Below are 57,671 nucleotides of genomic sequence, written 5' to 3'. Positions count from 1 at the left end.
TTGAGAAGTGATCCTTATGCGTTGGAAACAGCGTATATCAGTATTATCACTTTTAATACATCTGCACAGCAGGTTTCACCTCTTACAGAGTTGGCTGCATTCCAACAACCGAGCATTGATGCTGGCGGTTGTACAGCCTTAGGCGGTGCTTTGGAACTGCTGTCACAGAAGATAGATAGTGAGATTACAAAGACTACAGCAGAGGTAAAGGGCGATTGGCGACCATTGGTCTTTATTATGACTGATGGTGAGCCTACCGATTCAATTACTAAGGGGCTTGAGGAGTTCAAAAAGCGTAAGTGTGGCATGGTTGTGGCTTGTGCCGCAGGTCAAGGTGCTAACACCAATACCTTGAAACAAATCACAGAGAACGTGGTGCAGCTTGATACAGCTGATAGTGCTACAATCAAGGCTTTCTTCAAGTGGGTTTCTGCTTCAATCAGTACAAGCAGTAAGTCTGTGGAGGATACTGCTTGTGAAGCGACAACAATGAGTGAGTTGCCACCTCCACCTCCTGAAGTAAATGTAGTAGTTTAAGAGTTTAACTATAGTCTGGACTTTGTATATATCAAAAGTCCAGACTCAAATTTTTAAATAGTAATAATTATGGGTGATTATAATATCGATAAACTAGAAAATCCTCAGTATAATGTGACAAATGAGAATGAACCAGAAAAGAAGCCTCAGTTTTTAATGGCCTTTTTAGCTGGTTTTGGTGCCTCTGTTATAGTTGGAGTAATATTGGCTTTACTTGGAATGTGGTTGGAGGCTGAATATATGTTGGTACTGATAATAGGTGCTATAATTGTAGGCTGTGTTATAACTAATTTTGTTCCTCATAAATCTATAGGTGGAGCATTGATTGGCATGATTTTATGTCCGGCAACCTATTTTATATATCAAATGATAATGGCTTTTAATGGATATGAGTACGAAAAGGACGGTGAATCAACATTTTGGCTGTTGTTGATTGGTAGTGCTTTGTATGGAGCTTATATGGGGTATAATAAGAAAAGTGATAATTAATATGACAAGAAGATTACCTGTTTATATATTGATAGATACGTCTGGTTCTATGAAAGGAGAACCTATAGAGTCTGTGAAGGTGGGACTGTCGGATATGATAGCATCTTTGCGATTAGATCCATACGCTTTGGAAACGGCTTGTATTAGTATTATAACATACGATAAGGATGTCAAGCAAATTCTTCCTTTGACCGAATTGGAGAACCTTCAATTGCCGGAGATTGTTTGTCCTGAAGCTGGACCGACTCACATGGGAGCTGCTTTGGAATTGTTGTGTCAACGATATGATGCAGAGGTGAATATGGGATCTAAAGAGCAAAAAGGCGATTGGATGCCATTATTGTTTGTCTTGACAGATGGAAAACCTTCGGATTTGTTGGCATACGATAATGTGATACCAAAGGTCAAAGCACATCAGTTCACAAATATTGTGGCTTGTGCTGCTGGTCCTGAGGCAAAAACAGAACCTTTGAAGAAACTTACTGACAATGTATTTACCCTTGATACAATGGATAGTAATACATTCAAGAAGTTCTTTCAATGGGTATCTATTAACATTATCGGAGGTGGTAAGACCATGGGTGTTACAGATCAAGTGGAATTGCCTGCACCTCCAACAGAAGTAAATTTAGTGGTATAAAGTGATATGAATTGCAAGATAGTAGGATATGAGTATAAGACTCTCGAAGTGACATTGACACCAGGGGAGTCGTTTTATGCAGAGCGTGGAAGTATTGTCTATGTTGATGAGGCTTTGCAACGCGATGTGGAGTTTAATGGAAGTAGCTCTAACAATGGTGGATTAGGCAGCCTTTTGGGAGGTGTTTTGAAATCAGCGTTGTCAGGTGAATCTATTTTGATAATCCGTTTCTATAATCCTACAAATACGGAGAGAAAAATGGTACTTTCTGGTAGTTGTTGTGCTCTCGTTCCTATTAGATTGCAAGGAGATAACTTAATCTGTCGTCGTGGACATTATGTTGCATCCACGAATAAGATAAACTTGAACCTTAATATAAGCCTTCAAGGATTGTTGGGTGGAGTAGGACTTTTCCAAAAGATAGATGGTAATGCTACTGTTTTTCTTGATTCCCTTGGTTCTCCAATAGAAAAGATTCTGGGCAATGGTGAAACGATAGAAATTGATGAAAATCATATCGTAGCTTTCCAAGGTTTCTCTCCTTCACAGATTCAAGCAGGTTGGTCTGTTGGAAATGTATTGAGAGGAGAAGGATTGAGCTTGATGAAAGTTACAGGACCAGGTAAGGTATATCTGAGTCCTTTACCGATGATGGTCTATAAAAATAACTAACAATAACAAAACAATGAGAAGATTACCTATATATTTCCTCGTTGACGTATCAGAGTCAATGGTAGGAGAACCAATCCAACAAGTGCAGGATGGTATGAGAATGATAGTTCAAGAATTGCGTACCGATCCGTATGCTCTTGAAACAGCATATATATCTGTGATAGCTTTTGCCGGTAAAGCAAAAAGTGTATCGCCTTTGACGGAATTGTATAAATTCTATCCTCCAACGTTTCCTATTGGTGGAGGTACGTCTTTAGGTGCTGCTCTTAACTTTCTGATGGATGATATGGACAAGTCGTTAGTGAAGACAACCTTGGAGAAAAAAGGTGATTGGAAACCTATCATTTTCCTCTTTACAGATGGAACTCCTACAGATGATCCAACTCCTGCTTTTACTCGTTGGAATCAGAAGTACCGTCATTCTGCCAATATTGTAGCCATATCTATCGGGGATAATGCGAATACGCAGTTGCTGGGACAAATTTCTGATAATGTGCTTCGTTTGAATAATACTGATGAAATGTCGTTCAAGTCATTCTTCAAATGGGTTACAGCCTCCATCAAGGCAACAAGCGTTTCTGTGACGGATATGGGTGATGATGAAGTAAAGTTGGCACCTACATCTGGTATCAATCTTGAAAAGGTAGATACTTCTAAGCCTTGTGTCATAGATGAGAACTTTGTGGTGTTGGTAGGCAAATGCTCCAATACCAAGAAAACTTATCTTGTAAAATATGCCAAGCGAATGACTGAGTACAAGGACTTGGATTATGGCAGTCTTGGATTGTTGAAGAATGAGTTTAAGTTGGTTGGTGCCTATCCTATAGACGAAGAAATATATAATAGCTTGTCTGATGGAAATTCTAACCAGAGTATCAATACTACTGCTTTGCGTGGTGTACCAACCTGTCCTTGCTGTGGCGCACAATTAGGTGTTGTGGTCTGTGAATGTGGTAATATTATGTGTTCAGATGGAAATACGACAGCTTGCCCTTGGTGTGGCATGGAAGGCTCTTTGGGTGAGATTGCTGCTGGTGGAGCTGACATAACAAGAGGAAGAGGATAAAGCTATGAATGTAGAAAAGATAATAGATATAGTTTGTCAAGGGAAGAACGACGAGCAGGTGGAAGACTTCTTGAAGTTTCTTTCTTGCAAATTGTGGAATCAATATAAAGAACATCTGATGGACAATATTTTAGTTGCAGAAAATAAAGTAAAGTCTTTAGCATTTTCGATACCGAATGCTAAAGAAGGAAAGGAATATTCACAGACTGTGAACGTTCCTGATGAAAATATGGTGCTTGTTGAAGTAAACGGCATATCGGAAGAAATGCATGGCTTAACAATAACTGTGGCAGAGGATGGACATAGTTTTACTATTAGTGGTTTACCAACTTTAGAGCCATTGCGTAATGGTGGTACAACAACGGCTGAATCAACATTTGAATTGACGCTATGCTATAAATATAAAGGTATATTCTTGCCAGAAGATAGACCCGTCTTAGAACGTAAGATTCCTTTTGTCATCAATCAAGACCCACGTAAATTGTGGAAAAATTTACCTGTGGATTGGGAGAATATGCCTGAGCCGCAATATCAGAATGAAGATGTACAATGTGAATATGTGAAGGTTGAGGCTCTGAATGACGGTACTCCTCAAAAGGATATTGTAGCAGCCAGCAAGCGTGGTCGTTCGCATGCCCAAGAAGCAAAACCTCGTGATGACCATTTCAAAATGGCTCATCTTGAAAATGGATGGTATATTATGGCTGTTGCTGATGGAGCTGGTTCTGCTATCTTCTCTCGTGAAGGTTCTCGAATAGCTTGTGAAACGGCAGTTGATTATTGCAAGGAGCAATTGTTGGATAGTAAGAAATTTGAAGAAGAGATAGATACATATGACCAGTTTAAGGAAGACAGCGAAAGCGAGGCTCGTAAAATGGTTGGGGATTATATCTACAAGATTGTTGGTACGGCTGCCTTTCGTGCTCATAAGGCAATTTATGCAGAAGCGACATCGAAAAATCAATCTCCAAAGATTTATGCAACAACATTTTTGTTGACTATTTGTAAAAAATTTAGTTACGGTTGGTTTGTTGCATCTTTTTGGGTAGGTGATGGTGCGATTTGTCTCTATGACAAAGAAGCGCATACTGCAAAGTTACTCGGTGTGCCTGATGAAGGTGAGTTTGCTGGTCAAACTCGCTTCTTGACGATGCCTGAGATATTCAAGGACGCAACAGCGTTGTATCAGAGACTCCGCTTTTACATAGTCCCAGACTTCACCGCTTTGTTCTTGATGACAGATGGTGTGAGTGACCCAAAGTTTGAGACGGATGCTAATCTGAACAATCCTGATAAGTGGGATGCACTTTGGGAGGATTTAAAGGAGAATGGAGTGGATTTGTCTGATGACAATGAAGCGGCAAAAGACCAATTGCTCAATTGGCTTGACTTCTGGTCACCAGGTAACCATGATGATAGAACTATTGCAATATTGTATTAGAAAAGTATATTATGGCAAACAAAGTAATATTAAAGGCATCTGATGGCACAACCGTTGAGTTTTATGATGAAATCAAGGCTCAAGGTGGTGTCAAGGATGTTTATTTTTCAATAGACAAGACATACGTTGTCGCTTTTTATCGAAAAACTCTTTCACCAAGTGATAAAAATCGTTTGGAAAATATTGTAGGCCCTTACCATAAACGAATATTTGAGACTGTAGAGGGTAAATATTGGAAAGACTATTTGATAATGCCAGATCGACTTGTAGAATGGAATGGAAAGATCGGGGTAGTTTTACCCTTTTATCCAAGTAAGTATTTCTTTAAAGGTGGTCCCTTTGATGGTAAGGAAAAAGAAGGTAAATGGTTCGCATCAGCAAAATTGAGAAATCGTTTTGTTCCAGCAGACCAAAAGGGTACTTGGCTTTCTGATTTGCACATGTGTTTAAAACTGGCTCGTGCTGTCAGAAGATTGCATGCTGCCGGTCTTGCTCATTCAGATTTATCGTATAAAAATGTGCTTGTAGATCCTATTACTGGTAATTCTTGTATTATTGATGCAGATGAATTGGTTGTTCCAGGAAAATATGATGCTGGAGTTTTAGGTACTCCTGATTTTATAGCACCTGAGGTTATGGAAACCAAAGGCTTGAAGATTGGCGATCCTAATAAAAAACTTCCGAGTATCGCAACAGACCGTCATGCTTTAGCTGTACTCATATATATGTACTTGCTAAATCGACATCCTCTGCGAGGTGGCAAGGTATGGGATATAGATCCTGCAAAAGATGAAGAGTTGTCGATGGGAGAAAAGGCTTTGTTTATAGAGCATCCGACAGATAAGACAAATCGTGTCAAACCTCAAGATTTAGATAAGAGTCAGTTGCCACAAGGTGACCCTGCAAAACTACCATATACAATTTGTGGTCCGTATTTGAAAAAGTTATTTGATAGAGCTTTTATAGATGGACTTCATAATCCTTCGGCTCGTCCAAGTGCAGCAGAATGGGAAGACGCTTTGGTTAAGACTTGTGATCTGGTTCAACCTTGTCAAAATCCGAAATGTGAGGCGCATTGGTATGTCTTTGACAATACTACCAAGCCAAGATGTCCTTTCTGTGGAACAGAATATAAAGGTCAATTGCCTATTCTCAATTTCTATTATGCACCTTCTCACGGAAAGTATATGTCTGAGAATTACAGATTGATGGTGTATGATAAGCAGACTTTGTATAAGTGGCATTCTAATCGTCTGGTTTCTGCAAATGAAAAAACGACTGATGAGGATAAAAAGCCTGTAGGAGACTTCCATTTCTTTAATAATCAATGGATTCTCATCAATCGCCGTTTGCCAGATATGTATGATGCGACGGATAAAAAGCCTATTGGTATCGGGGAATATGTGCCTTTGACAGATGGTAGGCAGATTTTGCTTGATAAAAGTCAAGGAGGTAGATTAATAGTTGTTCAACTTGTAAATAATTAAAATTATGGCTATAGATTTGAATAAAACAGAAGAAACAGTAGAATGTCGATTGAAGATAACTGAAGAAATGAAAGAAAATCTTCTGAAAGCAACCAAATGGATAAAATTTATAAACATAGTAGGTTGTATCTCTATGGGCTTTTTAGCCATTGTTGGTTTTATAGCTATCTTTTGGGGATTTATGGATGGCTATCGAGGAACAGGAAGTAGTATTCCTATGGGTATAATTTATATAATATTAGCTGCTATTTATTATCCTGTTTTAAAGAGAATTTTTTCTTTCATCAATCAAGCTCGTTCAGCTTGCAGGTATGATGATAACAAAGAATTAAACGATATGTTTGATAGTCTGAGATATGTTTCGAAATATTTTGGAATAATTTGTCTTGTCTTTTTGGGAATTTATGCATTTGCTATTATTGTTGCAATAATGGCTACGGTATTCTGATGATATATGAATATTTACGTAATCCGCAACAATCATCGCTTTGGTCCATACGATGAGAAAACTTTACTTTCGTATGTGAACAATGGACAGGTGCTAAAACAAGACAAGGCTATTGCTGACGGCGATAGCCTTGAACGGACTGTTGGCTTTTATTTAAAACGAGCCAATCTGCAGTGTCATGTTCAAAATAAAGGGAATGTTTTAGCGCAACTTTCTGCAATTGGTTCGGAGTTAATATTTCCAAAAGCCAAGTTGTTATCCAAACAATTTCTTTCAGATCAAAGGTTTCTGATATTGGCTTTAGTTGGATTATTGCCAATGGTAATTATGAATATACCATTAGGAGGATTCTTTATTTTCTACGAAGTGTCTTTGTACTTTTCAGTTATTTGGGGATTATTTTTCTATGCTTGTTTTAAAACGAACCAAGTAAAGTTGAAGACAACTTTGAATGTATTCTTTTTGACTCAACTTTGTGTGTTTGTTGCATGGGATTTGTTAGGTTTACCTAAAGTCAATCCTTTCTATGCTTTTACAGATGTGGCTTTCCCTTTAAACATACTTGGTTATGTCTTCGGGGTGGGACTTACGGAAGAATTAGGAAAGATGATACCGCTCCTTATTATATTAAAAAAAGCAAAGGAACCGTTAATACCTCAAACGATGGTGTTTTATGGCTTGATGGCAGGAATCTCTTTTGGGGTTTTTGAAGGAGTTCAATATCAGATTACTGTAAACGCTGAGCAGACGTATGATGTTTCGTTCTTCTTGAATATAGCAAGGTTGACAAGCTTGCCTTTCCTTCATGCTTGTTGGTGCGGTATTGCAGGTTATTTCTTGTCGTTTGCTCATCTCTATCCAAAGTATAGGCGAGGCTTATATGTTCTTGCAATCAGCATTCCTGCTATAGTGCATGGATTGTATGATTCCTTGGCTAATTATTGGGCAATTTCTCTTGTTATGGTGTTCTTAGGTTTGATGCTTTTGATGGTGTATTTGAAGCAAAGTGTTGATTATCAGTTGAAATTGAGGCAATGATGATGGTATTATAACCTTGCAAGCAAATATGAGTACCTAAGAGTATATCGTGGGTGTAACGTTGGGGATTCTCGGTCTTATTGAAAGAAAAGCTATACTTTTGCACCAGAAAATAAAAGTAATAACAATTAAAACTTTAAGATTATGGGAATCTTTAATATCTTCAACAAGAAAAGTGACAACGAGAGCGCAGCTACCGTATCACTTCCAGTGGTAGAGCCTTCAGATGCAAAGGAAGAAGTTGCAAGTGTTACACCTGTCAAGGAAGAGACTTCGGCAGGAAACAAGCCTTTGATGGTTTCTTATGCTACAGGCTGGCCAATAGATGTTATCTATGGTTATCTTCATAAAAACTTTGAGGATAAGGGCTTTGCTGATGCAATGGTTAAGAGTGACTTGGCTTTTCGTGATTTAAATATGAGTCTCATTCGCAATAAGATACTCATGGTGTTCAGGGAAATCAACCTCAACTATGATGTAATGAAGCAAGACTTGCAGGTTCGTATTGACAATTGCAATGCTGCAGGTTTGTTGACCACCGTTGCTGAAATCGAAAAGACTATGTCATTGATTAATGCTCATAAAGAAGAGTTGAGAGAGATGGAAGCTGATTTTAGAAACAATGCAAATGAAGCATCAATTCCATTGCAGTCGTATGATTGTGGCTTCTTGAGAGGAATTGCAACTATAGCAATGAGTGGCTCCAATGTAAAGGCTAAAATGCCGCAGATGCCAAACGCTAATGTTGGTGCTGTACAACAAGCTATTGCTTCTTAATATGTCGAACTATTAAAATGAATGCCTTATGAGTTGGTGGATAAAGTTTGGTTGTAAATTGACAGGTTGGAATGAAAATGTTTTAGGACAGTGTTCTGAGGCAAGTAAAAGTCAGCTGAATAAATATACTTCTGCGTTACTTATCCTGATGATAGTTTGGAGTATCATTGGTTTCTGTTTCGCTCAAAGATATATAGGTCTTCCTGTTTGGGGATGTGCTTTGGTTTCTATGGTGTTTGTGACAATCATAGTAATGATAGAGAGACAGATACTTTTGGCGATACATCCAACAAAGATGTTAGCAACTTTCAGATTGGTGATAGCTATCGTAATGGCAGTTGTCGGTTCTACGATTTTTGACCAGACCATGTTTGGAAAAGACATAGACAAGCAAATGGCAGACACGATTGAGCAACAAACGGCTGACCTTACTCAAAAGAGAGTGGGAGTGATTGATGGAAAATTGAATGCTCTTCGTGTAGAGAAAGATTCTTTGGATAAGGTAAATTCTGAGTTGCAGGCTGATATAAATGCTCATCCTTGGATTACTCAAAGATCGGTTACGAACAGTCAGGCTAAGTTAGTCGTAAATGGTAGTATTAAAACGGTAAATAATCCTTCTGTGACTACAAATCAAGTGGCGAATCCCAAACAAGCTATTGTCGTTGACAATAATGAAAAGATAAAGCAACTTGATTTACAGGAAAGAGACTGGACAAAGAAAAAGTTGACCATTGAAGAAGATACTCGAAAGGAATGTCAGGCTAATGTGGGATTCTTGGAGGAATTGGAAGCGATGGTCTCTATCATAACAACCCGAAAAGTTGCAGGTGCATTTTATGCAGTGTTCTTTGTATTGCTAATGAGCTTGGAACTCTTTGTCGTAGCAAGCAAAATGGGAGATAAAGAATGTGACTATGAAATGGCCATCGTAGGGGCAGAGAAAGTTAGAATGGCTCAATTTAATATGGCTTTCAACAGAGTGCAGACTAAAATAAATGTTTAATAAGTAAAAATAGAAATATGTATTTAAGAAAAATGACTTTGGGTTTGATATTGGTTTCTACTTTGTTTAGCTCTTGTGGCAATGTGACAAAACCAAATCCCAATAACCGTAATTATGAAGATGCTTATAGGTCTTCATCTACAGTAACATCTGCAGTTGAGGATAATCCTTACATCGATAATCATTTGCAAACGGGTGCTGTACCTTATGATAATGCAAGTTTGTATGGTAGTTCCTCTACAATAACAGTTTCTACTTCTGTAAATTCTGAATGTGACGTGGTCGTAATCATTAAGCATAATGGGAATATTGTTCGAAATGCTTATATCTTAGCCGGAGATTCTTATGAGTTTTCTATTCCTAATGGGACTTATCAGGTGTTCTTTTATGGAGGAAGAGGTTGGAATCCAAATAAAAAAATGGCAGGAGGAAATACTGGTGGTTTTGTAGCTAATGAGTCTTTCTCTAAGGATTCGCAAGTTACTTTGGATTATCAAGGGCTTAACTATGAGTTGATACCTCAACAGAATGGTAACTTTAGTACGATGCAGAGTAGTGAAAATGAAATTTTCTGACAAATAATTAAATTAAAACAAAATGAGTGCAAATTACAATTATAATATAACTCCATCTCTTGTCAAGTTGGTGGTAAAAGTCGTGGGTGTCATAGTTGCTTTTTTTGTAGTAATGGCTTTTGTTCGTCCATGGTATAATGTCTGGTCTCAAGAAATGGAAGGAAAGGCTGAGTTTGCTAAGGCGGAACAAAACCGTAAAATAAAAATAGAAGAAGCTCGTGCTAATCTTGAAGCAGAAAAGCTCAATGCTCAGGCAGAGATTGAAAGAGCTAAAGGTGCGGCTGAAGCAATTAAAATAGAAAATGGAAGCATAACCCCAACCTATATTCAGTATCTTTGGGTTCGTCAGCAGTCTGATTTGAGTGACAAGACGGTCATTTATATTCCGACAGAAAGTAACCTCCCTCTTTTGGAATCTACAAGAATGAATAGTTTGGGACAAGGTAATGCCGTGGGTAAATAAAATATAGTCTTTTATTTCGGAATAAAAATATTTTAATATGATAGAATTTTTATCAATACTCATTACAATAGTCCTGTTCTGTTATTTCTTAAATTACAAAAATAAGAAAGATAGAGCAGAAAAAGAAATGGACAGCATTGCTAATGCACCGAATATGTCAGTGAGTGCAGAAGTGTTACCTTTAAACAAAAATGATATGAAAGAGAACCAAAATATAAGTACACGAGACTTGTGTGTAGAAATCTTGCGTAAGTTGAACTGCGAAGTGCAGTTTGACGAAGAGAATGAATATACAATGTTCTTCACTTATCAAGGAGAAAATTTCCGTATAGATACTTGGAAGGATTGTTTGATGATAGGAATATGGGATACTTGGTGGGGAAGTGTCGATTTGGATGACTTTGATGATATATGCCATATCCGCAAAGCAATCAATACGATAAATATCAATTCTTTCTTGACAATGGTCTATTCAATAGACCAGGAAGGGCAACGTTTTGCTGTTCATACTAAGCGCCAGTGCTTGTTGGTTCCGCAGATTCCAAACATTGAAAATTATCTGGCGGCGATGTTGGCTGGATTCTTTGATGTACAGCGTAGTTTCAGGGAAGAGTTGGATAGATTAAGAAGAGAAGATGAAGTGACAACTAATAAAGAGTAAATGATATGAGACAATTTATCTTATCGATTTTAGTGTTCTGTTCTTCAGCCATGTTGGCTGATAACATCAAGCGACCTGATAGCTATAATTATAGTCGGGGTGTAGAGGCTGTCAATAATGATAACGCAGAGGAGGCTCTTGATTACCTGAACAAGGAAATCAATGAGCATCCAGATAATGGCTATGCCTTTGCATGGATAGCTTTGGTGAGAAACTATAACGAAGAGTTTGGACGAGCTTTGACAGCAGCCAACATTGCTGTGAAGAAAATTCCAGCAAAGGATAAAGAATTCAAGTCTTTTGCTTATGCTACAAGAGCCATGGTTTATTTGAGTTTGGAAGATACGATTCAAGCTCTCAAAGATTATGATATGGCTATCAATGTGAGTCCTAATGATGATCGTTTTTATAATTACAGAGCTCAAGTCTATGAAGAACTGAAGAAATACGATTTGGCAGATAAGGATTATCAAAAGATGATTTCTTTGAAGGCTGGTGATGTGATGGGCTATATGGGTATTGGCAGAAATGCGAATGCGCAGAAACGTTATGAAGATGCCATCAAACAATTTGATTATGTCATCAAGTTAGAGCGGAATTATTCTTCTGCGTATTCATGCCGTGCGGAGAGTTATATCGGTTTGAAAAAATACGAACAAGCAATAGAGGATGTGATGACTGCTTTGAATATAGATCGTGACGAAAAAGCTTTTTATGAATTGCAGCAATTGGCAGATTCTGCTTTTGAACAAACTGTAGCGAGATTAAAGATCCAGAAAGTAAAAGAACCCAATGAGCAAAGTTGGGCTTATTATTTGGGTATAGCGTATGAAAATGCAGCTAAGTTTAATAAGGCAATAGCATATTACAAGGAGTCTTTAGAACAAGAGTCTAATGTTATAACGGCATATAGAATTTCAGTCTGTTATAATGGTTTGGGTGATTATGACAAGGCGTTGGAGTATTGTAACCAAGCTATAGCTTTGGATTCAACAGATACAGATTACATTTTCTTTAAGGCTGACATATTGGACAATGCAGGGCGTTCAAAAGAGGCTATAAATGTAATGGGTGATTATATATCAAAGAATCCTGGTGTTTGCGCTGGGTATGTACTAAGAGGGTCAATGAAAGATCATTTTGGTGATATTGAAGGGGCATTGGAAGATTATACGATGGCTATAAACTTACTACCTACCACTGCTTATTTATATATGGTTAGAGGTCGTTTGTATCACTTAAAGGGCGAAACAACAAAAGCTGAAGCTGATTTCAATCAAGTCGTTCGCTTGGATTCTATTCCAGAAGAAACAAAAAGTTCTTTTTATGCTTACTATTATCTTGGGCAAAAGGACAAGGCGATAGAGATCTTGAATAAAATTTTGGACAAAGACAAAAAGGAAAACAGCTATGACGCTGCCTGTCTCTATTCAATAATGGGGGAGAAAGAAAAGGCTCTTTCTTATCTTCGCCAGTCTTTGGAGAATGGCTATAGACATTTCGCTCATATCAAGTGTGATCGTGACTTGGACAATATCCGCAACACAGCGGAGTTCAAGGCTTTGATAAATGAGTATGAAGAGAAACATCTACAGGAAATAGCATCTGATGAAGAAAATGATTCTGCATACGAGTTGAAGGTGGAGGAAGTGCCTTTTACAAAGGATGCAGGCGTTTGCAAGGTAAAATGTTCTATCAACGGCTTGCCTTTGCATTTCATCTTTGATACAGGTGCAACAGATGTTTCGATTTCTTCTGTTGAAGCTACATTTATGGCAAAGAATGACTTCTTGTCTTCTACAGACATTATTGGTAAGCAGAACTATCAGACTGCTGATGGAAACATAACTGAAGGTACGGTCATCAATTTGAAGGATGTAAAACTCGGTTCTTTACATATGAATAACATCAAGGCTTCTGTTGTTCGCAATCAGGCTGCCCCTTTGCTTCTTGGTCAAAGTGTTCTAAGTAAATTGGGAAAGATAGAAATAGACAATACGAAGAATGTGTTGCGTATTACACATAAACAGAAAATCAAATAATAAACAATTATATTATGGAACAGAAACATCATTACACAGGCTTAACCGATGCCCAAGTGCTCGAAAGCCGTAGTAAACATGGCGTCAATGTCTTGACACCACCAGAGAAAGAACCTCTATGGAAGCAATTCCTTGAGAAGTTTGGTGACCCTCTCATTATCATTTTGTTGATAGCAGGAGTGTTGTCAATCGGCATTTCTTGCTATGAGTTTTGGGGATTGCATGAAGGTGCGGAGACTTTCTTTGAGCCAGTTGGTATCTTTGTGGCTATTTTGCTTGCCACAGGTATCGCATTTATCTTTGAGTTAAAGGCTGATAAGCAGTTCTCGGTTCTCAACCAAGTCAATGACGATGAAATGGTAGAAGTAATCCGAAATGGGAACACAACTTCTATCAAGAAGAAAGATGTCGTTGTCGGTGATATCGTAGTATTGAATACTGGTGAGGAGATTCCTGCTGATGGTGAACTTTTAGAGGCAGTTACCTTGAATGTTGATGAGTCTTCTTTGACAGGCGAGCCTATTTGCCATAAGACAATTCATGAACAGGAGTTTGATAAGGATGCAACATTCCCTTCTAACCATGTGATGCGTGGTACAAAGGTGATGGAAGGTCATGGTATTTTCAAAGTTTTGGCAGTTGGCGACAAAACGGAAAATGGTAAAGTCTTTGAGGCAGCACAGATAGATGATAGTGTTCGCACACCATTAAATGAACAGTTGGATGGTTTGGCAGACTTGATTACCAAGTTGAGCTATATCTTCGCTGCGCTTATTATCGTTCTCAAATTGATGGTGTTCTTCGGTTGGAATCCTATTGTTTGGACTTTGGCCATTCCTACAACTATATTCTTCTGGATGGTTATAAAAAAGTTTGACGACTGGAGTTGGAAGGCAGTTGTTCCATCAATCATTGGCTATTTTGTGATATTGATGGGTATGGTAGTTTATTTCCATGATACTTTGATGCCGGGTGAGCAAATAGCTAAGTTGATTACATATACGTTGGATACCTTGATGATTGCAGTAACACTTGTGGTTGTTGCGGTACCAGAAGGTTTGCCAATGGCTGTTACTCTGAGCTTGGCTTATAGTATGACTCGAATGATGAAGACCAACAACTTAGTTCGTAAAATGCATGCTTGTGAGACAATGGGTGCTACGACAGTTATCTGTACCGATAAAACTGGTACTTTGACTCAGAATCAGATGCAAGTGCATGATACCAATTTCTATGGTCTTTCTGCTCAGACGTTGGGTAATGATAAGGAAAGTCTGTTGATTGAGGAAGGTATCGCTGTCAATTCAACTGCTTCTTTGGATTATTCAGATGCTGAGGCTGTAAAAGTATTGGGCAATCCTACGGAGGGTGCTTTGCTTCTTTGGCTCAAGAAGGCTGGCATTGATTATCTGAATCTGCGTGAGTCTGCTGAGGTTTTGGAGGAGTTGCCTTTCTCTACAGAGCGTAAGTATATGGCAACAATTGTTAAGTCTTCCTTGTTTGAAGGCAAAACAATTCTCTATGTCAAGGGTGCTCCTGAAATTGTAAGTGGTTTGTGCAAGAACATCGAGAACAATGTTTCTAAAACCGATATTGAGAATCAGTTGGTTGAATATCAGAACCAAGCTATGCGTACCCTCGGCTTTGCTTATCAAATACTTGATGGTAAGGCTCACATATTCAAGGATGGTAAGGTTGTGGCTGATAATTTAACCTTTATGGGTGTTGTGGCTATCAGCGACCCTGTTCGTCTGGATGTTCCTGCAGCCGTAGCAGAATGTATGAATGCCGGTATCAATGTGAAGATTGTTACTGGTGATACTCCTGGTACAGCTAAGGAAATCGGTCGTCAAATTGGTCTGTGGACAGCAAAGGATGGTGATAAGAATATTATTACTGGTCCAGAGTTTGCTGCTCTTTCTGACGAAGAGTTGGATAAGAGAGTCTTGGATTTGAAGATAATCTCTCGTGCTCGTCCAATGGATAAGAAACGATTAGTTGAGGCTTTGCAAAGAAAGAACCAAGTCGTTGCTGTTACTGGTGACGGAACCAACGATGCTCCTGCTTTGAAGGCTGCTCATGTTGGTTTGTCTATGGGTGATGGTACTTCTGTAGCAAAGGAGGCATCTGATATTACCATTATCGATAACTCATTTAGTAGTATTGGTAAGGCGGTGATGTGGGGACGTTCACTCTATCAGAATATCCAACGTTTCTTGCTCTTCCAGTTGACAGTGAATGTGGCAGCTTGCTTTATCGTTCTTTTTGGTGCATTTATGGGCGAGGAAAGTCCGCTTACCGTAACTCAGATGCTTTGGGTAAACTTGATTATGGATACTTTTGCTGCAATGGCATTGGCTTCATTGCCTCCATCAGAGAGCGTGATGAAAGATAAGCCAAGAGATAGAAATGCCTTTATCCTGAATAAGGCGATGTATCAGAACATCTTGGGTGTAGGTGGATTCTTCTTTGTGTTGCTTCTTGTATTACTTTATGTCTTTGAACATTCTAATATTACGCAGTTAACAGATTTACTCAACGTTCAGTTAGGTGCATCTGATGGTCTTACTCCTTACGAGTTGACCTTATTCTTCACCATCTTCGTGATGACTCACTTCTTCTATCTCTTCTGTGCAAGAGCATTTGAGACAGGTAAGAGTGCGCTTCATTTCAAGGGATGCAAGGGCTTGTTGATTATTGCAACTATCATTTTGGCTGGTCAGATTGCTATGGTAGAGATTCCTGGTTTGCAGAATTTCTTCAATGTAACTGGTTTGAAGTTTGAGGATTGGGTAATCATCTTCGTTGGTTCTTCACTTGTGCTTTGGATTCGTGAAATTTGGAGTTTGCTAAAGAAAATCTAAAATAAAATAGAAGGAGTTGCGTTATTCTTTAAGATAGAAGGCGCAACTTTTTTTTATCAATTTCTAAAATATATAAAGATATGTCTAAGTTTAAAATACCAGGAGTTTCATTCTCCTTAAATCGGGCTTTAGGTATCACGCAAGCTAAACAGAAGTTTGCTCGTGAGACTGGTATTCCAACCTCAAAGGCTGGATTGGAAAGAAAAATTGGTAAGATGCTTCTGAAGGCATTGTTTGGAAAATAATATGAGTAATAACAATAATAAACAGTTAGGTGAAGCGCCTTGGCTTCATGTAATTATTTCCACAGGATTAGGCGCTGGCTTTGTACCTAAAGCACCTGGTACAGCAGGAGCTTTCCTGGCTTTGCTCATTTGGATAGGTCTTTATTATGTTCTTTCTCCTATAGGGTTGCTGGTGGCTACATTTTTATTGATCGTTGGTTCTTTGTTTATTGGCGTCTGGACAGATAATGTGATGGAGAAATATTGGGGTGAAGACCCAAGGGCTGTCGTTATCGACGAGTTCTTCGGTACGTGGGTTGCTGCTTTAGCTGCAGTTTGTGCAGATGGCTCAGCTTATGTCTCAATATCCCTTGCGACAATAGGTTTTGTACTGTTTAGAGTAATTGATATAACTAAGCCGCTTGGTTGCAGATGGATAGACCGGAATATTCATGGTGGATGGGGCTGTATGCTTGACGATGCATTGGCTGGTTTCTATGCATTTATTGTAACATTAATAATCCGATATTTCCATATAGTAGAATATATTCATGGGGCATTTATCTTTTAAAATAGTACTTACGACAGGTATCATTGGAGCAATCGCTGGCGATTGCTCCAGGGGGTCTTATGATTTTCATCTGGTAAAGCATGGGAACTTCGATATATAAAGAACCTCGTTTTACGGATGATACGGTTATGACCTTGGCTGTTGCAACCAAAGGGATAGAAATACCGGAAGAACTGGCTCGTTGTGTATAGAATAAATGTGCTTGATGATAATCTTCGTCAGATTCTTAATGTGTTTAATTTGTATCTGAAGGAGCATGAAAGGGAATAAGTGTTGTCGTTAAAAAAGTGGAGCTGTGTAATCGGTACAGCACTTTTGCTAGATATGGATGAATTGACGATTGGTTGTATGAATAGAAAAAATATGGAAAATGAAATTATAAATGAACGATTCCTTGGCACAATCTTCGGACAAGCTGTAGGAGATGCCTTGGGACTGAGCACGGAGTTTATGTCCAAGCAAGAGGTGGATCGTTTTTATCCTAATGGGATAGAGGACTATTCTCAAATCGTGCAGGATGATCATCGTCGTCGTTGGCAAAGAGGCGATTGGACTGATGATACCGACATGATGTTGTGCATCTTAGATTCCTTTGTGGCTTGTCAAAAGGTAGATATTCTTGATATTGCCAGAAGGTTTAAGGAATGGATGATGAACGGAGGCATGGGAATTGGCCGGCATACTTATAATGTAATGGCTCTTGGCGACTATACATCGAATCCACAGAAGGCTGCAGAGATTATCTGGAAAATGGGAAAGAAAAAAGCTGCAGCTAATGGAGCTGTCATGAGAACTTCGGTGGTAGGGCTTATGAAGGACAATGTGGCTAATAATGCAGAGAATATCTGTAAGCTAACTCATTATGATCCTCGCTGTGTGGGATCTTGCGTTATCGTTTCTTCTATCATACATGCTCTTGTCTTTGAAAACAGAATATTAGATTATGAAGATGTGATTGGCATTGCCAAACAATATGATGAACGAATCGTTCCATTTGTTGACTTGGCATATCATGAAGGTCTGGATTCTTTGTTTCTGGATGATGAAAAGAGTATGGGATATACGCTCAGAACTTTAGGGGCAGCCCTATGGGCTTATTGGCATGTAACCTCGTATAAAGAGGGTATCCTAAAGATTGTTTTATCAGGAGGAGATGCGGATACCAATGCAGCAGTAGCAGGAGCTATCCTGGGTGCTAAATTTGGAATAAACCCAATTCCTGAAGAATGGAAAGATGGTCTTCTCTATGCTTCTATGCTCTATAACAAGGTGCAGGAATTCTACGCAATGTATCGATAAAAACATATAAAAAGTACGAAATCTCTTGCGGGTTTCATGCTTTTAGTTTATCTTTGCACCAAATAGACTGCATTCGGCAATTTTAAAGCTGACTTTCATATTGTTCGTTTGCATAATTACTAGCTAAAAGAAAGGATTCGATAATGAATGTAATGCAATTGAATACTGATATTTATAATAGCTTGGGCGTACTTTCTAATGACGAGAGCTATTTGGAAAAAGCTGCACGTTATCTTAAAAAATTGGCACAAGCTAAAAGAAACGTGGAGAATGCAAAGGCTAAGGAAGAAGCCTTTGCTAGTATCAATCAGGCCTTTACGGAATTGAAGCTTCATCGCGAAGGAAAAATGGATTTTATTCCTGCGGAGGATTTGCTTAATGAGTTATAGGATAGAGGTTGCACCTGAGTTTGCCCGTAGATTGAAGAAATTAAGTAAGCGCTATAAGTCTATTAAGCAAGATTACGGAGATTTTTTGCATTCTCTTCAATCTAATCCTCTTCAAGGGGTAGATTTGGGTAAAGGGTTAAGAAAAATAAGAATGAGTATTGCTTCTAAAGGTAAAGGAAAAAGTGGTGGTGCTAGAGTTATTTCCTTTGTGGCAATCATGAATGAAGAGGATGGTTTTATAGAACTATTGACCATTTATGATAAATCAGAAATGGAATCTATCTCTGATAAAGAATTGTTGAATTTAATGAAACGGAACGGTTTGTTTTAGAGCATAATAACGCAGAATCCTGCCGGCATCACTGCCAGCAGGATTCACTTTCAAAAACCGAGCCTAAAAGTCTGCCTTGTAATTTCTATCTATGCAATATCTATTGTAACCTGAATAAGTCTAATTACCTTTAAAAACTAAATCCTATATATGAATAACGCTGCAAAATGAACTGTTCTTTGTTACCTAATTTGGCGGAATAAAAAACTGTCCTCATCTGATTCTACTTTTCAGATGAGGACATTTCCTGTTTTAGTCGACATGAAAATCAGTTTACGCATGCCTTTTCTCGTAGGCCAGGCTGTGGTCGTGCTTGTCGATGTCGTGTTTCGACTTGCTCTTGATAACCAGCCAAACGCCTGAGAAGACGAGGAGGGCGGCAAGAGCCTGCGTGCCTTTGAAGACTGCCAGGCCTACGAGCACGCTGACAGAAACAGAGACCAAGGGCTGCACATAATTGTATACCGAAACCACTGTGGGGCGGAGTGTCTTCTGACCTATCATCATCAGGATGTAGCCCAGATAAGTGCCGAAGAAGATGACGTAGCCCGTTTCCCACCATGCCGATATTGGCACCTCAGCCCATGGGATGGAAGCCACATGAGAGGCGGAGAAAGGCAGGATCATGACCGATGCCCAGGTGAACATCCACTTGTTGATGGTGAAGAGCGAATACTTTCCCACCAAGGGCTTGAAGAGCGACAGATAGAGCGCAAACGACAGTTGTGCGGCCATGCAGAGTAAGTCGCCCCAGATGTTTCCCACCTTGGCATTTCCCGCCGTGGCACTTGTCATGATGATGAGCACGGCACCGCTGCAGCCTAAGAGTACGCCAGCCACCTTCTTCCAGGTGATGGGCTCGCGGAGGATGAGGAACGACAGAATCATGGCGAAGATAGGCATCGATGTAGTCATGATGCTCGAATTGCTGGGCGAGGTGATGCTCAGTCCGATGGTGTAGCAGCACTGGTTGAATACCAGTCCGAAGAGTCCAGCTCCAGCCAACTTGATGATGTCGGTTGTAGGGATGTGCTCCCTGCGGGTGAAGAGTGAAGTGAGCCAAAAGAGGATGGCTCCGCCCAGAACGCGGAATGATACCATGTCGATGCCCTCGATGCCGTGTGTCATGGCATCCTTGCCTACAGGTGCCATCAGTCCCCAGAATGCGCCCGATCCAAAGAGACACAAGTGGGCTAAAAGTGGTTTGTTGTTACCCATTTTACCTTATTTAATATAAAAAATCGATGCAAAGGTACAAAATTTCGGTTAAAATGATTATATTTGCCCTAAGTTTTAGAGTTAAAGTAGATAAAAGTATAAACCTATGCAGAAATATGCCGATTATATCAAGCAGATAGAGATAGACTCTCTATGGAGTGGTACCAAGCACATACTTTGGAACCTCGACCGCAGGGTGAACATCCTGAGCGGTGTGAACGGAGTGGGAAAGAGCACCATTCTCAACAAGGTAGTGAAAGGCCTGAGTGCCGGGGGTGAGTTTCCAAGCCATCTGCTCAAGGGTGTTCATCTGAAGGTGGAGCCCGAGGAGGCTAAGTGGATTCGGTTTGACGTGATTCGTTCGGTCGACCGTCCGCTGCTCAACTCTGAGATGATCAGCAAGGTGGATCTTACGCTTGTCACCGAGCTCGACTGGCAGCTCTTCCAGTTGCAGCGCAAGTACCTCGACTATCAGGTGAACATCGGCAACCGTATCATTGCCGTGCTGCAGAGTGGCGAACCCGATGCTGCCCAGAAGGCTCAGGCGCTCAGCGAGCCCAAGAGGATGTTTCAGGACATCGTGGACGACCTGTTCCGCGAGACGGGCAAGACCATCATCCGCACTGCCAACGAGATCAAGTTCAACCAGATCGGCGAGGTGCTGCAGCCTTATCAGCTGTCGGCAGGCGAGAAGCAGATGCTTGCCATTCTGCTCACTGTGCTGGTGGAAGACAATCAGTCCTATGTGCTCTTCATGGACGAGCCTGAGATCAGTCTTCACTTTGAATGGCAGAAGCAGCTTATCTCCTTGGTGCTGAAGTTGAACCCCAACATTCAGATTATCATGACAACCCACAGTCCTGCTGTGGTCATGGACGGCTGGACCGACCGTGTGACTGAGGTGAACGACATAACGATTAAGTGATGTTTTAGTGTTTAATGTTTAGTGTTTAATTGTTCTGCTTATGGCTAAACGTTTAACCGATAATATCAATTCGCAATACTTCGAGGCCATCAACAAGATGACTCCGAAGAAAGCCCGGCGCAGAATAGTAGTCTACGTCGAGAGCTACGACGATGTGTTCTTCTGGCGCTCGGTGCTTGGCCGTTATGAGGACGATAAACTAACTTTCGATATCATGCTGCCTTCGCGCAACCAGCATCTCGACAGGGGCAAGAAGGCTGCCATCTCCAATATGCTCAAGGGCGTGGGCAGAGACATGATAGCCTGTGTGGATGCCGACTACGACTATATTCTGCAAGGCGCTACGGAGATGTCGAGACAGATGTTGGAGAATCCCTACATCTTTCATACTTATGCCTACGCGATAGAAAACTTCCAGTGTTATGCCAAGGGATTGCACGAGACCTGTGTGATGGTGACGCTCAACGACCATCGCATTTTCAACTTTGAGCGCTTCCTGCAGTCTTATTCCCAAACCATCTGGCCTCTCTTTGTATGGCATGTTGTCTTTCTGCAGCGCCGCAAGATGACGATGCACTTCGATATGTGCGAGTTCAACAAGGTGGTGGTGCTTCCCTCAGTACACATTCAGAATCCGAAGTGGGCGATAGAGTATCTGAGCAAGAAGGTGAGGGCGAAGATGTTCCAGCTGGAGCGCCGTTTTCCCAAACTCAAGGATGCCTTGCCTGAGACGGAGCGGATGTTGCGCGACTTGGGAATCAACGACAACAATACTTATCTTTACATCCAGGGTCATCATCTTTTCGACCTGGTAGTGAGTCCGGTGGTGCAGACGGTGTGCGACATTCTGCGCAATGAGCAGGAGAACGACATCCGCGACCGTGCTGTTCACAGCGAACAGGCACGCACCGAAATAGCTTGCTACGAGAACAGCCTCGGCAAGGTGAAGATGATGATGAAGAAAAATACCTACTATCAGTTCTCTCCGGAATTCCAGAAGATCCTGGCGGACGTGGAAAGATATTTGGAAAAATTGATATGAAGAAGATAGCTAATATCGGTAGATGTTAACTGAATCAGGGCGAACGCATTTTGATGCGTCCGCCCTGGCTATATTGTCAACGACATATATTGCTTCTTCGACCGACTTCTGATGCTTGTTTCAAAAACTTCTAGCCTTTATTCGAAGAGGCTAAATATGGCTTGGATGATCCAGCCTATAATCATAAAGACAATTTGGAGGAGACTAATAATGATAAAGCCTCCAAGAATGATTATAATGAAACCAATTAAAAACCAAAACATGTCTTGTCTTATTTGTATGGTTAACGATATTTGTTCGCCTTATACATTCGCTGTATCTCACATTGCTTTTTGATGTAGTCGGAAAATAATTCCATTTCGGCAGAGACTTCCTGGATTTTCTTCATGATGTTGTGTTCGAAGTTGTCTTGGAAGTTGTCGTAGTTGTCATCATTCCATACACTGTTTACAGTTTGGAGCTGCTGCCCCAGTCGGGAGAAAATCTCTAATGTTTGTGCGCTCACGTTGGCGATGTTCTTACCGAATTGTTCAACCATGTCAATGTTGAGCATAGAACTGTCATTTGCCATAATTTTTTGTATTTTAATTGATTAATATTGCATTGAATAGATACTGTGCGTCAGGTAAGAGGAATGGTGTGAAGAGCATCGGTTGTTCGCCATCTGGATAATAGTAGGCACGTAAGTGCTCATTGTCATCGCTCAACGACTGTACGTCGATGTCTTCCCCGAAGCGGAGTGGTGCAAGATGCTTATTTTCACTCCTTAGGATAACTCTATGTTTGAACAATCCTATTGCCTCTTTTCCGAACTCATCGAAGAGAATGTTGCCAGGCTTGTCTACTTGCATCAACACGTGAACATGATGCTTCGGTCCTTCGTCTAAGATGTACTTCAGTGCCTCTTGGTATTTCTTGACCTTGCTTCCATCAGTTATGTTGTTTGCTCCTAAATCAGGTAATGGGTCGAAAGAAAGCATTTCCAAGCCGCCTACTGCCGGTTTAATCTCCGTGGCTTTCTTTTCTTCCACCAGCAAGCTGTTTCTCTTCATTTCACTGAAACGATCTTGTCCAAGAATGGTGAGAATCAAATTTGGTGCCGTGTCGCGGTAGATGTCGTCTGCTATCATTTTCAGATACTTGCCTCCTTCCGACTGCTGGATTATCTTGCAGTATGCTCGCTTTTCGAGTTCTGCCAGCAATGGCTTGCATTGTGACATGGGATTGTTGGTGCAATCTAATACGATGAAATTGCAAGGTGTGTTGGACTGCTCATAATATGCCATGAGGGATACGAGCGCATTGATGGCTGTAGCGGTGGCTTGCTCCTGGCGATTTGCACCCCAAACAATGATGTTCTCGCTGAAGTCTTGTGTCAGTGTGATAGCTGTGCTTTGCTGCTTGAGACCGATGCTGCGACCTATGGTTGCAACTGGTGCGCCATAACTCTGTGTCTTGGCAGACTGCAAATCTTCTGTTTGCAGGTGATAGATAGAAGAACCACTGAAATAAGCCTCTCCATTGCTTTGCTTGGTAGTTGATTTCTCGCGAGCTTTCTCTATGGCATCGGCGAGTTCTTCGTCTGTGGCATAGAAGGTTTGTACCTTGCTCTGCAACTCACGCTTGTGGTAATAGCAGGCTTGACCTGTTGGTTGCTTGCTGGTTAGCTTATCACTGTCAGGGACAAGTTTGTTTGAGTCGGATGCTGCACTCATCAGCAAGAAACATTCTGTAAGGTTCTTCAATATTTGTCCAGATATATCTGTCTCGTCGAGTTGTTGGGTCGCAAGAAGCATGTGGATACCTTGGCTACGTCCTTGTGTGGCGATGACATTGAGAATCTCGGAGATTTCTCTTTGGATAGCCATTCCATAGGAATTGGATGTTGGCTTAGCAAACATCACTTGGCATTCGTCTGCCACAAATAGAATCTGTGGAAGTCTGGATGTCGGATTTTTCTTGTTGTAACCATCGATGTTGTTGACTGCATTGTCTCGCCATAGTTTTACACGTCTTTTGTTCTCTTCCTGCAACTCTCGTAGAACTTCTAAAGTCATCTGAGGGTCAGAATTGTCAACCAGTAACGCCTTTACATGCTTTACACCACGATAGCGGTTGAATTCTACTCCCTTGAAGTCCATCAAGTAGAGCATCAAGTCTTCTGGTGCATATTTCAGTATGGCGGCACTGATGATGTTGTTCAGTAAGACAGACTTACCAGAACCTGACTGTCCAAGAATGAATCCATGGATATAATCACCAGAGTTGAATCGCAAGGTAACAGGATGTTTGTCTTCTGTGTCGAGTCCTACGGTTATGCTGATTTCTGATGTTACATCCGTATATTCGCTATGAGATATAGAGGCATAGTCTGCCTTTAGCACCTGTCGTGTACCCTTTTCGTTGATACGTTTGTTGAAATCAACACGAAATGCATCTGCCAGTGCAGGATGCTCAGCGATAGGAGTGTGTTTTACCGTTAGGTTGTTTCGAATTCCACTGAGAGTCTGTAAACTGATATTTGTTACAGTTTCACTGGTGAGAATGTCTACTGCATCCTCTTTTAATTTCGGAGCATCAGAGTTGTGCATCACAATAAAGTATATGCCACCCTTTGCTCCATTCTCAAACAGAGGTTGTAGTTCTGCATTCACATTTTCATAGCGTGCAGGATAGTCGTTCAATACGACAACTTCGTATGGCATGACGATTTCTTGGTGCTTTTCGTTATACCTTGCGATGTCACCATATTTGCCCATCACCATCTGCATACGTTCTCTTAGACGCTTGATGCAATCTCGTGCGGCAGCTTCGTCCATAATGACATTACCATTATAGATTGTTTCATCGTAGCCAACTGTAACAAAGTCTGCCATGCCACTCATCATCTGGTCGAAGATGTTGAATCTGATTTTTCCAGGAGCGAAGCATAGCAGCATATTCTGCATCAGTGCGGTAAGTTGTCTTTTAGCAACAGACTGTAGTTCACCGTTATAGTTGATGACAAAGTTTTGCTTTCTATATCCGTCGTTCTGCCACTTTACATAAGTTGGAGTAACAAATGGTTCTCCATTGATATAATCAATGGCAGCGATATTGTCTGGAATGATAGGGGCGGTATATCGTTTATTGGCATCTAATGCTATTCGATTGATGGTTCTTCTTACCTCTTCGTCCGACATACTATCAATAAAGTTGTATTGCAGAAGTTCTGGGGCAGAATCACGCATAGCATTAAATAAGGAAACAGTGCGTTCTCTAACGGCTTTGGCACGCTCGTTGTATTCTGCCTCATTTTCAGTATCAATGCTTGAGAGGTCAAGAGCATAAGCTCCCATCAAAGCTTGTATGTAATTTAATGTCTCCATTGGTTCTTTCGTTATCTGTTCTTTACTGGTCGTATGACCATCTGCATAGCCTTGGCTATGCTAAACAGGTTTCCTGTATATTGGCTAAACTCCAAATACATGGCACGGTCGGCATATTGTGCATCCGAAGTGTCGCTCCAATAGCGTCCAGCCATTCCATAAGAATCATATTGCTGAGCAACACACGAACCACCAGCTGGTAGGAATATGTTGTTGCCGTTGGCTGCCACTATTTGGAATCCTGGCATACCATTGATTACTGTCCATGTCCATTGGCAATTCTGCATCAGTTCGGTCATTTCCTGTTGGGTAGGAAGTCTCCAATCTTCCCCCCACATATTGATAGCTTCTTTCTTGCTTGTCCATGCTGCATAAATACCTGGTTGCTCACTGCTACGAGCACCTATGTTGTGGGAAGCCCAGAGTACAGACAATCCGAGGTCTACAGGTTCTGTGCTTCCTCGTCTTATTCTTTCTTCTGCAAGTTCTTTGGCTTTACGTTCGGCTTCCTGTTGAAGTCTTGTGCGTTCGGTCTCTTCCTTAGCCTTTCTCTCTGCTTCTTGTTTTCGGATAAGCCACAATGGTGTTATGTTGACCTCTTTGTCAAAGACGCTTTTTTCGGTAGCGCATGGCTTCAAGGCGAAGGACAATGATTGTCCCCCGCTTTGAGCATTGATGATTATGTTTTCTAAATCTGATAAATAGCTATTCATATCCTTGTATGTTTATAGCGTTGGTGGTACTCCTGGAGGTGTTGGTGGGGTAGGAGGTACGGCCGATGTTGGTGGAGGTGGTGTTTGGGGAGCATTCAAGATGGATGCTACCTCTGGAACTTGAATTGCAGGTGTCCAGTTGATACCTTCCTTCCACACCAAAGTCTGTGCGGTAAGTCCTCCTGTTCTCACCATTTCTTTCAGCATATTGTAGTCGAATGGTCCTTGTGTCTGACCACCGATGGCTACATAGATGCTCACCTGTGGTATCTGTGGTGGAACTTGTGGGGCAGGTGGAGGAGTAGGGGTGCCTGAGTTGATGCCACCACTCATGTTGATGCCAGAAGGTTGACCGATTTGTGCGGCAGGTTTAGGTCCGCTAATGCCATTGATGCCCGAAGGATTGAAGCCTCCTACAGGTTGCCCCATGTTAGGCATGCCACCCATTGCCATTCTGCCGCTTTTCTGCATCTCGTCGATTTGAGCATTGTAAGCCTTTTCGCCAAGATCGCGCTGGATGCGCATCTTCTCACCACGGTCTTTGATGTCCTGGGCACGCATCTGTCTATCCATGTCGAGGTTTGCACCACGGTTGTATAGGTCCTGCTTTTGGGTCTCTCGCATGGCATCGATGTTGAGCTGTGACTGAGCTTTCATCTGGTCCATGTTAATCTTATGCTGGGTCTGAGACATTTCTGCAGCTTGTCCTTGTGTTAATGCTCGGAGTTGCTTGTAGCTTTCGTCATCTGCATCATACTCGATGGCATTGAGGTCTACAGCACGCACGTTGATAGCGAAATCTATAGCCAGTCTCTGTTTGAGATACTGATTCAGAATCTCTCCTATCTCCAGTATCTTCTTTTCCATCTGTACGACAGGGATGCTGTGGTCTGTTGGAATGTTGCTTACCACAGACTTTACATATTTTATTACAGCATCCTTTATCTTCTTTTGAAATGCTTCCATGTCAAAGCCTACAAGTCGATGCATCCGAATGAATCCTTTGTAGTCTTCTATATTGAAATTGATAGAACCACGTACAGCCACAGGTACATTGAGATCTGGATAACGTGGGTCGTTAACGCCAAAGTATGGAACGGCAAAGCGTACTACGTTACTGCCAGCAAGGTTGATGAAAAACACTTCGCTGAGGTCTTCGCTGGCTGTCGTGTTAGCCGGTCCTTCGATTGTTGTCTGTGAAGAGCCTACCAATACAGCCACCTCGCCATCTTTCACAATGATGGAAGTGCCGCTTTTTACGGCACCTCCTTGATATTTCCAGATGAGGAACTCCGCCTCATCGCAGCGGACAATAGTCTGACTATCATTTCCGCCTAGTATTTTACTAAAGAATCCCATTGATAGGTATGTGTTATGAAAGCTTTATAAAAACAGTTTTGAATCTATTGGCATTTTCAGAGATGACATCTACATAGTAAGATAACATATTGTAATTGGCAATATGTATATCAAAACTATTAAGTTCTATAGAGGCCTCTAATGCAGTTTCATTAATGACAGTGTCTAATAATTCTGTAATTACTGAGGCATTTTGCTCTCCGATTTCTTCTTTTTGCTTAGAATCAACAAATCTATATTCAAATCTCATAATAAATATTTACTTTTAAAATCCTAATGGTAAGCTATTCAGGAAGAACTATTTCTGGGTACTCGAATGCTTCAGGCACTTCTTTCCCAGCCTGTTCATATGCTTGACCTACTCTTTTGGCATATTCTTGTTTGTATTCTATGAATCTATCTCGATATGTTCGCTCTCCTGTAAAGAAATTGCCATCTCCTCCTGTCCAATGAATTTTCATTAAAGCAGCTCCAGCTTCCTCGCAATTGTCTTTATTTGGAATAGGCAATTCATCAATTTTAGAGCTAAGTTCCTTACAGAGAGATTCTGCTTGACCGACTTTATATTCATTAAGTCCCCAACCTCCAAGGCCGAGAATGGCAATGATTGCTATAATAAGCAATGATTTATGGTTTGCTATAAATTTGCTAGATGAAAATTTGGTCGCATTTTGAACCAACAACTGTAACTGAGGATCATCAGGAAAACTTGCCTGGGCTTTCAATATGCATTCCTTTAATTTCGCATCATATGCTGGTGGTAAATAATAAGCACTTTCGTTCTCATTTGATGTTGTTACTTTTGTCTTTGGAGACAATGCTGCAATGAACTCTAAAAGATCCTCTTTTGCTGTAGGAACAGGAAAGTTTCTAATAATATTAGCCATTGCTTCGCCTCTGTCAGACTCATCTTCGTATGAGGCATGTACCAAAACCTCAAGTTTGTTCGCTAACTTTTCTGCGGAAGAATTTGCCTTGACGTTAGTAAAGACATAACCACATTCCTTACACTTCACGGCACCAGCCTCAATCGGAGCTCCGCAATGAGGGCACTTCACGATGTTCCCACGTTTTTCGGTAGCTGGAATTGCAGGACTTGCTGACTTCTTCATTTTAGCAAGGCGACCATCTACCACAATCATGACCTCATCTGGGTCCTCTCCACAAGCGAGTGCTCGCTTGCGAAGTACGGCACGTTCTTGGTCTGTTACTACACCATCAGCAAGTACGCTGTCAATAAGTTCTTCTAATTCTTTTGAATACATAGTTACAACAATATGTCCTATGGCTCCAATTCAGACGGTTAAAGATTGGGTTATGTGCCAATATGCACGAAAAAGCGTGAAGCCTATTGTTGCTTGCTCCACCTTTGAGGCCTTAGGACTTGCCTTTCACGTCAGAACAAGCAACGAGACCCCACGCCGATATGTATAGATACACTCCCATAGAGTCAGCCCCATAGAGCTGACTTATGGAAGGTATGTATGTACATACCCATAGGCATCATCGTTGCGAGGTTCTTTGACGTGAGATTTGGAGTGTCCTAAGTTCCAAAGGTCAAAAACCAAGCGCCAATAACGCTTTTCTTATGTTTGCCCTCTACCAACCGTCACTTTTTCAAGCGACTTCGGCGTAGGGCTATTTACAGTCGCCATACTTTTAGTACAGAACTGTTTTGCAAAAATAATAAAAGCTATTGAAATAAGCAAAAAAAATACCGAATAATTATAGAAATAGAGGCAAAATCCTATTTAGGTAGAATGAAATGACTTTTTTATCCTATATACCTTATATGCTTGATTCTGAAATAATGTTGGAGGGATGTAATGTAATCCAAAAGCAGCCCACACTACTTTGAGATGCAGTTTTAGGGGTACAAAGATTTATGAGGCCTTCTGCGATATAGGATAGATAAAAAAAGTAAAGGTAGAAAAGGTAAAAAGGTAAAAGGGTAAAAAAGTATAAGGGTAAAAAGGATTTTTAAAGGTAAAAAAGTAAATACTTTATCAGCAAGAAGGCTCTTTTTACCTTTTTACTTTTTTACCTTTAGAAATCCTTTTTACCTTTAAAAATTACACGTATGTCTCGAGGAACTTCAATGTTCCCTCTACCTTCAAAGTCTGGGTAGAGGCAGGAATCACAATGCTTTCTCCGCCTTGTAAGGTGATGGTGTTGCCCTCGTTGTCGGTGATGGTGGCTTGGCCCTTCAGGCCGATGAGAATCACGAAACTGTCGAGTTCAGAGTAATCGAGCGTCATAGGTTCGTCGAGATCGTAGACAGTGGTGTAAAAATAAGGGCAGCGCACGATGCTGACACCCTGATTCTTCACAGGTTTGTATTCCTGTCGATAATTGGACAGCACGGTGTAGTCGATGCACTCGGCAGCTTCCTTGGTGTGCAGCTGTCGGTAGTTGCCGTCCTTGTCCTTGCGCTTGAAGTCGTAGATGCGGTAAGTCACGTCGCAGGTTTGCTGTATCTCTGCCACGAAGCAACCCGTTCCGATGGTGTGTATTCTGCCTGCAGGGATAAAGAAGCAGTCGTCCTCCTTCACCTTGTATTGTGCCAGGACATCTGTAATGGTGCCGTTCTCTACCATCTGCTTGTACTCTTCGGGTGTGATCTTCATTTTCAGACCGTTGTATAGCTTGGCCTCGGGATCGCATGGCAGGGCATACCACATCTCTGTCTTTCCGCGCTCCTTGCCTTGCTTGTGCGCTATCTCGTCGTTGGGGTGCACCTGAATGGAGAGGTCGGTGTTGGCATCGATAAACTTGATGAGCAGCGGAAACTCATTGCCGAATCGCTGATAGTTCTCCTTGCCTAAGAAACGGTCTTTCTGTTCGGCGACCACTTCGTTGAGGCTTTTGCCTTTCATCTCGCCGTCAGCCACGATGCTTTCGTTGCCTGGCACGCCAGAGATTTCCCAGCTCTCGCCTACTTTCTCCTGCTGCAGGTTGAGATGCTTGAAGTTGATTATCTTGTTGCCACCCCAGATGGTAGACTTCAGTAAGGGCTCAAATTTTAATGGTTTCATTGTGTCAGTAATTTATAGCCAAATAGAATAATTTTTTTTACTCTTTTGCTTTTTAGCTCCACACTTGTTATAGTTGAGTATTTACTATACAAATAACGAGCGGAGTACACTTATTTTTTTATGTCATGTTGATTTTATTTTTTACCTTTTTACTTTTTTACCTTTTCCCTTTTTAATTCTCCTTCCAGAAGGCTGGTGTGAAGATCACGAGTACGGTAAAGATTTCCAGACGGCCGATAAGCATCATGAGCGAACAGAACCACTTGGCCAGATCGGGCAGTTCGCTCCACGACATGGTGGGTCCAATCTCTGTTCCCAAGGTTGGTCCTACGTTTCCCACGCAACTCAGCGTGATGGTGATGGCATTGGTGTTGTCGATTCCCATCGCTATCATCGTAAACGAGATGATGACGCAGATGATGAGGTAGATGGTGAGGAACGCCAGCAGCGTGACGCGTTTCTGCATGGGCACGTTCACCCCGTCGATCTTGAGCGGCAGCACGGCGTTGGGGTGCAATATCTGTCGGAACTCATTCTTCACCATGCGCAGCAGGATGACGCCACGGATGCATTTCAGTCCACCGCTCGTACTGCCCGAGCAGGCACCGATAAACATACACATCGACAGCACCACCCATGTGACGTGAGGCCAGAGTGCGGCATCGTCGTTGAAGAGACCAGTGGTCGTGATAAACGAAACCACCTGGAAGATGGCGCTGCGGAAGGCGTGCTCTATATCGTAGTTGCGCATCACGATGAGCTCAACCATAATGAAGATGCTGAAGACCGTGACGAGGAAGATGTAGAATCGGAACTCGGAGTTGCGGAACAGTTCCTTGATCTTAAACTTGATGACGGCGGCATAGAGCAGTGTGAAGTTGACACCCGATAGGAAACAGAAGAACGTACAGATGTATTCGAGCGATGGCGAATGGAAGAACTCGGTACTGGTGTTGTGGGTGGAGAAGCCTCCCGTTGCCGTTGTCGTCATGGCATAGTTGAAACTGTCGAAAAGTCCCATTCCCGCCACATAATACGACAGAATGCAGGCGATGGTGAGCATGAGATAGATGCTCCAAATCCACTTTGCCGATGTGGAGATACGTGGATGCAACTTGGTCTTGATAGGGCCTGTGGCTTCGGCGGCAAACACCTTGGTCTGTCCGCCTACGAGCGATGGCAGCAGGGCGATGGTGAAGAACACGATACCCAGTCCGCCTATCCACTGTGTGAGTGATCGCCAGAACAGCAGTCCGTGCGGAAAGCACTCCACGTCGTCGAGTATGGTGGCTCCGGTGGTGGTGAATCCCGACATCGTCTCGAAGTAGGCATCGGTGAAGTGGTTGATGTAGCCGCTCACCATGAAGGGCAGCGTGCCGAAGAGGCTGAAGATAATCCACGATAGCGAGACAACGAGATAGGCGTCGCGTCGCGACATGGAGTTGTCGGCTCCGTGTCCTCGCCATTTCAGGATGAGTCCTCCGCCAATGGTGGTCAGCGTTGCCACGATGAAGGCAAAGATGTCTTCCTGCTGATAGTAGACAGCTACCAGCAGACTGAGCAGCAGCAGTGAAGCCTCAATGAAGAGCAACTGCCCCAGAACCTTGTATATCAGTTTCCAGTTGATCATTCTTTCTGTTCAAGTTTTCTCAAGTGAGGGAAGTTTTAAGAAGTTAATGGAAGTTCCCATTTCCTCCCATCATACAAAGTATTTTTCTATCTTCTTCATATTGATGTTGTGGCAGAATACCATGACCGAGTCGCCCGCTTCAATCTGCGTGTTGCCCGAAACGAGCATTCCCTCCTCGCCACGCACCAGTCCGCCGATGGTCACGCCGATGGGCATTCCCAGATCCTTAACAGGCTTCTTGGTTACCTTGGATCCTTCTTTGGCGATGAACTCCGCCACGTCGGCGTTGGCATTCATGAGGAATCTCACGTTCATCACGTCGGCGTCGAGCATCATCTGATAGATGTAGCTGGCGGCAATCACCTTCTTGTTGATGATGGTTCCGATGTCGAGGCTCTCAGCCATGCTCACGTAGTCGACGTTCTCTACGGCAGCCACGGTCTTTCTCACTCCCATGCGCTTGGCTGTGAGGCATGCCAGGATATTGGTCTCTGCGTTTCCCGTCAGCGCCACGAAAGCCTGCGTGCTGCGTATCCCCTCCTCGTTGAGCAGCGGGATGTCGCGTCCGTCGCCATGGATGACGAGCGTCTTGTTCTCGTCGAGTATTTCGTTGAGGTACTCACACCGTGCCTCGTCCTTCTCGATGATTTTGCACTCCATGTATTCGGGCATTTTCTTCACGGCTCTCACTGCCGTGCGTCCTCCGCCCATAATCATCACGTTCTTCACGTCCACATAGTGCTCCTTGCCCACGATCTTTCGGATGTAGGGAATATAGTTGCGAGTGGTCATGAAGTAAGCCAGGTCGTAGAGTTTCAACTCGTCGTTACCGCCGGGGATGATGGTTTCGTCGCCTCGCTTGATGGCCACTACGTGGTAGGGGTCGTTGGGGCCGCTGATGTCCTTGAGCGGCTGGTTCAGTATCTCGCAGGTCTGTCGCAGCTTGATGCCGAGCATCACCAGGGCGCCGTCGTGCACGTCCCATCGCTGTCTCACCCAACTCATCTTCAGTCCGTTGTTGATGTCGACAGCGGCGAGCATCTCTGGATATATCAGCTTGCTGATGCCCAGTCCCTGGAAGAACTCCTGTGCCTGCGGATCCATGTATTCGGGGTTGTCCACGCGTGCCACCGTTCGCTTGGCTCCCAGGTTTTTCGCCAGGATGCTGGCAGTGATGTTGGTGCTCTCCAATGGCGTGACAGCGATGAAGAGGTCGGCGTCTGCCGTTCCCGCATCGCGCAATATCTTCAGGCTTGTAGGCTTTCCCACCATGGTGAGCAGGTCGCAGTCGGAGCCGATGCTTGCCAGCCGCTCCTCGCTCTCGTCGATGAGTGTTATCTCCTCGTTGCTGCGTGACAGGAGTCTCGCCAGGTGCGTTCCGATGGCGTATGCGCCAGCAATGATGATTTTCATTCTTTTATAATAGCTTCTTTGATTGATTTCTTATCCATGTGCACGATTTCTCTGAGCTGTGCTATCGTGCCGTGTTCCACAAACTCGTCGGGCAGTCCCATGCGGATGACGTGAGGATGATAGTCGTGGTCGCTCATCCATTCTATGACGGCAGAGCCGAAGCCACCCATGCGCACGCCGTCCTCGATGGTTACGATGCGGTTGAATCTGCTTCCTATCTCGTGGAGCAGTTTCTCGTCGAGCGGTTTCAGGAATCGCATGTCGTAGTGGGCCACGCTCAGTCCCTCCGTCTCTTTCTCCACTTCGGCTATAGCCTCGGCAGCATCGTTTCCGATAGGTCCGAGGGTGAGCACAGCCACGTCGGTGCCTTCCTTCAGTTTTCTGCCCGTTCCGGTCACGATTTCCTGCATGGGGTTTCGCCAGTCGGTGAGCACACCGTTGCCTCTGGGGTAGCGTATCACGTAGCAACCGTGGTGGGGCAACTGGGCCGAGTACATCAGGTTGCGCAGCTCGTGCTCGTTCATAGGCGATGCGATGGTGAGGTGGGGCACAGGCCGCAGCGCCGCCAGGTCGAAGGCTCCGTGGTGTGTGGGTCCGTCCTCGCCCACGAGTCCAGCCCTGTCGAGACACAGCACCACGGGCAGACTGAGCAGTGCCATGTCGTGTATGATGTTGTCGTAAGCTCGCTGTGCGAACGAGCTGTATATGTTGCAGAACGGCATGAGTCCGTCCTTTGCCATTCCTGCCGAGAAGGTGACGGCGTGTCCTTCGGCTATGCCCACGTCGAACACCCTGTCGGGCATCTGCTTCATCATGATGCTCATGGAGCATCCGGTGGGCATGGCGGGCGTTACACCCACGATGTTGTGGTTCTGCCGTGCCAGTTCGAGCAGGGTGTTTCCGAAGACGTCCTGATATTTGGGCGGCTGGTTGCTGGTGTCGCTCACTAATCGCTCGCCCGTCTCAGGATCAAACTTTCCTGGTGCGTGCCAGATGGTGGCGCTTTTCTCTGCAGGTTCGTAGCCCTTGCCCTTGGTGGTGTGCAGGTGGAGCAACTTGGGGCCTTTCATGTCCTTGAGTTGTCGCAGCACGCGCACCACTTCGCGTATGTCGTGTCCGTCGAATGGTCCGAAGTACCGTATGTTCATTCCCTCGAAGATGTTCTGCTGGTGGCTCAGTGCCGACTTCAGCGCGTTGTTCAGTCTCAGTATTCCCTTTCGCCTGTCATCGTTGAGGTAGCCTTTCGAGTGCAGCCATTGCGAAGCCTTGAACCTCAGCCGGTTGTAGGTATCGTTGGTGTCGAGGTTGAGCAGGTATTTCTCCATACCTCCCACGGCCCGGTCGATACTCATATCGTTGTCGTTGAGTATGATGAGCAGGTCGTTGGGCGTGCTCGATACGTTGTTGATTCCCTCGAAGGCGAGTCCTCCGCTCATGGCTCCGTCGCCTATCACTGCCACTACGTGCCTGTCGTTCTCCCCCTTCTGCTTGGCGGCCACAGCCATGCCGAGTGCCGCCGAAATCGAGTTGCTGGCGTGCCCGCAGGCAAAGGTGTCGTATTCGCTCTCTAAGGGAGTGGGGAAGGGGCGTATGCCGTGCAGCTTTCGGTTGGTGCAGAAGGCGTCGCGCCGCCCGGTCAGTATCTTGTGGCCATAGGCTTGATGGCCCACGTCCCACACGATGCGGTCGTAGGGTGTATTATATATATAATGTAGGGCTACGGTGATTTCGACGACACCCAGCGAGGAGGCGAAATGTCCGGGGTTGACCGCCACCTCTTCGATGATGTCCTCGCGCAGTTCCCTGCAGAGTTCCGGCAGCTCGTCGATGCTCAGCTTGCGCAGGTCTTCGGGATACTTGATGTTGCTTAAAAGGCTAAACTTTTCTTTGTCCATGTCTTCATCTCATGAATAACCATGCAAAGGTAGTATTTTTTTTTCAGTATATGTCATTTTTGTCCGTTTTATTTCTGTTTTCCCACATTTTCTTCGTATATTTGCATCCCGACAAATCAATAATATCACAACATAATGAGAAAAAACATCTTCCTTTTAGGAGCCTTGCTGGCCGTTTCAGCCGCCACGATGGCTCAGACCAAGCAGGGAGGCATCTCGGCGCAGATGCTCTCGCAGATCGAGAAAATGCAGAAGACATCGGCTGCCGACAAGGCGCTCTTCAATGCCATCGCTGCCAACAGTATCGACGACTTGGTGAAGAACCGTGCCAATGCCGGTCCTGTTGACACTCACTTCAGCGTGGAGACTCCCGCACAGCGCATCCACAATCAGAAGAGCTCTGGCCGTTGCTGGATGTTCAGCGGCATGAACGTGCTGCGTGCCAATTTCGCCAAGGCTCATGCCGACTCCCTGGCAGTGGAGTTCTCGCAGGACTATCTCTTCTTCTACGACCAGTTGGAGAAGGCCAACCTCATGCTTCAGGGCGTCATCGACCATGCACGCAAGTCCATCGAGGACCCTCAGGTGCAGTTCTTCTTTAAGAGTCCGCTCAACGACGGCGGAACCTTCTGCGGCGTAGCCGACCTGGCAGCCAAGTACGGACTGGTGCCTATGAGCGCGATGCCCGAGACCTATTCGAGCGAGAACACCAACAAGATGAGCCGTCTCGTGGCAAGCAAGCTGCGTGAGTACGGACTGGAGCTTCGTCGCATGGCTGCTGCAGGCAAGAACGCCAAGCAGATAGCGGCCCGCAAGACCGAGATGCTCGCCACCGTCTATCACATGCTATGCCTCACCCTGGGCGAGCCTGTCAAGGAGTTCAGCTACGCCTTCCGCAACAAGGACGGCAAGCAGATGGGCGATGCGAAGACCTATACTCCCAAAAGTTTCTACGACGCTACCGTGGGCAAGGAACTCAACGGCACCTTTATCATGGTGATGAACGACCCACGCCGCCCCTACCACAAGACCTACGAGGTGGAGTACGACCGCCACACCTACGACGGCCACAACTGGAAGTATCTCAACCTGCCTATGGACGAGATTGCCAGCCTCGCCATCGCCTCGCTCAAGGACGGTCGCAAGATGTACTCCAGCTACGATGTGGGCAAGCAGTTCGACCGCAAGCGCGGTTATCTCGACCTCGACAACTATGATTATGCCTCGCTCTTCGGTACCACGTTCCCAATGAACAAGGCCGAGCGCATCAGCACCTTCGACAGCGGTTCTACCCACGCCATGACGCTCACCGCCGTCGACCTCGACGCCAATGGCAAGCCGCTGAAGTGGAAGGTGGAGAACAGCTGGGGCGCCGACAACGGACAGAAGGGCTGTCTCATCATGACCAACCGCTGGTTCAATGAGTACATGTTCCGCCTCGTGGTCGACAAGCAGTATGTTCCTGCCCAGCTCCTCAAGGAGTTCGACCAGAAGCCAGTGATGCTTACAGCCGACGATCCTCTCTTCCAGTTAGAAGACTAATCATCCCAATTTACTCAACTTTCGTACTTACGGAAGTTGAGTAAATTTTTTTTTATCATCACTTTTATTCTTTTTTGAATAATTTTCGTACCTTTGCCCCAAAAATAGAGAATATCATGCAAGAAATGAAGATCCGCGAGCGCATCATCGCTCTTGTCAATAAGGAAGTAGTTCCCGCCATCGGCTGCACCGAACCGATGGCTGTGGCGTTGTGTACGGCCAAGGCAGCCACTCTGTTGGGCAAGCGTCCCGACAGCATCGAGGTGCTGCTCAGCCCCAATATGCTCAAGAATGCCATGGGCGTGGGCATTCCCGGCACCGGAATGATAGGCCTGCCCATCGCTGTAGCCTTGGGTGCCCTTATCGGCAAGCCCGAATATGAGCTCGAAGTGCTCAAAGACCTCACCCCCGAAGCTCTGCAGCAGGGCAAGCGCTACATAGAGGATGCCGACATTGACATCAAGCTGAAGCAGGGCATCGTCGAGAAACTCTACATCGAGGTTGTCTGTCATTCGGGTAAAGACCAGGCTGCCGCCATCATCGCGGGCAGCCACACCCACTTTGTCTTTGCCGAGCGCAACGACGAGGTGGTGCTCGACGAGCGACAGCCCGGAGGCGCCGATGAGGACGACACCGACATACAACTTTCCATGCGCATGGTCTACGACTTCGCCATGACAGCTCCCCTCGACGAGATCAGCTTCATTCTGAAGACCAAGGAGTACAACATGCGGGCAGCCGAGCTCTCCATCAAGGGCAATTACGGCCATTGCTTAGGCAAGACCATGGACCGCCCCATGAGTCACGGCATCTTCGGCAACAGCATCTTCTCGCACATCATCTCGCGCACCGCATCGGCATGCGACGCCCGTATGGGAGGAGCCATGATTCCCGTGATGAGCAACAGCGGCAGCGGCAACCAGGGCATCTGTGCCACCAATCCTGTTGCCGTCTATGCCCTCGAGAACGAGAACACCGAGGAAGAGCTCATCCGAGCCCTCATGCTCAGCCATCTCACCGCCATCTACATCAAGCAGAGCCTCGGTAAGCTGTCGGCGCTGTGCGGCTGCGTGGTGGCGTCCATAGGCAGCAGTTGCGGCATCACCTATCTCATGGGCGGTGACTATCAGCGCATCTGCAACTCAGTGAAGAATATGGTGGCCAACCTTACGGGCATGATCTGCGACGGAGCCAAGCCCAGTTGTTCGCTTAAAATCTCGTCGGGAGTCAGCACCGCTCTGCTCTCCTCGCTGCTCGCCATGGAGGGCCGTTGTGTCACTTCTGCCGAGGGCATCGTCGACGACGATGTAGACCGCTGCATCCACAACCTCACCTCCATCGGTGCCGATGCCATGCGTACCACCGACGACATGGTGCTCAACATCATGACTCATAAGTAACTCCTTGCAGAAGAAAAGCTGCATCTCAACAAAATATTCAAGCAAGCTTGATATTCTACATTCGATTTGCATTCTCTTTGCACCGTCTACCAATGAAAGTGCTCAGGGAGCCTCGCAGGGGGCATCTATTACGACCAAGGGCGGTCACAATAGACGACAGGCGCCGGTCATCTATTAAGACCCAAGAGGAACACTATCGGGCAGCTGACAAAGTATTAAACTGTCATTTACACAACTTCTGCAAATCTACTACTTCTTCCTGAACATTCCAAGAAAAAGAGAAAAAAGTGTAAGCGTAAACAAAGACTAATGCTTCAATGTGTAGGGGGCATAGGAAAGTGAAGTGTTGTGGGTTGTGCTGCGAAAGTCTGATAAGCAAGTGCTAATGAGTAAACGAAAAAAGGAAGAGAACATAGTGGCTCTCTTCCCTTTGTGTTTCATGTTCCTTGCCGCTGGGCAGGGGGAACAGAATATTTGCAGAAAACAATCTTACACGAGTGTGGCGACAATTTCCTCGCGAGTGCCGGGGAGCATGTCGATGACTGGAATCTCGGGCATGGTGTAGCAGCCTGGCTGCAGACGGAAGGTGGCGCGAGCCACGTTGACCAATACCTGAGCAGTGAGAGCAGGGTTGTTGATGCTCATGTTGAACTCGAAACGCTGGTTCTGAGTCTTGCCCGAAACGCCCTTGCGAACGAGGTTCACACCATGGCCCATGTCCTTGACATCATCGACTGAGGCTACAGCAAAGACGTGGGTCTCGTCGTGAGCGAAGTAAGGGTCGGCCTTAATCTCGGCAGTTACGTCCTCGAGCTTGGCGCCTTCCTCCAACTCTACGTACACCATGCGGCGGTGAATGCCCTCGCCCAATGGGATGGTGACAGAGAGAGCCTCCTTGACACCCTGCTTGCTGCGTACGCAAACAGAGTGGCCCATGCTCATACCAGGACCGAAGTTGGTATAGGTAAGACCCTTAGGAGCAAGGCTTTCCATGAGCACGCGCACTACTGAGTCAGAACCTGGATCCCAGCCGGCAGAAATGACGCTCACCTTGCCTGCTTTCTTGCAGTTTTCCATCTGGCTGGTACGATAGTCGAGGATGCCGGTATGGATATCGTAGCTGTCGACGGTGTTGATGCCGAGAGCCACTATCTTGGCAGAGTATTCTGGGCAGGAACGGGTAGGAGTGGCGAGGATGGCTACATCCACGTCCTTCAGCTTGGTGATGTCGTCTACTACATCATAATCAGCCAGTTCGGCTGGTTTGTTCTTGTCGCCCTGACGGCGTACGATGCCTGCAATCTCAAAATCGGGAGCTGCCTCGAGTGCCTCGACGGTGAACTTACCGATATTGCCGTAACCTACTACGGCTGCTCTAAATTTCTTCATTGTATTCTTTCTTTTATTTGTTGTTTGTTCAGTTTCCGGTTGCAAAAGTATAGCTTTTATTCGAGAAAACGAACGTTTTAATAGTTTTTTAACTATAAGAACCGACAAAAAGTTGTAAAATCATAGCTTTTAGGTATGTTTTTGTAGGATAGTGTAAGGATGGTGGGGTGAGAATGCTTACAGATTGAAAGAAGGAGGGCAAATGCAGGAGTTAAAGAATTGAACTTTTTCATGTCGGAAGTTAAAGTCCAGAACTTCCCCATTTGTGTAAGTTGAGTCTCCTGATAAAACATTTTCCCCCTCTTTGGCAATAATAGCACCGAATGTGCGTTTATTAAATAATCGTATGCGCGTGGGCGCGACGACGAGAGATGTGAAATCATAAAATTCTTAACGACAATCATGATAGAATATATACATGGCGACCTGACCGAGCTGACGCCGACACAGGCCGTTATCGAGACCGCGGGCGTGGGTTATGCGCTCAGTATCTCGCTCAACACATATACTGCCATACAAGGTAAGAGAGAGGCTAAACTGTACGTTCACGAAGTACTGGTGACAGGTGGAAGAGACGACTCGTTCACCCTCTATGGCTTTGCCTCGAAGCAGGAGCGAGAGCTTTACCGTCTGCTCATCACCGTATCGGGTGTGGGAGCCGGCACGGCGAGGATGATTCTCTCGTCGATGTCGCCACGCGAACTGTGCAACGTCATCTCCACCGCCAACGAGGCGATGCTCAAGGGCGTGAAGGGCATAGGACTGAAGACTGCCCAGCGCATCATCATCGACCTGAAGGACAAGATCGTGAGCATGGGAATAGCCGATGAACTGCCTGCCAACGGAGGAAACGTGGACATGGTGAACAACGACGTGAAGGACGAGGCAGTGAGCGCACTCACCATGCTCGGATTCTCGCCAGCGCCATCGGCCAAGGTGGTGGTCGACATCCTGAAGGAACAGCCCGACCTGAAGGTGGAACAGGTGATCAAGACGGCTCTGAAACGAATAAAATGACGAAAAAGAAGAAACGAGTGTAGATGTTGATAAGACGAAAATATAAATATGCCTTTCTGCTGATGGCATTGCTGATGATTTCGGTCATCGGCAATGCCTTTGGCTTGTCGTACTGGCAGGACAACAGGACGCGGCAGCGAGCTGCCCAGAACCGCAATGCCAGCGCAGCCAGTAGGAAGCAGACGGCTGCCACGACGAAAAAGGCTGCCACGGCAACGGGGAAGCCCGGCATCACGGCCCAGCCCATCCTCGCCGACGAGGACACCATACCCGACTCGCTGCTGCACACACGATGGCCCGTACAGCGCACACAGCCCATCAGTACGGGCGACCTGTATCAGAGTCCGTTAGACCTGCAGCGCCCCGACAACATGAAATATCACGTGGAGTACAACGACACGCTGGACCGCTACGTCATAGGCAACAAGCTGGGCGGCGCATGGCTCTCGGCTCCCATCATGATGACGCCTGCCGAGTACATGGCATGGAGCGAGCTCAACGAGCGACGTGCCTACTACCGCAAGCAGAACGACGAGATATACAAGGCGAAGGGAAAGGAGAAATTTGACTTCACCGACATGCACTTCGACCTGGGACCTGCCGAGAAAATCTTCGGTCCCGGAGGCATCCGAGTGCGCACGCAGGGAACTGCCGAGCTGAAGTTTGGCATCAACAAGAAGAGTGTGGACAACCCCTCGCTGCCCATCCGCAACCGCAAGACCACGATGATGGAGTTTGATGAGAAGATCAACCTCAACGTCAACGGAAAGGTGGGCGACAAGGTGAACATGAACCTCAACTACAACACCGACGCCACCTTCGACTACGACGCGCAGAACATGAAGCTGAAGTACGACGGCAAGGAAGACGAGATCATCAAGCTCGTGGAGGCAGGCAACGTGTCGTTCCCCTCCAACTCGTCGCTCATCCGCGGTGCCAGCAGCCTCTTCGGTGTGCGCACCGATATGCAGTTTGGCAAACTGAAGTTGCAGACCGTCCTGTCGCAGAAGAAATCGTCGTCGAAGAGCGTGTCGTCGAAGGGAGGCGTGCAGCTCACACCCTTCGAGATCAATGTGGCCGACTATGAGGAGAACCGACACTTCTTCCTCTCGCGATACTTCCGCGACCACTACGACGCATGGATGCAGAAACTGCCCAACCTCACCACTGGCGTCACCATCAACCGAGTGGAGATTTGGGTAACCAACAAGACTGCCACCACCACCAACACCCGAAACATCATAGCCCTCACCGACCTGGGCGAGACCTCGAAGATAAGCAACCCCATGTGGGCGTCTGCAGGAACGGCCGTGCCCTCCAACAGAGCCAACAGCGAGTACGACGCCATGGTGAACCAGTATGCCGCAGCACGCGACATCGACCAGGCCGCCACCGTGCTCGAAGGAGCAGGACTGAAGGGCGGCGACGACTTCGAAAAGTTGGAGAGCGCCAGACTGCTCTCCTCGTCGGAATATACGGTGAACACTGCCCTCGGCTACGTGTCGCTGAGGAGCGGACTGCAGACCGACCAGGTGCTGGCTGTGGCCTACGAGTACACCTACGGCGGTGTGACCTATCAGGTGGGCGAGTTCGCATCCGACATCACCGACACCCGACAGGGACTCTTCGTCAAGTCGCTCAAGAACACCAGCAACAACCCGCAGCAGGGCAACTGGGACCTGATGATGAAGAACGTGTATTACCTCGCATCGCAGGTGGAGAAGGAGAAGTTCCGACTCGACGTGAAGTATCAGAGCGACTCTACGGGCGTCTACCTCAACTACATTCCCGAGGCGAAGGTGAAAGACCAGCCCATCATCAAGGTGCTGGGAGCCGACCGACTCGACAACAACAACAATCCCCACAGCAACGGCTACTACGACTACGTGGCTGGCTACACCGTATCGGAAGGACGCGTCTTCATCCCCAAGGCCGAGCCTTTCGGAAGCTATCTCTACACCTATCTCAAGGGCAAGGGCATCGCCGACGAGGTGGCGAAAAAGTACGCCTTCACCGAACTCTACGACAGCACCAAGACCGTGGCGAAGCAGATAGCCGAGAAGAACAAATTTCAACTTGTGGGACAGTTTCGCGGAACCTCCGCCAACGTCATCTCCTTAGGCGCATACAACGTGCCACAGGGTTCGGTGCTCGTCACGGCAGGAGGTGTGACCCTCACCGAAGGCTCCGACTACGCGGTGGACTACAATGCCGGCGAGGTGACTATCCTCAACCAAAGCATCATCGACGCTGGAACACCCGTCAACGTGTCGCTCGAGAGCAACACCGACTACGGACAGATGCGCAAAACCATGTTTGGCGTGAACTGGGAGTACGACTTCTCGAAGAACTTCCAGATCAGCGGAACCCTGCAGCACCTCACCGAACAGGCCCTCACCACCAAGGTGACCATGGGCGCAGAGCCTCTCAGAAACACCCTCGTGGGCTTCAACCTCAACTGGAAGCGCGAGAGCCAGTGGCTCACCAACATGCTCGACAAAATACCGTTCCTGCACCTCACGCAGCCATCCTACATCTCGTTCACAGGCGAGTTTGCCAAACTCTTTGCCGGACAGGCCAGTGGAACGCAGGACAACGCATCCTATCTCGACGACTTCGAGAACACCAAGAACACCATCGACGTCATGTCGCCCACATCGTGGGTGCTCTCCAGCGTGCCCTCGTCAAACTTCCGTCAGGACTACAACGACAAGACGGGGCTGACCAGCGGATTCCGACGCAGCCGTCTGGCTTGGTACACCATCGACCCGCTCTTCACACGACGGGGCAGCTCGCTCACACCAGGACACATCAAGAGCGACCTGGCACAGCTGTCCAACCACTATGTGCGTGAGGTCTATGTGCGCGAGCTCTTCCCACTGCGCCAGCAAAACTCCTACAGCGGAGCCACCAACACGCTGAGCGTGCTCAACCTCGCCTACTATCCTGCCGAGCCAGGTCCTTATAACTTCAACCCCGACCTGCAGCCCGACGGAACCCTCGCCATGCCACAGCAGAACTGGGGAGGCATGATGCGCAAACTCGACACCAACGACTTCGAGCAGGCCAACGTGGAATACATCGAGTTCTGGATGCTCGACCCCTTCATCTACTCGCGCGAGCAGGCCGACGCTTCCCAGTATGGCGGCGACTTCTATATCAACCTCGGCGAGATAAGCGAGGACATCCTGCGCGACGGAAAGAAATTCTATGAGAGCGGAATGCCCGTGGACGGAACGTCAAACTTCACCTACACACAGTGGGGAAAGATTCCCGCACAGAGCACCGTGACCTATGCCTTCGCCACCACGAAAGGAAGCCGCGCACTGCAGGACGTGGGATTCAACGGACTCAACGACGAGGAGGAACGCGACTACTACAAGAACGCCTATCTCAGCCAGATACAGGGCAAGGTGAACCAGGCGGTGTTCGACAGCATCTACAATGACCCTGCTCGCGACGACTACCACTACTACCGTGGCAGCGACTGGGACCAGATGAAGGCACCCATCCTGTACAGATACAAGTTTATCAACAACCCACAGGGCAACTCGCCCGACAGCGACAGCCGCACCGAGAGCTACGACACTTCCTACAAGTCGACGCCCGACGTGGAGGACATCAACCAGGACTTCACCCTCAACGAATACGAGAAATACTATCAGTATCACGTGAGCATACGACCTGAAGACCTGCAGGTGGGCTCCAACTTCATCGTCGACAAGCGAAGCTACACGCCCACATTGCGCGACGGCAGCAAGCCCACCGTCACCTGGTATCAGTTCCGCATTCCCGTAGACCAGTACGAGAAGAAGGAAGGCAACATCAACGACTTCTCCAGCATACGCTTCATGCGCATGTTCCTCACCAACTTCCGCAAGCCCATCGTGCTGCGTTTCGGCACACTCGACCTGGTAAGGGGCGAGTGGAGAACCTACGACCAGCTGCTGGGCGCTGCCAACAGCGGCACGCTTGAGGCCAGTGCGGTGAGCATAGAGGAGAATGCCGAGAAGACACCTGTCAACTACGTGCTGCCACCGGGCGTACAGCGCGAGCAAGACCCCACACAGCCACAGCTCGTCGAGGCCAACGAGCAGTCGCTCAGCCTCGTGGCCAAGAACCTGAGCACGGGCGAGGCCAAGGCGGTGTACAAGAACACCACCCTCGACCTGCGACAGTACAAGCGCATGCAGATGTTTGTTCACGCCAACGCCCTGGAGCAGGACGTCACCTCGCTGCAGGACAACCAAGCTTCGGTGTTCATCCGTCTGGGAAGCGACTACAAGAACAACTACTACGAGTACGAAATACCGCTGAAGCTCACACCGGCACGCAACAACTACAGCCGATACAGCTACGAGGACTGCCGTGCCGTGTGGCCCGAGGAGAACATGCTCGACGTGGCGCTCACCGTCTTCACCGCACTCAAGAAGGCGCGCAACCAGGCCAAGTCGCAAGGCATGGCTTCCTTCTCGGCACCCTATTCGGCCTACGACTCCAACCATCCCAACAACAAGATCACCATCATGGGTAATCCTACACTCGGAGAGGTGAAAACCATGATGATAGGCGTACGCAACAACGCCGGAGAAATCAAGAGTGTGGAGGTGTGGGTCAACGAGCTGCGTCTGCTCGACCACAACAGCAAGGGCGGATGGGCTGCCAACGGAAACCTCAATGTGCAGCTCTCTGACCTGGGAAGCGTCAACGCCACAGGTAAATATCAGAGCGAGGGATTCGGCGGTCTGGAGGACGGAGTGGCAAGCCGATCCACCGACACCTACAGCTCGTACAGCGTCACCACCAACCTCGAGCTCGGAAAGTTCTTCCCCGACAAGGCCAAGGTGAGCATACCTTTATATTACAGCATCACCAAGGAGAAGACCTCGCCCAAGTACAACCCGATGGACACCGACATGGAACTCAAGGACGCACTCGACGCGGCTGGATCGCGACACGAGCGCGACTCCATAGAGAGCATCGCCGTGACAAAGGTCACCAATACCAACTTCTCCATCTCCAACGCAAGGGTAGGAATCTCCACCAAGCGTCACCCCATGCCATACGACCCTGCCAACTTCTCCTTCTCCTACAGTCACTCGCACCAGCGCACAACGGGCGAGACCACCGTTTACGAGAAAGAGGACAACTGGCGTGGAGCGCTCGACTATTCGTGGACTCCGGTCTACAAGGCGTGGGAGCCGTTCAAGAAGATAAAGAACCGCAGCAAGTGGCTCGACATACTGAAGCGATTCGGACTGAACTGGCTGCCGCAGAATGTGGCGTTCAACACCGAGATGACGCGCAACTACTACGAGCTGCAGGAGCGTGACATGGAGTCGACAGAGAACACGCAGCTGCCGCTCTCGTTCAGCCAGCAGTTCCTCTGGAACAGAGAGTTCGCCGTGCGCTGGGACCTCACCAAGAACCTGCACGCCAACTTCCGAAGCGCCACACACGCACAGATAGAGGAGCCTTACACACCCGTCAACAAAGACCTCTATCCCGACCAGTATCATGCCTGGAAGGACTCGGTGTGGACAAGCATCAAGCACCTCGGTACACCGCTCGACTACAATCAGACGTTTACCGCATCCTATCAGTTGCCGCTCAACCTGCTGCCCGTATTCGACTGGGTGAACGCCGACGCCAACTACAACTCGACCTATTCCTGGAACAAGGGAACCGACGACGAGGACGGTAACAACTACGGAAACACCATCAACACCAACCGCGACGTGACACTCAACGGATCGTTCAACCTGGTGAAACTCTACAACCACGTGCCCTTCCTCAAGAAGGCCAACCAGCGCTTCGACCGCGAGCCGTCGAGATCGCAACTGCAGCGCAAGAAGCAGGATAAAGCCAAGCAGAGGCAGGAGGCACAGCGACAGAAACAGGAGTTGCAAAAGGTGAGAAAGGAAGCCGAGGCTGCCGGAAAAGACCCCGACGAGGCTGAGAAACAATGGCGGAGCAAGCAGAACAAGAAGGCAGAGCAGCAGAAGAAAGCACTGCCCAAGAACCGCCGTGCCTTCGAGAAGGAAGTGGTGCTCATGCCCGACACCATCATCAAGGTGAACCACGGCAAGAACAGCAAGCGACTCATCGTTACCGCCAAGACTGAGGACGGAAAGGTGATGAAACTGAAATACAAGAAGGTGAACGCCAACCAGATAAAACTCATCTCGAAGGTAGACACTGCCACCAAGGTGAAACTCACCGTGCTGCCGAAGGAACCGCTCGAGAACCAGGGCTGGTACAAGACCATGCAGGCTGTGGCACGCACGGCCATGATGGTGCGCAACATCAGCTTCACCTATCGCAACAACTATCAGCTCACGCTGCCAGGATTCCTGCCCACCATCGGCGACGCCTTCGGACAGACCAAGCAGGGCGTGCTCTCGCCAGGCCTCGACTTCGCCTTCGGTATGGTGGACGACAGCTATATAGACAAGGCACGACGCAACGACTGGCTCCTGGTGAACGACACCATCGCCACACCTGCTGCCAGCAGTACCACCAACGACCTGCAACTGCGCATGACGCTCGAACCGGTGAGAAATCTCAAGATAGACCTCAACGCCTCGCGCACCAAGACTGTGCAGAAGAGCATGCAGTACATGTACGAGGGAACGCCCACCACGGAGAGCGGAACCTTCACCATGACTACCATCTCGATAGGCTCTGCCTTCGAGGGAATGGGCTCGGCAAGCAGCGGCTACAAGAGCAAGACTTTCGAAAAGTTTGTCAACTCGCTCGAGTCTTACCGCAACAAGGTGGAGGCGCGTTATGCCGACGCAGTCTATCCGGCAGGGTCGGCTCTGGCTGGAGGCAAGTTTGATGCTTCGCGCACGCCTGTCAACAAGTACAGCGGCGACGTGATGATTCCGGCGTTCCTTGATGCCTATACCAGCATGGGAGGCTCGTCGCTCTCGCTCTTCCCCGCACTCAGCCGTCTGCTGCCCAACTGGACTGTCCGTTACAGCGGACTGGGCAAGCTGCCCTGGCTACGCGACCACTTCAAGAGCATCAACATCAACCACTCCTATAAGAGCATCTTCGCCATAGGAAGCTACAACACCTACAGCACCTTCCAGGAGTATATGAACGGAATAGGCTTCATCGACGACACGGCGACAGGCAGTGTCACACCGAGCAGTATGTTCAATATCTCGCAGGTAAGCATCAACGAGTCGTTCTCGCCACTCATGGGTGTCGACATGACGTTCAACAACAATATGACGCTCAAGGCTGAGTATCGTCAGACGCGCGTGCTGAGTCTCAGTATGACGAGTGTGCAGGTGAACGAGGCGCTCAGCAAGGACTGGGTCGTAGGAATGGGCTATCGTCTCAACAACCTCAGCCTTTTCGGCAGGGGAAAGCGAGCCATCAAGTCGAAGGGAAAGAACAAAAATCAGAGCAACGTGGCCGCCAGCAACCGCAACTCTGGAACCAACCAGAACCTCAACCTGCGTCTTGATTTCAGCTTCCGCCGTCAGGCTGCCATCGTGCGCGACATAGCCTCTATGGTGAGCAGTGCCAGCAGCGGAAACAAGGCGCTCAAGCTGAGTTTCTCGGCCGATTACACCCTCAACCGGCTCCTCACCATGAGCTTCTACTACGACCGTCAGACCAACACTCCTCTGCTTTCGAGCAGCAGTTATCCCACCACTACGCAGGACTTCGGTCTGAGTGTCAAGTTCTCGCTGACGAGATAAGGATGTTTCGGGAAGATAGTGAAATGAAAGAATAGGGGCGAGATTGCATCTTTGCAATCTCGCCCCTATATATATATTAATTAAGGTGTAGCGTTTCGTTAGTTCTTAAACTTCCGTGGAAACTTACCATCCTGGATTCTGCTGTTCTTGTTTCTCCTCAGCAGTAAGGGCATGTCCGTTCTTCTGTATTCCATCGAGATAAGTCTGAGGAATAGGACGGAGCACCATGTAGTCCTTGATGTTGGCTGCGGCGATAGAGTTGAAAGCACGTGCGCGGGCAACGAGTGTCTTGGTGCGTGCCAGGTCTTGCCAACGCTGGAATTCGCCGCAAAGTTCGCGTGTACGCTCGTTGAGAACTAAGCAGAGCATGCGGTCGTAGGCAGATGTATAGCCGAGCTTGCGGATGACAGCTTCGTCTTCGGCAGGCAGATTGTTGATGTCTGTTATCTTGAGACTTGTAGGAGCTGTGGTTTCGGCTATTCCGTTTGACTCGTAGTATGAACATTCTGCCATATAAGTGTTCTCGCCGTTGTCCTTGTAGCCTGGAGCTCCAGACTTGTAGGCAGCGCCACCATCGACGTGATGCTCACGGTCTTCGCCCTGTTTGTATGCGGCACGGTCGCGCAGCGTGTTGATGTAGCCCAAGGCTTCTTGATATTTGCCCTGGCGAACTAAAGCTTCGGCAGCGATGAGATAAGTTTCGCCCACTCTTGCCAAGATGCCGTCGCGTGTTCCTACACGGTCGGTCACGCTCTCACGATAGCCGTCGATAAACTTGCTCAGTGAGGGATAGAACTGGGTGAAGTCAAGCATCGCATTGTCGCCAGCCTGGTTCTTGTTGGCAGGATAAGCCACAAAGACTGTAGGAATGGTCTTGCCTGTCTTGGAATAGACAACCTCGTCGTTCATTCTAACGTTGGAATATCGTGTGTCGCCAGGCTTGTTGATGACGTACATCACTCCGAGGTCGCCCTTCTTGTAATAAGTGCTGTTCTTTGGGTTGTTGACAGCAGCCTTGGTCTTGAAGCTCTTCCAGAAACGGGAGTCGTTGACTTTGTCGTACACATCGTAAGTGTAGTAGGAAGTGCGCAGACGCTGATACTCACGCTCTCCAGGAATGTCGCGCTTCATGTAAGGCAGATCCTTGTAGATGGAGATGTAGTAAAGGTGAGTCTGGTTGTAGCTGTTGCCTGTATTGCCCGACTTGTCTGCGTTGAACTGGGCTGCGAGGATAATCTCATCAAGCTTCTCGTTGGCTCCGTCAGGACCAGTGTAGTTCCAGAGGTCAGAATAGTTGGGCGCAAGGGCATGGTGGCTGATTACTTCCTGAGCATAGGTGAGACAGTCTTTCAGGTCTTGTTCCTTGTAACTTGCGTTCCAGTCGTCGTTGCGCTCGCTAACTCTTGAAAGCAGTGTTTTGGCAAGGAAGTGGGCAGCGGCATCTTTGGTCATCTGGCCAGTTTTGGTTGCTGTGGCGGGCAACAGTGTGTAAGCCTGTTTCAGGTCTTCCACTATCTGTTTGTAGCAGTCTTCTGCCGAAGCACGTGTAAACTCGCGCTGCGGTGTGGTGCTTGGTGTGAGCTTGAGCGGCACACCGCCAAACTGTGCAACAAGTGTATAGTAGTTGAAGCCACGCAAGAAGTATGCCTCACCTAAATGTTCCATGGTGGCAACACTGGTGAAGCCGCCTTCCTTCACGTTCTGTATGAGGGTATTGGCATTGCTGATGCCTACATACATCTCGTCCCATAGATCTTCGGGCTTGGTAGAGTTGCTTGTTACAGTAGGACCATAGTTTCCGTCGTAGCTGTTCCACGAAGCGTTGGATCCGTCTCCTCCCACTGTGAACTCGTCAACTCCATTCTCTGTGAATGCTATACAGTTTTCTTTGGAAAAATGATAGCGTAAGTTCTCGTAGAGAGCTACCGACAGGTCGGCTACTCCTTCTTCTGTCTTCAGATATTCTGTGTTACGCTTGGTCGTAAGTTCCTCATTGAGGAAATCGCTGCACGAAATAGTACTCATAGAGAGAGTTCCTAATATCAGTGCGTTCAGTATATATTTATTTTTCATTGTTAGTTTCCTTTCTTTTTTAGATTTTTAGAAGTCAAGATTCAAGCCGATGGTCCAGCCGCGGTTCCAGTTGGAAGTATAGGCCTGTGTGGCATCGAGTTCGAGGAACTTCACTGCCGAGTAGATTCTAAATGGATTCTTGGCCTGTACATAAACGCGAAGGTTGCTCACACCGAGATGGCTGATGAGTTCCTTGGGGAATGTGTAGCCGAGCGAGATGTTGCGTACCTTGATGAATCCGCCATCCTTGTAGCCTGCAATTTTGTAGTAGCTGTCGCCGCCACCGATGTTGTAGATAGGCTTCTGGTATTCTGAATGGTGGTTGTTCTCATTGTAGTAGTTGATGGCACGCTGCATGTAGCGTCCGCCCTGCCACTCGCCGCCTGTGCTCACCTTGTAGCCGAATCTGCCGTAGAGCATGAAGCTGAGGTCGAAGCCTTTGTAGGTAAAGGTGTTGGTCATACCCAATATCCAGTGTGGATTGGTGTTTCCTATCACTACGCGGTCGTTGTTAGGATCGATGCGGTTGTCGCCGTTCTGGTCGACGGGGCGAATCATACCTGCCGAGAACTTGTTGCCGTTTTCATTGAACTTGGCCATGAGCTCAGCGTCTTCTGGTTGCCAGATGCCGCCAAACTGATAATCGTACAGCGAGTTGATGGCCTCACCGATGAAGAGGTTGTTGTTGATATCGTCTTCCTTGCCATTGGCGAGCTTGTCGATCTTGTCTTTCTGATAAGAAACATTGAGCGATGTGGTCCAGCTGAAGTCCTTGTTGGTGATGTTGACTGTGTTGAGGGTAATGTCGATACCCTTGTTGGAAGTCTCACCGATGTTTGCCCATGTGTTTTTGTAGCCATTGATAGATGGAATGCTCATCTGCATGAGCAAGTCTTTGGTCTTAGATGTGTAAATATCGATGACACCACCGATGCGTCCTTTAAGGAAGCTGAAATCAATACCGAGGTTCCATTGTGTGGTTTTCTCCCATCCCAAGGCGGTGTTGGCCATTGGCAGGTTTCCGTCAGCAACGATAGGCTCAGAAGGTGCATAACCTGGCTGCAGGCTGCTGCCGAAGGGGTAGAAGAGCGAAGCCACGCCACCCTTGGTCTGGTAGGGATCGATGGCAGAGTTGCCTGTCACACCGACGCCAAGGCGAAGTTTCAACTGGCTGATCCAGCTTACGTCCTTGAGGAAATCTTCTTGTTGCATATTCCAGCCTAAGGCAGCACTGGGGAAGAAAGCCCATTTATGGCCGTCAGCAAGCTGTGAGGCGCCATCCCATCGTCCGCTCAATGTAAGCAGATATTTGTCGGCGAAGCTATAGTTTGCACGTATCATGTAAGAGAGCAACTGGCGTTCTACGAGGTCTGTACCCCAGTCGGAAAGCTGTGAAATCTGCGATTTGTCCAATGCGTTCCACATAGAAGGCTCGTAAGGAATGCCGTTGGCTGCTAAGCTGGAACCTTCCTTGCGGTACTTGGTGGCACTCTCGAGCAGGGTGAGTCCGAGCGAGTGCTGTCCGAAGTCGCGGTTGTAGTAGATCAGGTTGTCCATGGTCCACGATACGTTGGAGTTGTTGGCGTTGGAGGCATGGTTCTGTCCCTGGCTGCTGGTTGACTCCTTGTCGCGGAATGTTCCTGTGCGGCGATAACGGAAGTCAGGACCGAAGTTGAGGCGATAGCGAAGACCATTGAGAGGTTCCCATATTTCGCCCAAGTCTACCTGTGCGTAGAGGCTGGCGATGACGCGGAACATACGGCGCTCGTTGGTACTGTGTTTCCACTCGTCGGCGATATTTCTTACCATATCGTCGCCACCAGGGTTGGTGATACGGTTGCCGTCCTCATCGTAGGGTTGTGCATAGGGGAATTCGCTTGTGGCAGCATAGTAAAGGTTGGATGGCAAGCCCTTGAGCAGCGAACCTTGTGAGCTGGCTGTAGAACCATATTGCTGCAGACCGTAAGAACCATTGATGTTGGCTCCCAGGTTAAACCATTTGGCAGGCTTGGCGTCAACGCTTATCTTGGAAGAGTAGCGGCGATAGCTCTGTCCGCGGATAGTTCCCTTGTTGTCGAGGATTCCGAAAGAAAGATAGCTTTTGATTTTGTCGTTTCCTCCGCTCACGCTGAGTGTGTGTTCGTGGGTAATACCGGTTTGTGTTACCATGTCCTGCCAGTCGAATGTTGGCACTTTAGAGCCGTCCCATGTTCCGCCTTCCCATCCTTTCATAATATTGTTCCATGCTGTAGGGTCGGCCTCAGCCTTGAATATCTCACGGTCGTTCTCTATCGTAGGTTGGTCGGCACGTGGATATCTGTCAGGGTTCAGATAGTAGTACGACCATCTGCGCCATTCTATGTATTCTGCCGAGTTCATCTGTCGTGAGTAGTCTTCGAGAGTTTCGAAGGTCATGGTGCCGTTGTAGCTCACTTTGGCTTTGCCCGATTCGCCCTGCTTGGTAGTAACGAGCACAACACCGTTGGCTCCACGGCTACCATAGATGGCTGTGGCTGAGGCATCTTTCAGAATGTCGATGCTCTGGATGTCGCGAGGGTTGATGGTCTCAATGCCGCTTTCCGACATCAGTGGAATTCCGTCCACCACATACAATGGTGAGTTCTGGGCATTGATGGAGCGCACACCACGCACGGTGATGTTGCCGATTTCTCCTGGTCGCTCGTTGCTTGTGATGTCCACACCGGCAGCCTTGCCCTGCATGGCTTCAAGGGCGTTGCCCACAGGTCGCTCGTTCATCTCTTTCTCTCCCACGCGGATGAGGGCACCTGTTACGTCGCTCTTGCGCTGAACTCCGTAACCTACCACAACCACCTCGTTGAGGTTCAGTTCGTCTGGCTGCATCTGAGCCGTGCCTCCTGCTCGTATAATCTGGTCTTTGTATCCAGTGTAGGTGATTTTAAGTTGTGTGCCTTTAGCCACACGTAATGAGTAATTACCGTCAATGTCGGTCACGGTTCCTGAGTTGCCTTTCAGCACGCGCACGGTTACGCCAATAAGAGGCTCACCATTTTCATCGATGATGCGGCCTGTGGTGATATTGTCTTGTTGTACACTAATGTTGGCATTCTGCATTCCGCTTGCTTGTATGGCAATCGGTGCAGGGAAAAGAAGTCCTGTGGCAAGAGCCAGTGTCGATGTAACACGCATCATGTTGCTGTTGCATCTGTTTCTCTGTTTACACTTCATTTGCTTGTTGTTAGGTTTAGGTGAAATAATTATGTTGAATGCTTCCTTCAGAAAGAAGTATCGTTTTAGCTATAGTTTCTAATTGCGTACAAAAGTAGTTTAAAAGAACTTGATTTAGCTTGATTTTCTGACATATCACCCTTATTTTTTGATAATGTTACTCAACTTTCGCAAATGGGGAAGTTATAGAACATGCGAAATTTGAGTAAAAACAAGTTAGGGCGAGATTGCATCTTTGCAGTCTCGCCCCTATATATAATAAGGTGTACAAAATATCAAAAATAGTGTAGGTTGTAGATTTTTAGGACAGTCAAGACTTAAATCCTCTTCCGGTTAAAACATGTTATACATAGCGAGATTGCAGCCAGGATAGCTCCCACAGCGCACACTCCCGTCCATGCATGGTGTGTCCATGCCAATCCGGCACAATAGGTGCCAAAGGAACCGCCTATAAAATAGGTAGTCATAAATATGGTGTTGGCTCTGTTGGAGGCTTGAGGCATCTCCTGAATGCAGCCACTCTGATTGCTTAGTTGCAGACATTGCAAGCCTATATCTACCAAGATGATGGCTACAACAAGTCCCAAGAATGTGTCGCCAAACAGACAGGCCGCAGCCCACGCCACAAGCTGCAGGCATGCACCATAAATACTCATCTTTCTGATGCCCCAGCGATTCACAAGTTTGCCCACACCGCTTGCCGCAATAGCCCCGGCTATGCCGCACAGTCCCAACGTTCCTACCATTTCGCTGCCAGAAAAGAACGGAGCTTGTGCCAATCGAAAGGCAAGGCACGACCAAATGGCCATCATGCTGCCAAAACTAAAGGCGGCACGCATGGCATAAAGGCGTATGCGTCCATTGCTCCTCACAATATTGAATACGCTGGCCATCAAGCCCCTATATGTGCCCACATAGTTGCTCTTTATCTGTGGCATAATCTTGAGCGTAAGAGCCATGCACAGCACCATCACAAAAGCTGCGATGAAGAACATTTCGCGCCAACCCAACCATTCGCCAACATAACCGCTAACCACTCTCGATGCGAGAATGCCGGTTAGCAATCCTGACAGAACGACACCCATATTCCTGCTTTTGTTTTTTTTCTCGGAATATTGTCCTGCAATCGGTATGAAAAATTGTGGAATAACGGAACAGGCTCCCAACAATAGGGAGGCTCCCCAAATAAGCCACACCTTGTGGGCAACAGCAATGACTATGGCCATCATGGCTGCTACGGTCATGTTCACAACAATTATGCGACGGCGTGAGTAGAGGTCGCCCATAGGGATAAGGAAGCACAACCCAAGTGCATAGCCTGTTTGTGTGACAACGGTTATGAGGTTCGCCTCATGCTGGCTCACTCCTATGTCGTGACGTATCATTTCCAAAAGAGGCTGGTTGTAATAGCAATTAGCCACGGTCAATCCCGCTATAACGGCCATTGCGAGCAACAAACTGCGCTCTATGCCTTCATTTTCTTTAAGTTGTTTCACCCTAATTGACGCAACACTATATTTTTATCTATTTTATAAGCACCCTGAGCAACCATATGTTGCTCGGATTGGACCATGTCAGAAATTTCGCTTGTCTTCGTGTTGCAATAAAAAGCCCAATAAAACTCTGAATGGTATGGCAAAAGTACAAATAAAATCCGAGAATCTCACTCCTTTAGGAGGCTTTTTTGATGATGGAACAATTAAGTGACGGTCAAGAGTATGATTTTGGTCATCAGCTCATTGAGGCGTATAATAATCCAAAGTTGCCAAACAGGCTGCACGGGCTGTAGGCAGGTTTGAGAAAGGTAAGAAAATAAAAATAGGAGGAAAACAGATCTGTTTTCCTCCTATTGGATAGAGTTATCTCAGACTGAGAGATTACAATGTAGACTTGATGGTCTGTGTGTTGCTTCCCTGTGTCAGCTTGAATACATACACGCCGTGGGGCAGGCTTGACAGACTGATGGTCTCGCCGTTGCTTTTGATAGGTGCAGAATACATCAACTGACCAGTGAGGTTGTAGACGGCTACACGAGCCTGACCCTTGTCGCTGCCAATGTAGAATGTGGCGGTGCGAGCCTGGCGGTCGGTTATGATGCGGTACATAGACTCAGTGGTCTTGACATCATCGATGCCTGTTGTGCCGAGCAGTTGCTTCAGACCCTTGATGGCATTGATACGGCCATAGCCCCATGTGTTGTTGGGGAAGATTTGTCCTGTTGGCATATAATCGTCATTCTGGACAGCTGTGTTGCCGATGACTTCGAGCACCTGTTTAGGTGTCAGGTTGGGGTTGGCCTGCAGCCAGAGAGCTACGCAGCCTGCCACGTAAGGCGAAGCCATAGAAGTACCTACGTCGTTGGTATAGAGATCGTTGCCAGTGCGGGCAATGACATTGGTGTCGTCGCTCCATCCTGAGCAATATCTTGAACCTGCTGACACGATGATGCAGCCAGGAGCTGTTATGTCGGGTTTGACGCGACCATCGACAGTAGGACCGTAGCTTGAGAAGGCGGAGTGCTCCAGGAACTTACCCGTCAGCTCCTCGTTGAGGCCGTAAGCATTTTGTGTGCCCTGCAAATTGATGGGCTGGTACTGTACCTTCGAGTTGAACGAACCTACAGAGATGACATCAGGACTCTCGCCGCCCAGCTCGCCTACTGTGCAGTTGGTGTCGCCGTCGGTCCAGCCACGCTTTTTGAAGCTGGTGAACTCGCCAGAGGCGGCATTGTTCCACATGTGTACGGTTTTGCCAGCCTCGCCAGTCACCACAACACCGATGGCAAAGCCAGTGTTGATGGAAGTGGCACGGCTCATGAGCAGCACGTTGGTGCGACCGTTGACAGGGTTTTCCTGGAGCGACAAACCTACTTGAACTACCACGCCACTGCCGTCGGGGGCAACCCAGTTCACTTCTTTCGTACCATCGTTGGAAACTTCGTCAGAAGATGCGATAATCTTACCGTTGAGTGTGTTTACGACAACAGCCTTAACGGAAATTTTTGAGTTCTTCTCGGCCCAGATGTCGACGTAAGCCTGCTTGTAGGAACTGTTGGCCTGTCCGCTGCCATAGGCAAACATGGTTTTCATTTGCTTGTTGGCAGCGGTAAAGGTCTTGCTGGCGTGCAGTTTGTCAAGGCCTTCGTTGCCTGCGGCACCAACGATGATGCGGCCCGGACCAACCAGGTTGGCAAACGAGAGATCGGTGTCGGAGCTGCCGTCGTGAGGACCCATGTGTGAGCCGAGGCTGATGTTGACAACAGCAGGCTTTCCTACACTCTTGGCATAGTCGAACACATACTTGATTCCATCTACAATCTGTGCATTGGTGGTCTTGAAGCTCACGAACACGAGGTCGGCATCGGGAGCCACTCCGTAGTAAGGTGTGCTCTTGTCGCTGCCCGAGGCAATGCCCGATACGTGGGTGGCATGGAAGCCACTGGTCAGGTCATATTTTGCAGCTCTTATCTCGGCTGTGGTTTTGTATTCAGCTCCATAGCCGAAACCTTCGGGAGCATTGCCAGTGCCGTGCTGATCCCATACGCGCTTGATGCGAGTGTCGCTCTTGTCGGCATTGAGAAAGTCTACATGGTCGTACTGGAATCCGTTGTCCACGATACCGATGACTACGCCTTTGCCGGTGTAGGGACCGTTATTCTCTGTCATTTGGTGACATTCGTCTACGCCCAACAGTTTGCGGGCGTTGTC

43 protein-coding genes (2 of these 43 cut by a window edge) are annotated in these 57,671 nt (G+C 46.8%); 27 read left to right on the top strand and 16 right to left on the bottom strand.

The genetic code is table 11. The annotated features are described in order from the left end of the window. The 21 genes from F7D20_RS01325 to F7D20_RS01230 form a co-directional block, all read left to right on the top strand. A protein-coding gene (locus F7D20_RS01325; RefSeq protein WP_158462459.1) for a vWA domain-containing protein crosses the window boundary here: on the top strand, window positions 1–537 show its 3' portion. It extends 102 nt beyond the left edge of the window; the window shows 537 of its 639 coding nt (coding positions 103–639); the start codon falls outside the window, past its left edge; it ends in the stop codon at window positions 535–537. Between the two features lie 69 nt (window positions 538–606). Continuing rightward, on the top strand, window positions 607–1,026 hold the full coding sequence (locus F7D20_RS01320) for a hypothetical protein (RefSeq protein ID WP_158462458.1): 420 nt from the start codon (window positions 607–609) through the stop codon (window positions 1,024–1,026). Window position 1,027: 1 nt separating this feature from the next. Continuing rightward, window positions 1,028–1,666 carry a vWA domain-containing protein gene (locus F7D20_RS01315; RefSeq protein WP_158462457.1) on the top strand — a complete coding sequence of 213 codons (639 nt, stop codon included), beginning with the start codon at window positions 1,028–1,030 and terminating at the stop codon, window positions 1,664–1,666. A 6-nt stretch (window positions 1,667–1,672) separates the two neighbouring features. After that, window positions 1,673–2,338: an AIM24 family protein gene (locus tag F7D20_RS01310; protein ID WP_158462456.1), complete on the top strand. Its 666-nt coding sequence runs from the start codon at window positions 1,673–1,675 to the stop codon at window positions 2,336–2,338. A 13-nt stretch (window positions 2,339–2,351) separates the two neighbouring features. Next, window positions 2,352–3,404 carry a TerY-C metal binding domain-containing protein gene (locus tag F7D20_RS01305; RefSeq protein WP_158462455.1) on the top strand — a complete coding sequence of 351 codons (1,053 nt, stop codon included), beginning with the start codon at window positions 2,352–2,354 and terminating at the stop codon, window positions 3,402–3,404. Window positions 3,405–3,408: 4 nt separating this feature from the next. After that, window positions 3,409–4,845 (top strand): PP2C family serine/threonine-protein phosphatase, encoded by a 1,437-nt coding sequence (locus F7D20_RS01300; RefSeq protein ID WP_158462454.1) that lies wholly within the window; start codon window positions 3,409–3,411, stop codon window positions 4,843–4,845. A gap of 11 nt (window positions 4,846–4,856) precedes the next feature. Beyond that, window positions 4,857–6,332, top strand: a complete 1,476-nt coding sequence (locus tag F7D20_RS01295) for a helix-hairpin-helix domain-containing protein (RefSeq protein ID WP_158462453.1) — start codon at window positions 4,857–4,859, stop codon at window positions 6,330–6,332. 4 nt (window positions 6,333–6,336) lie between these two features. Next, window positions 6,337–6,780, top strand: a complete 444-nt coding sequence (locus F7D20_RS01290; protein ID WP_134843812.1) for a hypothetical protein — start codon at window positions 6,337–6,339, stop codon at window positions 6,778–6,780. 6 nt (window positions 6,781–6,786) lie between these two features. Beyond that, on the top strand, window positions 6,787–7,818 hold the full coding sequence (locus F7D20_RS01285) for a PrsW family glutamic-type intramembrane protease (RefSeq protein WP_158462452.1): 1,032 nt from the start codon (window positions 6,787–6,789) through the stop codon (window positions 7,816–7,818). Between the two features lie 144 nt (window positions 7,819–7,962). Further along, entirely contained in the window at window positions 7,963–8,595 is a 633-nt protein-coding gene (locus F7D20_RS01280; RefSeq protein ID WP_158462451.1) for a hypothetical protein, read from the top strand. A 28-nt stretch (window positions 8,596–8,623) separates the two neighbouring features. Continuing rightward, window positions 8,624–9,601 (top strand): DUF4407 domain-containing protein, encoded by a 978-nt coding sequence (locus F7D20_RS01275; protein WP_158462450.1) that lies wholly within the window; start codon window positions 8,624–8,626, stop codon window positions 9,599–9,601. A 17-nt stretch (window positions 9,602–9,618) separates the two neighbouring features. Beyond that, window positions 9,619–10,176, top strand: coding sequence for a hypothetical protein (locus F7D20_RS01270; protein WP_158462449.1), 558 nt, complete (start codon window positions 9,619–9,621; stop codon window positions 10,174–10,176). Window positions 10,177–10,288: 112 nt separating this feature from the next. Continuing rightward, window positions 10,289–10,639 (top strand): hypothetical protein, encoded by a 351-nt coding sequence (locus tag F7D20_RS01265; protein WP_228114067.1) that lies wholly within the window; start codon window positions 10,289–10,291, stop codon window positions 10,637–10,639. 37 nt (window positions 10,640–10,676) lie between these two features. Then, on the top strand, window positions 10,677–11,300 hold the full coding sequence (locus F7D20_RS01260) for a hypothetical protein (RefSeq protein WP_158462447.1): 624 nt from the start codon (window positions 10,677–10,679) through the stop codon (window positions 11,298–11,300). Between the two features lie 5 nt (window positions 11,301–11,305). Beyond that, entirely contained in the window at window positions 11,306–13,342 is a 2,037-nt protein-coding gene (locus F7D20_RS01255; RefSeq protein WP_158462446.1) for a TPR end-of-group domain-containing protein, read from the top strand. A 14-nt stretch (window positions 13,343–13,356) separates the two neighbouring features. Further along, window positions 13,357–16,206, top strand: coding sequence for a cation-translocating P-type ATPase (locus F7D20_RS01250; protein ID WP_158462445.1), 2,850 nt, complete (start codon window positions 13,357–13,359; stop codon window positions 16,204–16,206). A gap of 80 nt (window positions 16,207–16,286) precedes the next feature. Beyond that, window positions 16,287–16,451, top strand: coding sequence for a hypothetical protein (locus F7D20_RS12855; protein ID WP_194253463.1), 165 nt, complete (start codon window positions 16,287–16,289; stop codon window positions 16,449–16,451). A gap of 1 nt (window position 16,452) precedes the next feature. Further along, window positions 16,453–17,001: a phosphatidylglycerophosphatase A family protein gene (locus F7D20_RS01245; RefSeq protein WP_158462444.1), complete on the top strand. Its 549-nt coding sequence runs from the start codon at window positions 16,453–16,455 to the stop codon at window positions 16,999–17,001. A 324-nt stretch (window positions 17,002–17,325) separates the two neighbouring features. Further along, entirely contained in the window at window positions 17,326–18,300 is a 975-nt protein-coding gene (locus F7D20_RS01240; protein WP_158462443.1) for an ADP-ribosylglycohydrolase family protein, read from the top strand. A 143-nt stretch (window positions 18,301–18,443) separates the two neighbouring features. Further along, the gene (locus tag F7D20_RS01235; protein ID WP_158462442.1) at window positions 18,444–18,689 is read left to right on the top strand and encodes a hypothetical protein; all 246 of its coding nucleotides are present in this window, start codon (window positions 18,444–18,446) and stop codon (window positions 18,687–18,689) included. Beyond that, on the top strand, window positions 18,679–19,020 hold the full coding sequence (locus F7D20_RS01230; protein ID WP_158462441.1) for a type II toxin-antitoxin system RelE/ParE family toxin: 342 nt from the start codon (window positions 18,679–18,681) through the stop codon (window positions 19,018–19,020). The genes F7D20_RS01235 and F7D20_RS01230 overlap by 11 nt, the downstream gene beginning before the upstream one ends. Before the next feature lie 273 nt (window positions 19,021–19,293). Here the strand turns inward: F7D20_RS01230 and F7D20_RS01225 are convergent, their stop codons facing one another. Next, entirely contained in the window at window positions 19,294–20,238 is a 945-nt protein-coding gene (locus F7D20_RS01225; protein ID WP_158462440.1) for a DMT family transporter, read from the bottom strand. A gap of 106 nt (window positions 20,239–20,344) precedes the next feature. Here F7D20_RS01225 and F7D20_RS01220 point away from each other — a divergent pair, with 106 nt between their 5' ends. Both F7D20_RS01220 and F7D20_RS01215 read left to right on the top strand, forming a co-directional pair. Beyond that, complete coding sequence (locus F7D20_RS01220; protein WP_022251258.1) at window positions 20,345–21,163, top strand: AAA family ATPase; 819 nt, start codon at window positions 20,345–20,347, stop codon at window positions 21,161–21,163. A 40-nt stretch (window positions 21,164–21,203) separates the two neighbouring features. After that, window positions 21,204–22,205: a DUF4435 domain-containing protein gene (locus tag F7D20_RS01215; RefSeq protein ID WP_158462439.1), complete on the top strand. Its 1,002-nt coding sequence runs from the start codon at window positions 21,204–21,206 to the stop codon at window positions 22,203–22,205. Window positions 22,206–22,488: 283 nt separating this feature from the next. Here the strand turns inward: F7D20_RS01215 and F7D20_RS01210 are convergent, their stop codons facing one another. From F7D20_RS01210 to dxs, 10 genes are all read right to left on the bottom strand, one after another. Further along, complete coding sequence (locus tag F7D20_RS01210; protein ID WP_158462438.1) at window positions 22,489–22,776, bottom strand: hypothetical protein; 288 nt, start codon at window positions 22,774–22,776, stop codon at window positions 22,489–22,491. Window positions 22,777–22,789: 13 nt separating this feature from the next. Then, window positions 22,790–25,573: an FtsK/SpoIIIE domain-containing protein gene (locus F7D20_RS01205; protein ID WP_158462437.1), complete on the bottom strand. Its 2,784-nt coding sequence runs from the start codon at window positions 25,571–25,573 to the stop codon at window positions 22,790–22,792. A gap of 11 nt (window positions 25,574–25,584) precedes the next feature. Next, window positions 25,585–26,286 (bottom strand): Lcl domain-containing protein, encoded by a 702-nt coding sequence (locus tag F7D20_RS01200; RefSeq protein WP_158462436.1) that lies wholly within the window; start codon window positions 26,284–26,286, stop codon window positions 25,585–25,587. Between the two features lie 12 nt (window positions 26,287–26,298). Beyond that, the gene (locus tag F7D20_RS01195) at window positions 26,299–27,645 is read right to left on the bottom strand and encodes an SPFH domain-containing protein (protein ID WP_158462435.1); all 1,347 of its coding nucleotides are present in this window, start codon (window positions 27,643–27,645) and stop codon (window positions 26,299–26,301) included. A gap of 13 nt (window positions 27,646–27,658) precedes the next feature. Continuing rightward, window positions 27,659–27,895, bottom strand: coding sequence for a hypothetical protein (locus F7D20_RS01190; RefSeq protein WP_158462434.1), 237 nt, complete (start codon window positions 27,893–27,895; stop codon window positions 27,659–27,661). Between the two features lie 34 nt (window positions 27,896–27,929). Beyond that, a complete protein-coding gene (locus F7D20_RS01185; RefSeq protein WP_158462433.1) occupies window positions 27,930–28,910 on the bottom strand; it encodes a zinc ribbon domain-containing protein in 981 nt (326 codons plus the stop codon). Between the two features lie 807 nt (window positions 28,911–29,717). Continuing rightward, a complete protein-coding gene (locus F7D20_RS01180; protein WP_158462432.1) occupies window positions 29,718–30,680 on the bottom strand; it encodes a type I phosphomannose isomerase catalytic subunit in 963 nt (320 codons plus the stop codon). A gap of 172 nt (window positions 30,681–30,852) precedes the next feature. Then, on the bottom strand, window positions 30,853–32,310 hold the full coding sequence (locus F7D20_RS01175) for a TrkH family potassium uptake protein (RefSeq protein WP_158462431.1): 1,458 nt from the start codon (window positions 32,308–32,310) through the stop codon (window positions 30,853–30,855). A gap of 69 nt (window positions 32,311–32,379) precedes the next feature. Further along, complete coding sequence (gene trkA / locus F7D20_RS01170) at window positions 32,380–33,723, bottom strand: Trk system potassium transporter TrkA (RefSeq protein WP_022251262.1); 1,344 nt, start codon at window positions 33,721–33,723, stop codon at window positions 32,380–32,382. Then, window positions 33,720–35,618, bottom strand: a complete 1,899-nt coding sequence (gene dxs / locus F7D20_RS01165) for a 1-deoxy-D-xylulose-5-phosphate synthase (RefSeq protein WP_158462430.1) — start codon at window positions 35,616–35,618, stop codon at window positions 33,720–33,722. The genes trkA and dxs overlap by 4 nt, the downstream gene beginning before the upstream one ends. A 135-nt stretch (window positions 35,619–35,753) precedes the next feature. On the opposite strand from dxs, the gene F7D20_RS01160 reads away from it, so the two are divergent. Continuing rightward, entirely contained in the window at window positions 35,754–37,160 is a 1,407-nt protein-coding gene (locus tag F7D20_RS01160) for an aminopeptidase C (RefSeq protein ID WP_158462429.1), read from the top strand. Window positions 37,161–37,276: 116 nt separating this feature from the next. Beyond that, window positions 37,277–38,560 (top strand): L-cysteine desulfidase family protein, encoded by a 1,284-nt coding sequence (locus F7D20_RS01155; protein ID WP_158462428.1) that lies wholly within the window; start codon window positions 37,277–37,279, stop codon window positions 38,558–38,560. A gap of 489 nt (window positions 38,561–39,049) precedes the next feature. On the opposite strand, the gene F7D20_RS01150 is transcribed toward F7D20_RS01155, so the two are convergent. Next, the gene (locus F7D20_RS01150) at window positions 39,050–39,949 is read right to left on the bottom strand and encodes a diaminopimelate dehydrogenase (RefSeq protein ID WP_158462427.1); all 900 of its coding nucleotides are present in this window, start codon (window positions 39,947–39,949) and stop codon (window positions 39,050–39,052) included. Window positions 39,950–40,351: 402 nt separating this feature from the next. Here F7D20_RS01150 and ruvA point away from each other — a divergent pair, with 402 nt between their 5' ends. Both ruvA and sprA read left to right on the top strand, forming a co-directional pair. Further along, window positions 40,352–40,966: a Holliday junction branch migration protein RuvA gene (ruvA, locus tag F7D20_RS01145; protein ID WP_158462426.1), complete on the top strand. Its 615-nt coding sequence runs from the start codon at window positions 40,352–40,354 to the stop codon at window positions 40,964–40,966. A gap of 23 nt (window positions 40,967–40,989) precedes the next feature. After that, window positions 40,990–48,684, top strand: a complete 7,695-nt coding sequence (gene sprA / locus F7D20_RS01140; RefSeq protein ID WP_158462425.1) for a cell surface protein SprA — start codon at window positions 40,990–40,992, stop codon at window positions 48,682–48,684. 123 nt (window positions 48,685–48,807) lie between these two features. On the opposite strand, the gene F7D20_RS01135 is transcribed toward sprA, so the two are convergent. The 4 genes from F7D20_RS01135 to F7D20_RS01120 form a co-directional block, all read right to left on the bottom strand. Beyond that, window positions 48,808–50,757 carry a RagB/SusD family nutrient uptake outer membrane protein gene (locus F7D20_RS01135; protein WP_158462424.1) on the bottom strand — a complete coding sequence of 650 codons (1,950 nt, stop codon included), beginning with the start codon at window positions 50,755–50,757 and terminating at the stop codon, window positions 48,808–48,810. Between the two features lie 27 nt (window positions 50,758–50,784). Further along, a complete protein-coding gene (locus F7D20_RS01130) occupies window positions 50,785–53,964 on the bottom strand; it encodes a SusC/RagA family TonB-linked outer membrane protein (RefSeq protein ID WP_437182644.1) in 3,180 nt (1,059 codons plus the stop codon). 317 nt (window positions 53,965–54,281) lie between these two features. Next, window positions 54,282–55,460 (bottom strand): MFS transporter, encoded by a 1,179-nt coding sequence (locus F7D20_RS01125; protein ID WP_293471109.1) that lies wholly within the window; start codon window positions 55,458–55,460, stop codon window positions 54,282–54,284. Between the two features lie 381 nt (window positions 55,461–55,841). Next, a protein-coding gene (locus F7D20_RS01120) for a S8 family peptidase (RefSeq protein WP_158462423.1) crosses the window boundary here: on the bottom strand, window positions 55,842–57,671 show its 3' portion. 339 nt of this gene lie beyond the right edge of the window; 1,830 of the gene's 2,169 nt are visible here — the last part of the coding sequence; its start codon lies off the right edge, out of view — the gene reads right to left on this strand; its stop codon occupies window positions 55,842–55,844.

Origin of the sequence: Segatella copri (genome assembly GCF_009495355.1) — a bacterium.
Lineage (GTDB): Bacteria > Bacteroidota > Bacteroidia > Bacteroidales > Bacteroidaceae > Prevotella.
The sequence above is the reverse complement of the archived record's forward strand: the minus strand, read 5'-3'. Positions and strand labels throughout refer to the sequence as shown.

What these genes read in the sequence shown, in the direction of transcription:
- F7D20_RS01320 (WP_158462458.1), top strand. Translation starts at nt 607, where the DNA reads ATGGGTGATTATAATATCGATAAACTAGAAAATCCTCAGTATAATGTG.
- F7D20_RS01315 (WP_158462457.1), top strand. Translation starts at nt 1,028, where the DNA reads ATGACAAGAAGATTACCTGTTTATATATTGATAGATACGTCTGGTTCT.
- F7D20_RS01310 (WP_158462456.1), top strand. Translation starts at nt 1,673, where the DNA reads ATGAATTGCAAGATAGTAGGATATGAGTATAAGACTCTCGAAGTGACA.
- F7D20_RS01305 (WP_158462455.1), top strand. Translation starts at nt 2,352, where the DNA reads ATGAGAAGATTACCTATATATTTCCTCGTTGACGTATCAGAGTCAATG.
- F7D20_RS01300 (WP_158462454.1), top strand. Translation starts at nt 3,409, where the DNA reads ATGAATGTAGAAAAGATAATAGATATAGTTTGTCAAGGGAAGAACGAC.
- F7D20_RS01295 (WP_158462453.1), top strand. Translation starts at nt 4,857, where the DNA reads ATGGCAAACAAAGTAATATTAAAGGCATCTGATGGCACAACCGTTGAG.
- F7D20_RS01290 (WP_134843812.1), top strand. Translation starts at nt 6,337, where the DNA reads ATGGCTATAGATTTGAATAAAACAGAAGAAACAGTAGAATGTCGATTG.
- F7D20_RS01285 (WP_158462452.1), top strand. Translation starts at nt 6,787, where the DNA reads ATGAATATTTACGTAATCCGCAACAATCATCGCTTTGGTCCATACGAT.
- F7D20_RS01280 (WP_158462451.1), top strand. Translation starts at nt 7,963, where the DNA reads ATGGGAATCTTTAATATCTTCAACAAGAAAAGTGACAACGAGAGCGCA.
- F7D20_RS01275 (WP_158462450.1), top strand. Translation starts at nt 8,624, where the DNA reads ATGAGTTGGTGGATAAAGTTTGGTTGTAAATTGACAGGTTGGAATGAA.
- F7D20_RS01270 (WP_158462449.1), top strand. Translation starts at nt 9,619, where the DNA reads ATGTATTTAAGAAAAATGACTTTGGGTTTGATATTGGTTTCTACTTTG.
- F7D20_RS01265 (WP_228114067.1), top strand. Translation starts at nt 10,289, where the DNA reads ATGGCTTTTGTTCGTCCATGGTATAATGTCTGGTCTCAAGAAATGGAA.
- F7D20_RS01260 (WP_158462447.1), top strand. Translation starts at nt 10,677, where the DNA reads ATGATAGAATTTTTATCAATACTCATTACAATAGTCCTGTTCTGTTAT.
- F7D20_RS01255 (WP_158462446.1), top strand. Translation starts at nt 11,306, where the DNA reads ATGAGACAATTTATCTTATCGATTTTAGTGTTCTGTTCTTCAGCCATG.
- F7D20_RS01250 (WP_158462445.1), top strand. Translation starts at nt 13,357, where the DNA reads ATGGAACAGAAACATCATTACACAGGCTTAACCGATGCCCAAGTGCTC.
- F7D20_RS12855 (WP_194253463.1), top strand. Translation starts at nt 16,287, where the DNA reads ATGTCTAAGTTTAAAATACCAGGAGTTTCATTCTCCTTAAATCGGGCT.
- F7D20_RS01245 (WP_158462444.1), top strand. Translation starts at nt 16,453, where the DNA reads ATGAGTAATAACAATAATAAACAGTTAGGTGAAGCGCCTTGGCTTCAT.
- F7D20_RS01240 (WP_158462443.1), top strand. Translation starts at nt 17,326, where the DNA reads ATGGATGAATTGACGATTGGTTGTATGAATAGAAAAAATATGGAAAAT.
- F7D20_RS01235 (WP_158462442.1), top strand. Translation starts at nt 18,444, where the DNA reads ATGAATGTAATGCAATTGAATACTGATATTTATAATAGCTTGGGCGTA.
- F7D20_RS01230 (WP_158462441.1), top strand. Translation starts at nt 18,679, where the DNA reads ATGAGTTATAGGATAGAGGTTGCACCTGAGTTTGCCCGTAGATTGAAG.
- F7D20_RS01225 (WP_158462440.1), bottom strand. Translation starts at nt 20,238, where the DNA reads ATGGGTAACAACAAACCACTTTTAGCCCACTTGTGTCTCTTTGGATCG.
- F7D20_RS01220 (WP_022251258.1), top strand. Translation starts at nt 20,345, where the DNA reads ATGCAGAAATATGCCGATTATATCAAGCAGATAGAGATAGACTCTCTA.
- F7D20_RS01215 (WP_158462439.1), top strand. Translation starts at nt 21,204, where the DNA reads ATGGCTAAACGTTTAACCGATAATATCAATTCGCAATACTTCGAGGCC.
- F7D20_RS01210 (WP_158462438.1), bottom strand. Translation starts at nt 22,776, where the DNA reads ATGGCAAATGACAGTTCTATGCTCAACATTGACATGGTTGAACAATTC.
- F7D20_RS01205 (WP_158462437.1), bottom strand. Translation starts at nt 25,573, where the DNA reads ATGGAGACATTAAATTACATACAAGCTTTGATGGGAGCTTATGCTCTT.
- F7D20_RS01200 (WP_158462436.1), bottom strand. Translation starts at nt 26,286, where the DNA reads ATGAATAGCTATTTATCAGATTTAGAAAACATAATCATCAATGCTCAA.
- F7D20_RS01195 (WP_158462435.1), bottom strand. Translation starts at nt 27,645, where the DNA reads ATGGGATTCTTTAGTAAAATACTAGGCGGAAATGATAGTCAGACTATT.
- F7D20_RS01190 (WP_158462434.1), bottom strand. Translation starts at nt 27,895, where the DNA reads ATGAGATTTGAATATAGATTTGTTGATTCTAAGCAAAAAGAAGAAATC.
- F7D20_RS01185 (WP_158462433.1), bottom strand. Translation starts at nt 28,910, where the DNA reads ATGTATTCAAAAGAATTAGAAGAACTTATTGACAGCGTACTTGCTGAT.
- F7D20_RS01180 (WP_158462432.1), bottom strand. Translation starts at nt 30,680, where the DNA reads ATGAAACCATTAAAATTTGAGCCCTTACTGAAGTCTACCATCTGGGGT.
- F7D20_RS01175 (WP_158462431.1), bottom strand. Translation starts at nt 32,310, where the DNA reads ATGATCAACTGGAAACTGATATACAAGGTTCTGGGGCAGTTGCTCTTC.
- trkA (WP_022251262.1), bottom strand. Translation starts at nt 33,723, where the DNA reads ATGAAAATCATCATTGCTGGCGCATACGCCATCGGAACGCACCTGGCG.
- dxs (WP_158462430.1), bottom strand. Translation starts at nt 35,618, where the DNA reads ATGGACAAAGAAAAGTTTAGCCTTTTAAGCAACATCAAGTATCCCGAA.
- F7D20_RS01160 (WP_158462429.1), top strand. Translation starts at nt 35,754, where the DNA reads ATGAGAAAAAACATCTTCCTTTTAGGAGCCTTGCTGGCCGTTTCAGCC.
- F7D20_RS01155 (WP_158462428.1), top strand. Translation starts at nt 37,277, where the DNA reads ATGCAAGAAATGAAGATCCGCGAGCGCATCATCGCTCTTGTCAATAAG.
- F7D20_RS01150 (WP_158462427.1), bottom strand. Translation starts at nt 39,949, where the DNA reads ATGAAGAAATTTAGAGCAGCCGTAGTAGGTTACGGCAATATCGGTAAG.
- ruvA (WP_158462426.1), top strand. Translation starts at nt 40,352, where the DNA reads ATGATAGAATATATACATGGCGACCTGACCGAGCTGACGCCGACACAG.
- sprA (WP_158462425.1), top strand. Translation starts at nt 40,990, where the DNA reads ATGTTGATAAGACGAAAATATAAATATGCCTTTCTGCTGATGGCATTG.
- F7D20_RS01135 (WP_158462424.1), bottom strand. Translation starts at nt 50,757, where the DNA reads ATGAAAAATAAATATATACTGAACGCACTGATATTAGGAACTCTCTCT.
- F7D20_RS01130 (WP_437182644.1), bottom strand. Translation starts at nt 53,964, where the DNA reads ATGAAGTGTAAACAGAGAAACAGATGCAACAGCAACATGATGCGTGTT.